Raw genomic sequence first — 40,392 nt, 5'->3', positions numbered from 1 at the left:
CCGCCGATGCGCTGGTGGCCAAGCTGACACCGCTGGTGGAAAAACTGCGGGTGGGCCCGGGGTTGGGCCAGAGCCCGGAAAACGAGATGGGGCCGCTCATCAGCAAGGAGCATCTGGCCAAGGTGCGCGGTTACGTGGATCAGGGGGTGGCCGAAGGGGCCGCGCTGCGGGTCGATGGCCGCACGCTGAACCACGAAGAGGGTTACTTTATCGGGGGCTGCCTGTTTGACGAGGTGACGCCAGAGATGCGGATCTACCGCGAGGAGATTTTCGGGCCGGTTCTCTCCATCGTCCGGGTACCGGACTACGAGACGGCGCTGCGCCTCATCAACGAGCACGAGTACGGCAACGGCACCGCCATCTTTACCTGCGATGGCGACACCGCGCGGGACTTCACGGCGCGGGTGCAGGTCGGTATGGTAGGAGTGAACGTTCCCATTCCGGTGCCGATGGCGTTTCACAGCTTTGGCGGCTGGAAGCGCTCTATCTTCGGGCCGCTCAACATGCACGGGCCGGACGGGGTTCGCTTTTATACCCGGATGAAGACGGTTACGGCGCGCTGGCCCCAGAGCCTGCGCAGTGGTGCCGAGTTCTCCATGCCGACCATGAAGTGACGCGCTGGCGCGTGCTCATGGCCTAACCTCTTGCCCTCGCCGGTCAATGATTGGCGGGGGCGAACTCTGTAAAGGAACAACAGATGCGATTGGGAATTCTCGATTGTGACCGGCTCGATCCCGATCTGGCGGATCGTTTTGGCCCCGTTTACTCCGAGATGTTTATCAGGGGCTTTGCGGCCCTGGCCCCCGAACTGGAATTTCAGGTCTGGTCGGCTCTCGATGGGGAGTTGCCGGAGGATCTGCACGAGTGTGATGCCTGGCTCATCACCGGCTCGCGCCACGATGCTTACAGCGATATCCCCTGGATTCAGGCACTGCGGGCGTGGATCCGTCAGGCGCACGATGCCGACGTCAAGCTGGCCGGTGTCTGCTTCGGTCATCAGGTGATCGCCCAGGCGCTCGGTGGGGAAGTGGTGAAGTCTACCAAGGGGTGGGGGCTGGGTGTGTCGGTGCACCCCATGTTGGCAGATGAGCCCTGGATGGCGCCGGCGCGGGATCAGATCCGCATTCTGGCGAGCCATCAGGATCAGGTGGCCCTGCTGCCACCGGGGGCTACCCGGCTGGCGGGCAATGATTTTTGCCCCAACTTCATGTTTTTGCAGGGGGATCACATCGTCGCCATTCAAGGGCATCCGGAGTTCTCGGTGGAGTACAACCGGGCGCTGATCGAGCGGCGCCGCGGCCTGTTGCCCGACGAGCGCTACCAGAGCAGCCTCTCCTCGCTGGAGGGGGAGGTGGATTCGGCGACCATGATGCAGTGGCTGCTGCAGTTTCTGGGGATCCTGCCGCTGCGGGCTGGCGCGGCCTGAGCCCGGTTTGTCAGCCACCCCTTCGGATGCTAGATTTTGTAGCAAAATGAAGGATCAAGCGCTGAGATGTCGGGATCGGATGGTACACTGGCCGCCTATGTGGCGGCCTGTTTGTCTGGCTTGATTGCCGTCCCGGCCTGAGCCAAAGCTGTCTGAGCCAAACCAGTGTGAGAGTGTGACGCCTTGAAACTACAGCAATTGAAGTATTTGATCGCGATCCGGGACCACAACCTCAATGTGTCCGTGGCTTCTGATGCGCTCTTCACCAGTCAGCCGGGGGTCAGCAAACAGATTGGCCTGCTGGAGAGCGAGCTGGGGGTGCGGATTTTCGAGCGCCGTGGCAAGCACCTGCACCGCATTACGCCGGTGGGTGAGGAGATCATCAAGTGTGCCGAGGCGATGCTCAATATCGAGAGCAAGATCAAGGCGATCTCCCGCGAGTATCTGGATCCGACCGTGGGCACCCTCAACATCCACACTACCCACACCATCGCCCGCTATCTGTTGCCCAAATCAGTTACCTACTTCACCAAGAAGTACCCCAAGATCTCGTTCCACCTCCATCCGGTAATGTCGGCGAGCAAGGAGCAGATCAGCAAGGGTTACTCCGATTTCTCCATCGTTGCCCACGAAATTGGCTTCGACAAGGAGCTGATCGCGCTGCCCGCCTACCTCTGGACCCTCTCGCTGGTGGTGCCGCAGGATCACCCGCTGGCCAAGGTGAAGAAGCCGACCCTGGAGCAGCTCTGTCACTACCCCATCCTCAGCTACGAGAGTGGCGCCACTGGCCGTCAGGTGCAGGACGAGGTATTCCATGCTGCCGGTCTCACCCCGAGCTACTACATGACGGTGATGGACGCCGGGGTGATCAAGCGCTACGTGGAGCTGGGCTTTGGCATCGGCATCATCTCCTCGCTGGTGGCCAACGACACCGACAGCCCCGGGCTGGTCTCCATCAATCTGGAGCACCTGTTCAAGCCCTGTCCGGCCCAAATCTGCTTCAGCAAGAGCATTTTGCTGCAGAACTACATGTATGACTTCATCAGCTCTTTCTCGCCCCACCTCACCAAGGAGGTGATCCAGAGCGTGATGCAGCAGCCGAGTCAGGCGCGCATCGACGAGCTGCTGGCCGGGGTGGAGCTGCCCATCTATTGATCCCGATCGGATTCCCGATCGCTGCCGGTTGTCTCTTCTGTCAGGCTGGGCTCTACTCGGGGTTCAGCCTGTCTCTTTTGGGCTATCTCCATCGTCCGAGGTCTCTATGTCCCGCATTCTGCTGCTTGCCAATCTCAACTGTGATCATGTGCTCTCCCTCTCCGAACCGCTGGTGGCAGGGGCCCGGCTGCACTATGTGGATCAGGGGCGCAGGTTGGGCGGTGGCGCAGCCAACACCGGCATCGGGCTGGTGTGGGCGGGTCACGAGGTGACCATCGCCTCCCGTATCGGGCTGGACGAGACCGGCGACTGGCTGCTGGAGCAGGCGGCCGGTTACGGGCTGGATTGCAGCCATGTGGAGCGCTTTGGCGGCGAGACCGGCGAGCTGTTGATCCTGGTGGACTCCACTGGCGAGCGCACCATACTGCGCCGGCCGCGGCGTCCCGATCTGCCCGGCGATCTGCCGCTGGAGGGGATCGATTGCCTCTATGTGAACTATCCCGGCACCGCCATCATCAGCTATATGCGCCAGATGCTCGGCAAGAGCTTTGTGGTGGCCCAGTACCCCAAAGGAGGGCAGGCGCGCCGTCCCTGCCATGTACTGGTGGCCTCTCGCTCCGATCTCGGCGAGGTGAGCGACCCTTGGCAACATGCCCGCCAGCTGGCGGGGGAGCATCTCGAATGGCTGGTGCTGACCGAAGGAAAGGCGGGCGCAGTGGCTATCCACGGCGATGAGCAGATCCGGGTCGCCGCCCGGCCAGTATCTGTGGTCGATACTACGGGGGCAGGAGATGCCTTCGCCGGCGGATTGATACACGGATTGGCGCGGGGCATGGCGATCAAGGATGCGTTGCAGTGTGCGGTGGACTGGGGCGCGTTTGCCGTCGCCTCCGAGAGCTCCATCCCCTCGGTTGCGCTGAAAAACTGGCTGAAACAGCCCCACTGAACCACCTCTCTACTGGCTGATTAAGGGACGGATCGCGGCCCGTGTGGCGACTTGTCGAAGGGCTTTGGTGAGGGGGACGGTTCGGGAGATTTACCCGCCATAAAGCGGCTAAACGCCGTGCTAACCCGGCAAGTTTGCGATCAATCAAAGAAAGTGTCGATTTATGTGCATCTTCATCGACACCCGGTTGTGCTGCTCTTAACCTGTCACTCCGCAACTCAGATTAAGAGACAGGCCCCCTCTGGCGAACCAATTGGCAAACAGAGGCAAACCGGTTGTCTCCTGCCTCTTAGCTCAATGTTGTCGTCCTGATTCCTGGCTTGTAGTAAGAGGCAAGTGCGACCATGCAACTGACACGATTTACCGACTACGCCCTGCGTACCCTGACCTTCCTGGCGGTTCAGCCGGGGGATCGTCTGTCGACCATTACCGAAGTGGCCGATACCTTTGGCATCTCTCGCAACCACGTGGTCAAAATTGTGCACCAGCTTGGCATCAAGGGGTACATAGAAACGGTACGCGGCAAGCATGGCGGTATCCGTCTCGGCCGTTCAGCAGTCTCTATTAACCTGCGGGATGTGGTGATGGACATGGAGCATGTGCTCTGTCCGGTCGATTGCAAGCGCGAGAACTGCCGTCTCTCCGGCGGCTGCCGCATTCAGGGCATTCTGCGCCGCGCCATGAACGCCTTCCTCGAAGTGCTGGGCGAGTACACACTGGCCGATGCGGTGCGCGATCCCAACCGTCTCTGCCACCTGCTGGGTATCGAGCAAGAGACTATTGTGACCATGGCCTGACAGGGCGCGGCATAACGAACAAGATGTGAAAGGGGCCTGATGGCCCCTTTTGCTTTTGTACGCAGGTGGTTTTTAACGACTGCCTGGCTGGCGGATCAGGGTGATGGCGCCGTGCAGGCAGGCAAGGCCACAAGCACCGCAGCCATTGCAGGCATCCATATTGACGTTGATGCCGTCGGCGGTGGCCTTGATCGCCTGTTGCGGGCAGGCATCTTCACAGAGCAGGCAGTAGAAGCCCTGCCGTGCCTGACAGCTCTCTTCAATCTGCACCCGGGTCTGCACCTGCCGGCCCAGTTGCAGGTCGAGGGCGCCGGTGGGGCAGGCTCTGGCGCAGCTGCCGCAGTAGCTGCACTGGCCGCAGGCGAGATCGAGCACCGGCGTGCCAGCGATGGGGCTCCCTTCGTACTCCTCCTGGGTGGCCGGTTTGAGCAGACCGCGTGGGCAGGCCTTGAAACACTCGCCACAGCGGGTACAGAGGGAGAGGTACTGGGACTCCTCGATGGCCCATGGCGGGCGCGCTTCATGGCAAACCACGGCTGGCTTGCGGGAAGCTTGCCAACCTTGTGTCAGCCAACGGAGGAAATAGTGAGTCATGCTCGCCCCTGATACCTATTAGGGGTTAATTTTATCGAAGTTTCGGGAAGCAGGCCAGAGAATAGCGGCCGTCAGGATCGCAAGCGCAGTTGCCCTTGTGTAAGCTAGGCGGGTCTTTTTACGTGGTTGAATGAAAACATATGTGGCTATTTCTCTGGCGTGCGTCCCTGCTCTATGTCTTTCCCCTGCTGATGTGGGCCTACTGCCGCATCAAGGATATCGAGTTCGCCGAGCTCGATACCGGCGTCAACACCCACAAGTGGGTGGTGCTGGCCGCCTACCTTATCTACGTGGTGCTCTGGATCCTAGTTAACCGCTATCTCGAACTCTTCCTGCGTCAGCGGAGCCGCAAATGATCGACCCCGGGCTCTGGGGGATCTTGCTGCCTGCCGCCGTGCTGGCCCTCGGACTGGGCTGGCTGATCGGGCGGCGGGCCGCCACGGCGCAGGCTCAGGAGCTGATGCTGGCGCAGGAGCGTTATCAGGCGCTGCAGGATCGCTTCGACGAGTTGCAGGATGAGCGGATGCAGGGCCAGCAGAAGCTGGATCAGCAGCAGACCCTGCTGATCAAGCTCACCGCCCGCCTCAAGGATGCGGAAGCGACCCTGCGCAGCGAACGGCTGGCCGCCGCCGAGAAGCTGCAACTGCAACAGGAGGCGGAGCAGCGCCTCAGCCAGCAGTTCGAGAACCTTGCCAACCGGATCTTCGAGCAAAACTCCGGCAACTTCCGCGAATTGAACCAGAACAGTCTCGATCTGTTGCTCACACCGCTCAAGGAGCAGCTCGAGGGCTTCCGCCGTCAGGTGGGGGAGACTCACGCTCAGGAGACGGCACAGCGCCACAGCCTCAAGTTCGAACTGGAGCGCCTCGCCGAGCTCAACGCCCGCATGACCGAAGAGGCGGCGGCGCTGACCCGCGCCCTCAAGGGTGACAGCAAGCAGCAGGGTAACTGGGGCGAGGTGGTGCTGGCGCGCATCCTCAGCGAATGCGGTCTGCGCGAAGGTCACGAGTACCACACCCAGGTCAATATTGAGGTGGAGAAGGGCAAGCGCTACCAGCCCGACGTGATTGTCCACCTGCCGCAGGAGAAGGACATCATCATCGACGCCAAGGTGTCGCTGACCGCCTACGATCGCTGGTACAACGCCGAGGACGAGTTGGAGAAGGCGGTGGCGCTGAAAGAGCATGTCGCCTCGGTGCGCAACCATATCCGCGAGCTGGGCCGCAAGGATTACCAGCAGTTGCCCGGGGTGCGCACCCTCGACTATGTGCTGATGTTCGTGGCGGTGGAGCCTGCCTTCCTCACCGCGATGGAGGCCGATCCCTCGCTGGTGCGTTACGGTCTCGACAACAACATCCTGCTGGTGAGCCCTACCAACCTGATGGTGGCGCTGCGCACCATCGAGAACCTGTGGCGCTACGAGCGGCAGAACCAGAATGCCCGCCAGATTGCCGAACGGGCCGGTCGCCTCTACGAAAAGCTGCGGCTGTTTGTCGAGGAGATGCAGCAGATGGGCGGCAGCCTGCACAAGGCCCAGGAGAGCTACGACAAGGCGATGGGACGGCTGGTCAACGGCCGTGGCAACCTGATTGCGCAGGTCGAGCGTTTCCGCGAGCTGGGGGTGGAGGTGACCAAGAGCCTGCCCGAGCCGCTGGTGGAACGGGCGCTGGAGCGCGACAAGGAGCGGGAGTAGTTTTCCCCTGCATCGGCATCCGCAAAAGGCCCAAACCCGGTTTGGGCCTTTTGCTATCTGCCTGCTGGCCCAGTGCTTACCCATCATCAGAAATCCGCAAAGCAAACGGCCCACCGTAGTGGGCCGTTGTTATTTGCACTGCCGGTGTTAATCAGCGGCTGGCGGCGCGGGCGCTCAGTTCGGCTTTCTCGCTATCGCTCAGGAAGGCCAGGGTCAGGCCGTTCTGCTGGGCGGTGCGGATTTCGCTGGCGGTCATGCCGGCGGCCGGAGCAGCCACTTCATATTCGTGGGGCAGGTCGATGCCTTCCACCGCCGGGTCATCGGTGTTGAGGCAGGCCAGCACACCGGCAGCCAGGAACTGGCGGATCGGGTGTTCGGTCAGGCTCGCCACCGTGGTGGTCTGGACGTTGGAGGTGAGGCAGGACTCGATGCCGATGCGGTGCTCGGCCAGATAGGCCATCAGGGCCGGATCCTGAATCGCTTTGACACCGTGGCCAATACGTTCGGCACCCAGCTCGCGAATGGCCTGCCACATGCTCTCGGGGCCGGCTGCTTCACCGGCGTGCACGGTGACGCGCATGCCTGCATCGCGCACCTTGCGGAAGTGGTCGACAAAGAGTTCTCCCGGGAAGCCCAGCTCGTCACCGGCCAGATCGATGGCGACCAGCTTGTCGCGGTGGGCCAGACAGGCGGCCAGCTCCTGATTGCACTGTTCGGTGCCGAAGGTGCGGCTCATGATTCCAATCAGGTTGGCCTTGATGCCGAAGTCACGGCTGCCCGCGGCCACGCCGTCGATGATGGCTTCCACCACGCCTTGCGGGTGCAGCTTGTGGGCCATCGCCATATAGGCCGGGCTGAAGCGCAGCTCTGCATAGTCGATACCGGCGCGCAGCAGATCTTCCACGTTTTCGTAGGCAACCCGGCGGCAGGCGTCATAGTCGGCCAGCACGGCAACACCCCAGTCCAGCTTCTTCAGGAAGGCGACCAGACTTGGCTCGTTCTCGACGATCTGTACGTGGGGGCGCAGCGCCTCCAGCTCGAAGGCGGGCAGCTGAATATTGTGTTGGCGACCCAGCTCGAGGATGGTTTGCGGGCGGATGTTGCCGTCCAGATGGCGGTGCAGGTCGGTCAGGGGGAGAGATCTGTCAATCATGATGGCGCCTTCTTCGAGTCGGGTTTGAAAGCCTGCCATTCTAGGCGGGGCTTTCAAAAAAGATACCCCGTTTGCTGGCAAACGGGGTCTTATTGGTCGGTGATTTATCAAGGCGTGATGGGAATCGTTTTTCCCCGGGACTCAGGAGAGATCGAGTTCCTTCAGCTTGCGGGTCAGGGTGTTGCGACCCCAGCCAAGCAGGCGCGCCGCCTCCTGCTTGTGGCCGTGGGTGTGCTCCAGCGCCGTCTCCAGCATGATCCGTTCGAACTGGGGCATGGCATCGGCCAGGATGTCGGTCTCTCCCAGCGCCAGCTTGCTGGCTACCCACTCCTGCAACTGTTGCTGCCAGCAACCGGGCAACGCCGGTTGACCCGGTTCGGCGTTGTGGGTGATGGGGGTGAGCAGCTCGGCAGGCAGGTCGCCGACTAGCACTTCTTGCCCCGAGGCCATCACGGTAAGCCAGCGGCAGACGTTCTCTAGTTGGCGCACGTTGCCCGGCCAGGGTAGGCGGCTGATATAGGCCTGGGTATCCGGGTGCAGGCTCTTGGCCTCCACGTTCAGCTCTTTGGCTGCGCGCAGCAGGAAGTGACGGGCCAGCTGGGGGATATCCTCACGGCGCTCCTTGAGGGCGGGGATGTGGATGCGAATGACGTTGAGGCGGTGAAACAGATCCTCGCGAAACTCGCCATCGGCCACCCGCTTTTCCAGATTCTGGTGGGTGGCGGCGATGATCCGCACATCTACCTGCACCGGCTGATGGCCGCCTACCCGGTAGAACTGGCCGTCGGCCAATACCCGCAGCAGCCGGGTTTGCACATCCAGCGGCATGTCGCCGATCTCGTCGAGAAACAGGGTACCGCCGTCGGCCTGCTCGAAGCGGCCGTGGCGGATGTTGTTGGCACCGGTGAAGGCCCCCTTCTCGTGACCGAACAGCTCCGATTCGATGAGATCTTTCGGAATGGCAGCCATGTTGAGGGCGATGAAGTTCTTGTGGGCGCGCGGGCTGTGCTTGTGCAGCGCATGGGCGACCAGCTCCTTGCCGGTACCGCTCTGGCCGTTGATCAGCACCGAGATGCTGGAGCGTGACAGGCGGCCGATGGCACGGAACACCTCCTGCATCGCTGGCGCCTCACCGATGATCTCCGGGGTGGCGGTGGCCTCTTGCTGACGAGACTTGCGCTTGGTGCGCTGCTCCTTGAGGTGATTCTCGGCGCGGCGCACCAGGGTAACCGCTTCGTCGATGTCGAACGGTTTGGGCAGGTACTCGAAGGCGCCGCGCTGGTAGGCGTTGACCGCGCTGTCGAGATCCGAGTGGGCGGTCATGATGATGATGGGCAGATCGGCCTGACGACGGTGGATCTGCTCCAGCAGGCTCAAACCATCGATGCCCGGCATCCGGATATCGGAGAGGATCACATCGGGCGAGCGCAGCTCAAGGGCGTGCAGCAGGGCTTCGCCATCGGCAAAGCTCTCGCAGTTGAAGCCTTCGCTGCCGAGAGTGCGCTCCAGCACCCAGCGGATAGAACTATCGTCATCGACGATCCACACTTTGGCGGTCATGGGGTTCCCTTACTTGCGAAGCGGTAGAAAAATGGTGAATTCGGTGTGACCCGGCCAGCTGATGCAGTCAATTCGCCCCTTGTGCTGGTCGATCAGGTTCTGGGCGATGGAGAGGCCGAGCCCTGTTCCCCCCTCCTTGCCGGTGATCATGGGATAGAACAGGGTGTCGCGAATGGCATCGGGAATGCCGGGACCGTTGTCGATGATCTTGATCTCCGCAGCCAGCCGGTAGCGCTGGCCGTGGATGGTGATCTGGAACGCGGTGCGGGTCTTGATACGGATAAGCCCGGTTTGATCGCCCAGTGCTTCGGCGGCATTGCGCACTATGTTGAGAAACGCCTGCTGCAGCTGATCCGGCTCCATCTCGAATTCGGGGATGCTGGGGTCGTAATCCCGCTCGATGCGAACAGAGGGAGGGAGTTCGAGCTCCACCAGTCGGCGTACCTGCTCCAGCACCGAATGGACATTGTGCATCTGGTGACGGCCGGGGCGCTGGGGGCCGAGCAGCCGATCGACCAGTACCCGCAGCCTGTCAGCCTGTTCGATGATGATGCCGGTATATTCGCGCAGCGCCGGATCCGGCAGCTCTTTTTGCAGCAGCTGGGCTGCGCCGCGCAGGCCGCCGAGGGGATTCTTGATTTCGTGGGCCAGCCCGCGCACCAGCTCCTTGGCCGCCAGCTGCTGGGCATGTTGCTGCTGCTCCTGGCTGATCTTCTTCTGCTGGTCGATCTTGCGCAGCTCCACCACCAGCAGACGCTGTTCGTGGTCGGCCATCGGGGTGGCGCTCAGCTCCACCAGTCGCGGTTCTCCTTCCACCACCAGAGTCACTTCGCTGTCGGTAAAGCCCTGCCCTGAAACGAGGCAATGTTTCAGTCGTTGCAGGTCGAGGGAGATATGTTCCAGCAGATGGGGCAGTTCGATGCCGATCAGCCTGCGTTCACTGAGGGAGAGCAGCTGTTCAGCCGCCGGGTTGACGAATTGGATGCAGAGCCGCTCATCCATCAGGATCACGGCGGTCAGCAAATTATCCAAGAGTGTTTTGGCGTTGTCCGAGCGGGTTGGCACAGGTTTCTCCCTAAAACGGTGCTATACACCTGTTATGCACCGATATGGTGCATAGAGTTTACCCGCATCGGTGCGCTATATCACCCCTAGTCGGCTTTGGGGGTGGGTTTGGGAGCCGGCGTCACGCTCGCTCTATGCAGGTAAAAGGTGACTGCACTGGATTTAGCAAGGATCGTACCGTCTTTGGCGAGCAGCTCGAGCTGAGCCTCGTGGGCGCCGCGATCGACGTTTTCGACGCGGACAGAGAGGCTGTTGCTGACGATGGGGGCGGCTTTGCCATCCAGGGTCAGGCGCACATCATACTGGGTCGGAGGTTTGGGGCTGATGGTGCCCTGAAAGACGATGTTGCCTGTGTTGTCGCGCAGGGTGCTGCCCTGTTCCGGGGAGAGCAGTTCGATGGTCAGCTTGGCAGCCTCTTTCTCTTTCTTGGCATCGGCGCCGGTCAGGCTGTTGAAGTTATCCACTTGCACCGATCTGGGCGCGCTGCTGCCCAGCAGCGGGGCGACCCGCAGATCGACCTCTTTGGCGTTTTTGCCGGGTGGTGGCGCATCCGAGTAGTGGGTGATGCCATTGCCATCGACCCAGGAGTAGACCTTAGCCGCGTCCGCAGCGAACGAGGTCAGCAACAGGAGGCTGAGCACCCCTATGCCATGCTTGTTGTTCATCCATCTCTCCTTGACGGTATTTTGCTTAATCCTATCAGAGAAAAAACCCGCCAGATGGCGGGTTTTGTCACGATTAAGCAAGCTGACCAGATTTAAACGGACAGTCTGCTGAGACTTAGACGGAGTAGTACAGTTCGAACTCCAGCGGGTGCGGGGTCATGCGCACACGGTCAACATCCTGCTGTTTCAGTTCCAGATAGGAGTTGATGAAGTCATCGCTGAACACGCCGCCACGGGTCAGGAACTCGCGGTCAGCATCCAGAGCAGCCAGGGCTTCGTCCAGAGAACCGGCAACGGTCGGTACTTCTGCAGCCTCTTCCGGCGGCAGGTCGTACAAGTTCTTGTCCATGGCATCGCCCGGATGGATCTTGTTGATGATACCGTCCAGACCGGCCATCAGCTGGGCAGCGAAGGCCAGGTACGGGTTGGCAGCCGGATCCGGGAAGCGCACTTCGATACGACGGGCTTTCGGGCTCGGTACCACCGGGATACGGATGGAGGCAGAGCGGTTGCGGGCAGAGTAGGCCAGCATGACCGGTGCTTCATAACCCGGAACCAGACGCTTGTAGGAGTTGGTGGTCGGGTTGGCGAAGGCGTTGATGGCCTTGGCGTGCTTGATGATACCGCCGATGTAGTGCAGAGCCATCTCGGACAGACCGCCATACAGGTCGCCAGCGAACAGGTTGACGCCGTTCTTGGCCAGGGACTGGTGGCAGTGCATGCCGGAGCCGTTGTCACCGAACATGGGTTTCGGCATGAAGGTAACGGTCTTGTTGTAGGCGTGAGCCACGTTGTGGATCACGTACTTCAGTACCTGTACTTCGTCAGCTTTCAGCGTAAGAGTGTTGAAGCGGGTAGCGATCTCGTTCTGACCGGCAGTGGCCACTTCGTGGTGGTGAGCTTCAACGACCTGGCCCATCTCTTCCAGCACCAGACACATGGCGGCGCGGATATCCTGGGAGGAGTCGACCGGTGCAACCGGGAAGTAACCGCCTTTCACGAACGGACGGTGCCCCTTGTTGCCATGCTCATAGGCAGTGCCGGAGTTCCATGCGGCTTCTTCAGATTCGATTTTCACGAAGCTGTGGCCCATGGTGTTGGAGAAGGTGATGTTGTCGAACATGAAGAATTCCGGCTCCGGCCCGAACAGCACGGTGTCAGCGATGCCGCTGGACTTCAGGAAATCTTCTGCACGTTTGGCGATGGAGCGCGGATCGCGATCGTAGCCCTGCATGGTGGCAGGCTCCAGTACGTCACAAACGATGTTCAGGGTGGTCTCTTCGGTGAACGGGTCCAGCTTGGCGGAGGCTGCGTCCGGCATCAGTACCATGTCGGATTCGTTGATGCCCTTCCAGCCGCCGATGGAGGAACCATCGAACATCTTGCCGTCTTCGAAGAAATCTTCATCAACCTGGTGAGCAGGGATGGATACATGCTGCTCTTTACCCTTGGTGTCGGTAAAGCGCAGATCAACAAACTTGACTTCGTGTTCCTGGATCAGGGCCAAAACGTTCTGGGCTGACATGCTAAGTAACCTCCGGTGTTAAAACTCTCTGGGTGAATGCGTCGTCGTATTCACATAAGCCAGTATCGTGCCAAGTTTGTGACAGCTTGATTTCAGGGCAATCTCGCTGAAGAGGCTCCCCAAAATCAGGCGATCTCGACTCGCGTTGCATCAATTTAGTGCGATGGTGGATCGTTTTGGTGCACTGTAATGGTGCGCGAAATACGGTCACCGCCCATCTAAGCAGGGTTTGTCAGAGAGGTCTATGATCCAGATCTGTTGTTATGCGCGAATGTACTGCAATTCTGCTAGGCAGATCACAAAGGCAAGAGTACAATTAGCGCCCAATTTTACCCGGTGATTGAGGCGAGAATGTTAGAGAATTTACGCAATATTGCGATTATTGCGCACGTTGACCACGGCAAAACGACTCTGGTTGATAAGCTGCTGCAGCAGTCCGGCACCCTGGACCGCTCCACGGAAGGCCAGGAACGGATCATGGACTCCAATGATCTGGAACGGGAACGTGGCATCACCATTCTCGCCAAGAACACTGCGATCCGCTGGAATGACTACCGCATCAACATCGTTGATACCCCGGGTCACGCCGACTTCGGTGGTGAAGTAGAGCGCGTACTGTCCATGGTTGACTCCGTGCTGCTGCTGGTTGACGCCGTAGACGGCCCGATGCCGCAAACCCGTTTCGTGACCCAGAAGGCGTTCGCTCAGGGTCTGAAGCCGATCGTGGTCATCAACAAGGTTGACCGTCCGGGTGCTCGTCCTGACTGGGTAATGGATCAGGTATTCGACCTGTTCGACAACCTGGGCGCGACTGACGAACAGCTGGATTTCAAAGTTGTTTACGCCTCTGCACTGAACGGTTGGGCCACCATGGATCAGGACGTCGAGTCCGAGAACATGGAGCCGCTGTTCCAGGCTATCGTTGACAACGTTGAAGCGCCGAAGGCTGATGCCGAAGGTGGTTTCCAGATGCAGATCTCCCAGCTGGACTACAACTCCTACGTGGGCGTTATCGGTATCGGCCGTATCACCCGTGGTCGCGTCAAGACCAACCAGCAAGTCACCATCGTTGGTGCTGACGGCAAGACCCGTAACGGTAAAGTCGGTCAGGTGCTGGGTTACCTGGGTCTGTCCCGTACTGAAGTTACCGACGCGCAAGCGGGTGACATCATCGCTATCACCGGTCTGGGCGAGCTGAAAATCTCCGACACAATCTGTGACAATGGTGCCGTTGAAGCCCTGCCGCCGCTCTCCGTTGACGAGCCGACCGTGAACATGACCTTCCAGGTCAACACCTCACCGTTCGCCGGTAAAGAGGGCAAGTTCGTGACCTCCCGTAATATTCTGGAGCGTCTGAACCAGGAGCTGGTCCACAACGTGGCCCTGCGCGTGGAAGAGACTGATGATCCGGACAAGTTCCGTGTATCCGGTCGTGGTGAGCTGCACCTCTCCATCCTGATCGAGAACATGCGTCGCGAAGGTTACGAACTGGCGGTGTCCCGTCCGGAAGTAATCCTGCGTACCGTTGATGGCGTTCTGCAAGAACCGTTCGAAACCGTAACTGTGGACGTTGAAGAAGCGCACCAGGGTTCAGTGATGGAGCAACTGGGTCTGCGTAAAGGCGAAATGACCAACATGACCCCGGATGGCAAGGGTCGTGTCCGTCTGGACTTCATGATCCCGAGCCGTGGTCTGATCGGTTTCCAGACCGAGTTCATGACCATGACCTCAGGTACCGGTCTGCTGTACCACACCTTCGACCACTACGGTCCGCACAAGGGTGGCAGCATCGGCGAGCGTCAGAATGGCGTGCTGATCTCCAACGCTACCGGTAAAGCACTGACTTACGCCCTGTTCGGTCTGCAAGACCGTGGTCGTCTGTTCATCGGTCACGCGACCGAAGTGTACGAAGGCCAGGTGATCGGTATCCACTCCCGTTCCAACGACCTGACTGTTAACTGCCTGAAAGGCAAACAGCTGACCAACATGCGTGCCTCCGGTACCGACGAAGCTCAAGTGCTGACTCCGCCGATCCGCATGACTCTGGAACAGGCTCTCGAGTTCATCGATAACGACGAACTGGTAGAAGTGACTCCGAAGAACATCCGTATCCGCAAGAAATTGCTGACCGAGCTGGATCGCAAGCGCTCTGGCCGTGGTTAATGCCATTTGCTGAGCCTCGACAGCCTTCGTGGCCGCTGACGGTTCACTGATAAACGGACCCAAACCTCTGGTTTGGGTCCGTTTTTTTATGCCTGTGATCCGCTCTGGCCATCCTGATGAGCTCGTTCAGGCCATCCGGTAATGGGGCTGATGAGCGTTGAGCGAAGGTCGTGGGGGTGGGTGAGATAAAAAAGCCGCAGCGGATGAACGCTGCGGCTTTTTGCCGGCTTGCAGTAAGGGGTTACTGGCGCCAGAAGGAGGGGAAGAAGAGCACGGCGACCGTCAGGATCTCCAGTCGTCCCAGCAGCATGCCGAATGACAACAGCCATTTGGCCGATTCCGGCAGGCTGGCAAAGTTGGTGCTGGGGCCGACCACCGGGCCCATGCCCGGGCCAACGTTGGCAACGGCGGTGATGGAGCTGGATATGGCTGTCAGGGGGTCAAGCCCGATGGCGCCCAGCAGTGCGGCTATCACCAGAATGATGGCGAAGTAGGCCAGTACGAAGGAGATCATCGAGCGGATGATGGCGTCATTGACCGTCCGGCCGTTGTACTTCTGGGGGAATACGGCAGAGGGGTGCATCAGCTGGCGCATCTGCTTTCTGAACAGGGCGAATGCCACCTGTACCCGGAAGATCTTGAGACCGCCCGCAGTTGAGCCGGAGCAGGCCCCAAGAGCCAGCAGCACGATGAAGACGATGCTGGCGAGCGGCCCCCAGGTGCCGAAGTCACCAAGGCCAAAGCCCGTGGTGGTGAGTACCGAGACGATGTTGAAGCAGCTGATGCGCAGGGCATCCCAGAAGCCGAACAGATCTCTCTCCCACAGATAGAAGGTCATGATGACGGTGACCCACACCACCAGCCAGAAGAAGCCGCGCACCTGGGCATCCTTAAACAGGCTGTTGTCCCTGTGGTTGAGGCTCTGCACATAGAGCAGGAAGGGCAGGCCACCGAGGAACATGAACAGGGTGCCAATCCAGTGCGCCGAGTTGGAGAAGTGGGACATAGATTGATCGGAGGTGGAGTAGCCGCCGGTACTGAGAGTGGTCATGGCGTGGTTGATCGCCTCGAACATGTTCATGCCGCTGGCCCAGTAGGCCATGAAGCAGAGCATGGAGAGCACCAGATAGACCACGACGATGTTGTTGGCGACCGTCTTGGCACGCGGGGCGCTTTTGTCTGACCAGTCCGAGCTCTCGGTCTGGAACAGCTTCATGCCTCCGACGTTGAGGTAGGGCAGCACGGCAACTGCCATCACGATAAAGCCGACCCCCCCCAGCCACTGCAGGATGGAACGCCACAACAGGATGCTGTGGGCCATGTTGTCGAGGCCGGAGAGCACGGTAGAGCCCGTGGTGGTCACCCCCGACATGGTCTCGAAGTAGGCGTCGGTGAAGTTGATGTGGGTGATGAAAACAAACGGCAGGGCGCCGAAGGCGCAGGCCACCACCCAGACCGAGGTGGTGAGCAGGAACATCTCCCGCACCCCCAGATGAAACTCCGCTTTGCGGCCGTAGTGGAGGCAGAGCAGGGCGGCGCCGTGGGTGATCAGCACGGACTTGAGAAACTCGACAAATCCCTCTGACCCGGTGAGCAGTGCCAGCAAGGTGGGCAGCCACATGAAGAGCGCCAGCTTGGAGAGCACCAGCCCGAGGGTGAAGATAATGGGACGCAGCTTGATCATGTTAGATAACCTGGTCGTTGATTAACAAAAGACCCGGACCATCCCCTTGGGGGAGCTGAGCCGGGTCTGGTTTGACAGCCTGTGCGCATGAAGACGTTACAGGAAGAAGGGGCTTGGCTGGAACAGCCGCTCCACTTCCGGGATGTACTTCTTGTCCACCAGGAACATGACCACGTGGTCATCCTGCTGGATCTTGGTGCGATCGTGGGCGATCAGCACCTCATCCCCGCGCACTACGGCACCGATAGTGGTGCCCGGCGGCAGCTTGAGCTCGCCCACTGTCTTGCCGACCACCTTGGAGGTGTTCTCGTCACCGTGGGCAATCGCCTCGATCGCCTCGGCTGCGCCGCGGCGCAGGCTGTAGACGTTGGCGATATCGGCCCGACGCACGTGTGTCAGCAGGGCCGAGATGGTGGCCTGCTGGGGCGAGATGGCGATATCGATGGAACCGCCCTGCACCAGATCGACGTAGGCGCCGCGCTGGATCAGCACCATGGTCTTCTTGGCGCCCATCTTCTTGGCGAGCAGCGCCGACATGATGTTGGCCTCATCCTCGTTGGTCACGGCGATGAAGACGTCGATTTGATCGATATGCTCCTCGGCCAGCAGCTCCTGATCCGCCGCATCGCCGCAGAAGACGATGGTGTTCTCCAGCAGTTCGGAGAGCTGCTCCGCTCGCTTCTGGTTGCGCTCGATAAGCTTGACGCTGTAGCGCTTCTCCAGCTGGCGGGCGAGACCGGCGCCGATATTGCCACCACCGACGATCATAATGCGGCGGTAGGGGCTCTCGAGGCGCTGCAGCTCCGACATCACGGCACGGATATGGCCCGCCGCCGCCACGAAGAAGACCTCGTCATCCGCTTCGATGATGGTGGTGCCTTGCGGACGGATCGGGCGGCCCTGACGGAAGATGGCCGCTACCCGAGTTTCGATGTTGGGCATGTGCTCGCGCAGGGTGGAGAGGGCGTTGCCCACCAGCGGGCCACCGTAGTAGGCCTTGACCGCCACCAGACCAACGCGGCCACCTGCAAAATCAACCACTTGCAGGGCGCCCGGGTATTCGATCAGGCGACGCACATAGTCGGTCACCAGCTGCTCCGGCGCGATCAGGTGATCCACCGGCACCGATTCGGGCAGGAACAGGCGATCCCGTTCGGTCAGATAGGCTGGCGAGCGGATCCGCGCCACCTTGTTCGGAGTGTTGAACAGGGAGTAGGCCACCTGACAGGCGATCATGTTGGTCTCGTCACTGTTGGTGACGGCGACCAGCATGTCGGCATCCTGAGCGCCCGCTTCGCGCAGCACCTTGGGGTGAGCGCCGTGACCGTTGACCACCCGCAGGTCAAACTTGTCTTGCAGTTCGCGCAGGCGCTCGCTGTCGGTATCGACGATGGTGATGTCGTTGTTCTCTCCGGCCAGGTTCTCGGCCAGAGTGCCGCCGACCTGGCCGGCTCCCAAAATGATGATCTTCATAGGGAACGTCTACTCACGTTGAGGCAGTAAAGGGGCATTTCGCCTGCATGGCGATTGCCCCGGAAGAAGCATGTCAGCGTCACAGCTTGACCAGCTTGGCGTAGTAGAAGCCATCCATCTCGGCTTCACCCGGCAGGAACTGGCGACCTGGGCAGTCCGGAATGTCCTGTTCGTGCAACGGTACCAATTTGGCATCTTTGGTCGCGGCAAGGAAGGCGCGGATCTGGTCGCGGTTCTCTTCCGGCAGGACGGAGCAGGTGGCGTAGAGCAGGGTGCCGCCGCTTTTCAGCTTGCCCCAGAGGGCATTGAGAATGCGGCGCTGCAGCTCGGCCAGCTCGCGAATGTCCTGATCACGGCGCAGCCACTTGATGTCTGGGTGGCGGCGGATGACGCCGGTGGCGGAGCAGGGGGCATCCAGCAGGATGCGGTCGAACTGGCCCTCCGGCCACCACTGTTCCGGCGCCGCCGCATCGCCATGGATCACCTGGGCGGTGAGGCCGATACGGTCCAGGTTCTCCTGCACCCGCTTGAGGCGGTTTTCGTCGGCATCGACGGCAACCACGCCAGCCAGCTTGGGCTGACGCTCCAGCAGGTGGGCAGTCTTGCCGCCGGGGGCCGCGCAGGCATCCAGCACCCACTCGCCCGGTTGCGGGTCGAGCAGTGCCGCGGCCTGTTGTGCGGCGCCATCCTGTACCGAGCAGTCACCGACCTCGAAGCCGGGCAGCTTGGTCACATCGCAGGGACGCTCCAACAGGATGCAATCCTCGCCCTCTTCACCGGCCACCGCATTGATGCCGGCTTCGGCCATGCGAGCCAGCATGGCATCGCGGCTCTGGCGCTGGCTGTTGTTGCGGATCCACATGGGGGGGCGCTGGTTGTTCGCCTCCATGATGAATTCCCACTCATCGTGATAGGCCTGACGCAGGCGCTTGGTGAGCCACTCCGGATGACCGAGGCGAATGCTGGGAACGCGGTCGATGCGCAGCAGAATGACTTCGGCGCTGCGCTGGAAGTTGCGCAGCACGCCGTTGATGAGGCCACGCAGGGAGGTGCCCTTGAGCAGTTTGACGGCGTTGACGGTCTCGGCCACCGCGGCGTGAGCCGGAATGCGGGTGTAGATGAGCTGATAGAGACCGACCAGGATGAGGTAGTGGAAAATGCGGCTCTTGTTTTTGAGCGGCTTGTCCATCATCTCGTTGACTGCCGCATCGAGGCGGGGCAGCCAGCGCAGGGTGCCGTAGCAGAGTTCTTGCAGGAGAGCGCGATCGCGGGGCGCGACCTTCTCCTGGGCAGCAGGCAGAACAGCGGAGAGGGATTGACCCTGATCCAGCACCTGTTGAATAACGAGAGCGGCCTGTGCACGTGTTTTCATAGAGTTACCTTAGATGCGCAAGTCGGGGCCTGGGCCCCGCTTGTGTCAATTCAATCCAGTTCAATTCAATTGCGTGCCGGGTTCAAACCAGTCGCGGCGAGAGTTGAGCAGATCCGAAACGGACATCGCCTTCTTGCCGGGCGGTTGCAGGGTCAGCAGGCGCAGTACCCCTTTGCCGGTCGCGATATCGATCCCCTGCTTGTCGGCCTTGAGCAGGGTGCCGGCGGGTTGGTCGTGGTCGCTGTCAATGACGGCGGCTTGCCATACCTTGACGGTCTGGTCAGCCACTTCAAACCAGCTGATGGGCCAGGGGTTGAATGAGCGGATGCAGCGTTCGATGGCAACAGCCTCCATCGACCAGTCGATGCGGGCCTCTTCCTTGGAGAGCTTCTCGGCGTAGTTGGCCAGCGCATCATCTTGTGCCTCGGCAGCGGTTTCACCGGCGGCCATGGCATTGATGGTGTCGACCAGTGCCTGCGGGCCCAGCTCGGCCAGTTTGTCATAGAGGCTGGCGGAGGTCTCGTCGGCGGCGATGGGGCAGCTTACCTTGCGGATCATGGCGCCGGTATCCAGTCCCACATCCATCTGCATGATGGTGACGCCAGTTTCGGCATCGCCCGCCCAGATGGAGCGCTGGATCGGTGCGGCACCGCGCCAGCGGGGCAGCAAGGAGCCATGGACGTTGATGCAGCCCAGCCGCGGGGTATCGAGTACCACCTTGGGCAGGATCAGACCATAAGCCACCACCACCATCAGGTCGGCGCCCAGTGCAGCAAGCTCGGCTTGCGCCTCTTCCTTGCGCAGAGAGGCTGGTTGGTAAACCGGCAGGTTGTGGGCCAGTGCCAGCTCTTTGACCGGGCTGGCGGTGAGCTTCTGGCCACGGCCAGCGGGCTTGTCAGGCTGGGTATAAACGGCAACGACCTCGTGGTCGGAAGACAACAACGCCGCCAGGTGACGGGCGGCGAAGTCGGGAGTACCGGCAAAAATCAGTTTCAGCTTATTCAATGGGGCAGATCCTCAGAGGACTTTGCGATCTTCACGGGCCATCTTTTCCAGCTTCTGGCGAATGCGCTGGCGCTTGAGCGGGGACAAGTAATCCACAAACAGCTTGCCGACCAGATGATCCATCTCATGCTGGATGCAGATGGCGAGCAGATCGTCGGCTTCCAGCTCGAACGGCTTGCCGTTGCGATCCAGGGCGCGGATTTTGATCTGTTCGGCGCGAGGCACCAGAGCACGGCTGCCGGGCACGGAAAGGCAACCCTCTTCAATGCCGGTGCTGCCGCACTGCTCGATGACCTCCGGATTGATCAATACCAGAGGATCTTCACGGTTTTCAGAGACATCGATCACTATGATGCGCTGGTGAATGTCGACCTGAGTCGCGGCCAGGCCAATGCCTTCCTCCGCGTACATGGTTTCGAACATATCATCTACAATCTGTTGTAACTCGGGTGTAAAGGTCTCGACAGGGGCTGCAACGGTGCGCAGGCGCTCATCGGGAAAACGCAATACATCTAGAATGGCCATAGTTTTTTCTTTAGTTTCGTATAAATGCAGTCAATATTGGCGTAATTCTAGTCATTTACGCCGACAAAAAACAGCAACACTTTGCGTACAGAAGTAACAGGGAGTGTTATGTATCTGAAGCAAACCATCCTCGCCTGCCTGCTGGTGACCGTGAGTCAGGCAGCACTGGCCGATCAGCTGAGGCTGAAAGCGGGTTACCCCGAAAGCTATGTAGTGCAAAAAGGCGACACCCTGTGGGATATCTCCGGCAAGTATCTTTCCGAACCCTGGCTCTGGCCCCGTCTCTGGAATATCAATCCACAGATTGCCAATCCTCACTGGATCTACCCCGGTGATGTACTGCATCTGAGCTGGGTCAATGGTGAACCCCGGCTCGGCAAGGCGATGCAGGGTGGCAAGCAAGTCATCCGTCTCGGCCCGAAAACCCGTTACGAGAATAAGGCCAACCCCATTCCGACACTGCCTATCAGTGAGATCGGCCCCTTCCTGCAAACCGACCATATTCTGGCTGACAGCCAGCAGCAGAAAACCTTGCCCTATCTGCTGGGGTCGGATCAGAAACATATCGGCATGCTGGAGGGGGACACCCTCTATGTGCAGGGCTCCCTGACGCCGGGGCAGGTTTATGGCATTTATCACCCCGGAGTGGTCTACAAGGATCGCGAAACCGGTGAACTGCTGGGCCAGGAGGCGATCTTTGCCGGTGTGGTGCGGGCCGTGGCGCGTCTTGATGGCGATCGGACTGAAGTTACCCTCACTCATAACCAGCGCGAAGTGCTGCAGGGCGACAAGGTGATGCCGCTGCCGGCTCAGGAGAACATGCCCGCCGTCTTCACACCGAAAGCGGCACCTGCCATCACGCCGGGCTATATCATCGATTTGCCGAACAAGACCCGGGGCGGTGGCAAGTTTGATGTGGTGCTGATCAATCGGGGTGGCCGTGATCAACTGGTCGCCGGGGATGTGTTGGATGTCAGACGGCCCGGTGCTGCTCTGGTCACCAAGAATGGCGATGTACAGTACAAGGAGCTCTCGTCGGTTTTTAACCGGGTGTTTTACAGCAGCAACAAGAAGGCACCACTGCCCTCTGAAGCGATTGCCCGTGTCATGTTGTTCAAGGTGTATGACAAGCTGAGTTACGGTCTCATCATGCAGAGTAACGACATGGTGAGTGCGGGTTATCAGGTCACTCACTTCTGACGTGAATTACCCCGACGCGCGTCTGGCGCTCTGGCTAACTCTCTATGCGGTCACCGGTATTGGTCCGGTGACCGCTGCACGTCTGTTGGAACGGGCCGGGGGAAGTATTGAGACCCTGTTCCAGAGCGATGAAGCGCAACTGCATGGTATGGGGTTATCGTCAGAGCAGATCAAACAACTGCGCTGGCCCTCGCCAGTGGTTGAGCAGAGCCTGGCTTGGACCGCTTTGCCTGACAATCTCCTTATTCCACAAGATCACCCGATTTATCCACCCTTGTTGCGGGAAATTCCCGCGGCCCCCCTGCTGCTCTACTGTCGTGGCGATCTTGCTGCGCTGTCGCTACCCCAGTTGGCAATGGTGGGGACACGCCATCCTACCTATGCAGGCAAAGATAATGCGTCCCGCCTCTGTAATGAGCTGGTTGGATGCGGGTTAGCCATCACCTCGGGCCTTGCGCTCGGTATCGATGGTGTCTGCCATCAGCAGGCGCTGGCTTGTGGCGGTATCACCCTTGCCGTGTTGGGTTCCGGGCTGGATTGCCTCTACCCCAAACGCCATCAGGGGCTGGCAGGACAGATTCTGGAGAGTGGTGGTTTGCTTATCTCCGAGCTGGCGCCGGATAAAGGGCCGCTGGCTGAACATTTTCCTCGTCGCAACCGTATTATCAGTGGTCTGTCGCTGGGAACTCTGGTGGTGGAGGCGACCGAGCAGAGCGGTTCGCTGATCACCGCTCGCTATGCGCTTGAACAGGGGCGCGAAGTGTTTGCGGTACCCGGCGCCCTGCAAAATGCCCAGGCGATAGGGTGCAACAGATTAATTCAGCAGGGGGCCAAACTTGTGCTGAGTGCTGCCGATATAGTGGAAGAGCTGCCAGAGTGGGTCGCACGGCCACATTCGTCGGTCATACCATCTGAGCAACCGAATAATAGCGAATTGCCTTATGCCGATTTGTTGGATAACGTAGATTATGAGACCACGAGCGTGGATACCGTTGCCGAGCGGGCCCAGCTTCCTGTCGAAGTGGTATTGGGCAGGTTGGTAGAGCTGGAGCTGGCCGGTGCAGTGATGGCGGTAGCCGGTGGATACGTCAGAGCGAGGAGGGCGAATCATGTTTGATGTATTGATGTACCTTTTCGAGACCTACATCCACAGCGATGCAGATGTGATGGTCGAGCAGGATGAGCTCACCGACGAGTTGAGCCGGGCCGGTTTCGATAAAGAAGAGATCGACAAGGCGCTCGACTGGCTGGAGCGACTGGCCAATCTGCACGATAGCGAGCGGGAGGTCTATGTCACCGCCAGTGCGCAAGGCTCGATGCGTATCTATGCTCCGCAAGAGCTGGCACGCCTCAGCACCGAGTGCCGCGGCTTCCTGCTCTTTCTGGAACAGGCCCAGGTGCTGAATGCCGAAACCCGCGAGATCTGTATCGAGCGTCTGCTCGAACTGGACAAGCCGGATATCGAGCTGGATGACCTCAAGTGGGTCGTCATGATGGTGCTGTTCAACGTGCCGGGCAGTGAAAATGCCTACCAGCAGATGGAAGAGCTGGTGTTTGATGAGTCAGACGGCGTCATTCACTGACAGTCCGGTGCCGCGCTGGTAGAATTCAGGCCATCTGGTTTTCAAGGCGCGGCCCATGTCAAAAATCGATCATCACCTCTTTTCAGCCCACGAACATGCCTTCGAGCGCGAGCCGTGCCCGCAGTGCGGGGCCGAGCTGGTGATCCGCCAGGGCAAACATGGCCCCTTTCTCGGCTGTTCTGCCTATCCTGCCTGTGATTACATCCGCTCCCTGACGCCATCCGGCCGCGACATCGAAAAGGTGCTCGAAGGCTCTGCCTGTCCCGATTGCGGAGAGCCGCTGGCGATCAAGAAGGGGCGTTATGGTCTGTTTGTCGGCTGCACCCAGTATCCGGCCTGCCAGCACATCGAATCCCTGCAGGAGAGCGACGATACCCAGATACTCTGCCCCGAGTGCGGCAAGGGTCATCTGGTGAGCCGCACCTCCCGCTACGGCAAGCAGTTTTACTCCTGTGATGGCTATCCCCATTGCAAATATGTGGTGAACGACAAGCCGATCCCCATGCCTTGTCCCGCGTGTGGCTGGGGCATCATGGTAGAGAAAAAAGTGAGGGGAACTCTGCGTTGGGTCTGTCCGCAAAAGAAATGCGGCCACCAAAGTGAGCAGGTATAATCCCGCCGCCGCAACCGGATTGAAACGTTTTCGGCGAACTTCAACCCCCCACTTGGAGTAAGGAAATTCCCACCATGAATAAACCCTTTGTTGCCGTATTGATGGGCTCTGATTCTGATTTCCCCGTGATGCAGACCACCCTTGAGGTGCTCAAGTCATTTGATATCGCAGTGGAAGTCAAAGTCACCTCCGCGCACCGCACGCCGGCTGCGACCCATCAGTATGTGACCGATGCCGAGGCCCGTGGCTGCAAGGTCTTTATCTGTGCTGCCGGTCTGGCGGCGCATCTGGCGGGTGCCGTAGCTGGCATCACGACTCGTCCTGTGATCGGGGTGCCCATTGATGGCGGCCCGCTCAAGGGGCTGGATGCACTGCTCTCCACCGTGCAGATGCCGGGTGGTGTACCGGTGGCGACCGTGGCGATCGGCAAGGCCGGTGCCAAGAACGCGGGTTATCTGGCAGCCCAGATGCTGGCAGTAGCCGATGATGAACTGGCGGCCAAGGTTCGGGCCGAACGCCAGAAGAATGCCGAAGAGGTGATGGCCAAGGATGCCGCCCTGCAGGCTCAACTCAAGTAAGTGAACGGGTGGCGATCCGGAAGTGTCGTATTTTCTGTCTACAGCAACACGTCACGTTGCCATGGTCGCCGCCATATGGATTCAACTTGCTACCAAGTGACGAGGCGGCAGCCAGGCTGCCGCATTTTTCCTATGCCAAATGAATTTGAACAGGCGGTTGCAGCCCTCCAACAGGAAGGGGTGATTGCTTATGCGACCGAGGCCGTGTTTGGTCTGGGTTGTGATCCCGACTCCGAAGTTGCGGTGCAGCGACTGCTGGCCATCAAACAGCGTCCGGTAGAGAAGGGGCTGATCCTGATTGCCGCCGACGTGGCGCAATTGCAGGATTACATCGATCTGAGTCAGCTTAGCGATGAGCAGTTGGCTCGGGTTGAAGCCAGCTGGCCCGGCCCCTTTACCTGGATCATGCCTGCCCGAGCGACGACGCCGGCCTGGCTGACCGGGCAGTTCGATACCCTGGCGGTGCGCGTGACGGCCCATCCTCAGGTGCAGGCCTTGTGCCGTGCCTTTGGCAAGCCGCTGGTCTCTACCAGCGCCAACCTGACCGGTGAGGAGCCTGCCCGTCGGGTGGCCGATATCGGTGAGCGGCTGGCAAGCAAGTTGGCCTATATCCTGCCCGGTGAGGTGGGGGGGCAAGCCAACCCATCCGAGATTAAGGACGCCCGTACCGGCGCAATTATTCGCCCCTCCTGAGTGGGCGGATGCATCATGATTTGCCATCAATCCGCTGAGTGGTGAGCTCACCGGATTGATTCAACTATAAAAATGGACAGGGCGTTCACGATCCTGCCTGACTGGAGACAAGATGAGCAAACCGGATGTGGCCCAGGTCAAGGCCTTCCTGTTGCAGTTGCAGGACGAGATCTGCCGTGGTCTGGAGCAGGCCGATGGCAGTGGACACTTTGTGGAAGATGCCTGGAGCCGTGAAGGCGGTGGCGGCGGTCGTACCCGCGTGCTGCGCCATGGCGCGGTGATTGAGCAGGGCGGGGTCAACTTCTCCCATGTCTATGGCGATGCCATGCCTGCCTCTGCGACGGCCCATCGGCCCGAGTTGGCCGGTCGCAAGTTCGAGGCGATGGGTGTGTCGCTGGTGATCCATCCGCACAACCCCTATGTGCCGACCAGCCACGCCAACGTCCGTTTCTTCATCGCCGAGAAGGAAGGCGAAGAGCCGATCTGGTGGTTTGGCGGTGGCTTCGATTTGACGCCATTCTATCCATTCGCCGAGGATGTCCAGCACTGGCATCAGGTCTCCCGTGATCTCTGCCTGCCCTTTGGTGATGAGATTTACCCCGAGTTCAAATCCTGGTGCGATCGCTACTTCTTCCTCAAGCATCGCAATGAGACACGGGGGGTCGGCGGCCTCTTCTTCGACGATCTGAATCGCTGGCCGTTTGCCGACTGCTTCGCCTTTATGCAGGCGGTCGGTCGGGGTTATCTCGATGCCTACCTGCCGATCATCGAACGACGCAAGGCACTGCCCTATGGAGAGCGGGAGCGGGAGTTCCAGCTCTATCGTCGCGGTCGTTATGTGGAGTTCAATCTGGTGTATGACCGGGGCACCCTGTTCGGGTTGCAGACAGGCGGACGTACCGAGTCGATCCTGATGTCGATGCCACCGCTGGCACGTTGGGAGTATGACTGGCAGCCACAGGTGGGCACTCCTGAAGCCTTGCTCTACACCGATTACCTCACGCCGCGAGAGTGGCTGTGACTCGAGGGGCCATGATGGCCCCTTTTTACTGGCCGATATTCGGCTTGTTCCCGAGTGCGAAAACCCGTTAAATCGGAATATTGCCCTCTGATGGAACTCTTTGATGGATCGTTATCTGGTTTTTGGCCACCCGGTGCGCCACAGCAAGTCCCCCTTCATTCATACCCTGTTTGCCAGACAGACCCAGCAAGAGCTGGAGTATGGGCTGGCTGAACCCGCCGTCGACGAGTTTGCCCAAACCCTGCGGGACTTCTTTGCCCAAGGGGGCAAGGGGTGCAATGTCACAGTTCCCTTCAAGGAGCAGGCATTCACTCTGGTCGATCGGTTGAGCCCAAGGGCCAAGCGGGCGGGCGCGGTCAATACCATCAAGCTGACCGATGATGGCGTGCTGCTGGGGGATAACACCGATGGCGCCGGATTGGTTGCCGATCTCAAGTCTCATGGTGTGACGCTGGCGGATAGCCGGATCCTGCTGCTGGGTGCCGGCGGAGCGGCTCGCGGTGCACTGGCACCGCTGCTGGCTGAGTTGCCGAGCGAGCTGGTGATCGCCAACCGCACGCACGCAAAAGCGCAGCAGCTGGCTGCTGAATTCCACGATCTGGGGCCCGTGACCGCCCAGACCTATGAGCAGCTGGCAGGGCCGTTCGATCTCGTCATCAACTCTACCTCCGCCAGCCTGCAAGGGGAGCTGCCGCCGTTGGCTCCCGCCCTGATCCACACCGATATTGCCATCTACGACATGATGTATGGCTCATCGGATACGGCGTTTATTAGTTGGGCCAAACAGCAGGGAGCCCGCCAAACCATGGATGGACTCGGCATGCTGGTGGAACAGGCCGCCGAAGCGTTTACCGTGTGGCGCGGAATTCGTCCCGGGACTAAACAGGTATTGAGAGAATTGAAGCGTAACTTGGGGGTGATATGAACCAGGGTATTCTGTTTCCCGATCTGATGGAGTGGCAGGCTGGCGAACAGCGGGTGCGTTTTCCCGCCCTGCAGATGGGGGCACTGATAGATTGTTACATCAGCCAGCGGCGACTGGAGAAAATGACCGGTCTGGTGCTGACGAGGGAGGATGACATCGTCAGAGCCTTCGAAAGCGTGCGTTTTGATATTGAAGATCTGGCTGAAAAACTCATTGAAGAACAAGAGTTTGCTGAGGATGGCGCTATCTATCTCTGATTTTTCAAAGTTTTTTTGTTTTGTAGCGGAACTACTTGGAAATAGCGCTGACTAACTAGATAGTTGAGGAAGTGCTAGCTAGTCACCTTTATAACTCCCCGGTATTCGTACTGGGGATTTTTTTATCTGCATGAAAGTAAAAGGTTTTTTCTTAATCCGCAAGTTGTGAAACTAAATTACATAAATTACTTTCACTTTCTGCTGCTTTGCTGTACAGTTGTCTGCGTAGGGTACAGAGGTAAGATGTTCTATCTTTCAGACCTTTTATTTCACGTAATTGAATGTGGCTGAATAGCTGCCCCGATGAGGTTCTCGTCGGGGTGTTTTTTTATGCGCGGTATTTAGAGTAAATGCTTTAAATTGGCGATGCATTTGATAGAATGAGGCTGCTTCTTGAGGAATACCTGTCGTCTGGTACTCAAGATTCAGCTTCTTCCCAATTTTTTGAACTTATTATTTCAGGCTGGATGGCATCACTGTCGTCCGGCCTCATTTTTATCCCTTCCGGTCAGGTTCTGTAATTAAATTTCATTTTTGTCTCTTTTTGTGATTCTTGTTCGTTTTGAAAGAACGAATTTGAAAACGCTATCAACGCCTACTTAAGTTAATTATTTGTGTGAATTAACTGCCTATCTATATGAACTTTAAGCAGTATTGGATATAGCAGGGGGAGGCGAATGCGGGGTATTTGTCATGAGGCAGGTGAAAGCAGTAATCTGAAACCCTTTCAATCAGCGGAGGAGTGCTCCGCCAATTGCAAGGAGAGCGAGGAGTAGATTACTCCTCGGCAGGTTGCTGTTCATCAGCGTCCAGCAGGTCGGTATCGTCACCACTGATGTACCATTCGGTCAGGGTTTGCGCCAGCTTCTCCACACCGATATTGGTGAGGGAGGAGAACGCTTCGACCTGGATCTGGGAACCGAGGTTGGCAACGGCCTGGCGCACCTTGATCACCTGGTTGTTGCGCGGGCCGGGGCTCAATTTGTCAGCCTTGGTCAGCAGCAGCATGACGGGCAACTGACGGTGCGAGCTCCACTCCAGCATGTTCATGTCGGTATCTTTGAGCGGGTGGCGGATGTCCATCAGGATCACCAGACCTTTCAATGACTCACGGCGCTGCAGATACTCTGCCAGTGACTTTTGCCACTTGAGCTTCATTTCCAGCGGAACTTGCGCATAACCATAACCCGGCAAGTCGACCAGACGCTTGCCCGGTTCCAGCTCAAACAGGTTGATCAGCTGGGTACGACCGGGTGTCTTACTGGTACGCGCCAGGTTCTTGTGTTTGGTTAAGGTGTTCAATGCAGATGACTTACCGGCGTTGGAACGGCCGGCAAACGCGATCTCGACACCCCCATCATTTGGCAGGTGACGGATGTCGGGTGCGCTGGTCACAAAATGCACCTTATTGAAATTCAGAGTTTGTGTATCCAACGTAAATTCCCCATGGAGATAGAGGGTTATAGAGTTACTTTTTTGTAAAATGGTGTAAAATAGCGTCGCTTAAACGCGTTTATTTTAACATGCCTTCAGCGGCATGGGATCTGGAAGCCTAATAACGAAAAGTTGGAACGCCATGAAGAACCTAGTCATTACTCTTGCTCTGATGGTTGGCGTAACGGGGATGGCACAAGCCAAGGGCGATGCCGCTGCGGGACAGGCCAAGGCTGCCGTTTGTGCGGCTTGTCATGGACCGGACGGAAACAGCCTGGTTGATATGTACCCCAAAATTGCTGGTCAGCATGCATCATATATCAAAAAGCAGTTAGTTGAACTGAAGGCTGCCGCTTCTGGCCAAATTGGCCGGGTTGCGCCAGTGATGGGGCCGATGGCGTTACCTTTGTCGGAACAGGACATGGATGACCTGGCGGCTTACTTCTCCGGCCTGAAGGTTACCCCGATCGCGGTCCCTGACGACGTGGTCGAAGCGGGCAAGGCACTCTATATGGGTGGTGACATGAGTCGCGGTCTGGCAGCCTGTACGGCTTGCCATGGCCCCCGTGGCTCGGGTGTCGAACAGGCGAAGTATCCAAGCCTGTCCGGCCAGCATCCTGCCTATATCAAGGCTCAGCTCACCGCATTCCGTGCCGGGACACGTGACAACGATCCGAATGGCATGATGCGGGACGTTGCCAAGAAACTGACTGATCAGGATATCGAAGCCCTCTCCAAATATGTGGCGGGTCTGCACTGATATAGTCGATACGGTCTATTCGAGTTGAAACGGGGAGCCTTGGCTCCCCGTTGTTTTTATGGTTTTCAGATAATTCTCGGTTTAATCCCCCCGTTCTGTAAGAGATCTCCCATTCTCAAGGCAGGCCAAGGCTCATAAAATTGCATAAAATATTAAATATTCATTACTTATCAATTGATTATGTGAAGATTGATATTTTTCGAGATGTTGAGAATCTTTTGGGTGGATTGAGCCGTTTTATAGAGTTGATACAGTAGGCTCAATGGATTCACCCACGGATTGGGTGGCGGTTTCACAACAGGATGTTGTGAGCAGAGGATGGCTGGCGTGGCGGGATGCCATGGGCTCGCATGAGCCGGCAAAGGATTGAAGGATCAGGATGGTGACCATCTCCGGAGCGGGATGGGGTTGCGGGATGCAGACTCCCCGGCACGATGGCAGGATGCGGTCGCGACGGGTCAAACAGGCACACGCACATTCAGGAACGACCAATACAAGGTCAGGATGACCACACAACGATATGCTGCGGCGACAAGTTGTCACGGAGAGGACGAAACAGATTGTTTTGCCATTCAGGATGGCGCCCGCATGAACATATCAAGGCAGCTTCGGCTGCCTTTTTTCTTTTGGGTCATTAACCCGATTAGCCATTCTGTGTCAAAATACCAGCAACATGCCCAGAGGATACCGATCCTGCGGTGTTCAGTGGCCTGATTAGGCCGGATTGGTGCCGGATCCTGCTCTTGTTCCAGCCTTACTGTTCCTCGCATCGTATCCCACCGGGTGAGATCATCCCGGGTACGGGTCAATCCAGTTATTTTTCGGAGTTAGCCATTCATGTCTGCCAAACAACCCACTCGCAAGCCTACTGGCAAGCGCAAAGAATCTGATGTCAGTGCTCAGGAAGGTCGTGAGCGTAAACGGGCTGCCAAGCGCAAGGGCCTGAAGGCTGGTTCTCGTCAGCAAGTTGAACAATCGAACAACAAGTCTGGCAACAGCCAGTCCAAAGATCCGCGTATCGGTTCTCGCAAGCCGGTGGTACTGGTGGTGGATGACAAACAGAAAAAGCCGGCAGCACCCAAGGCAGTGAAAGAGAAGAAGCTGGTGATGACCCCCGAGCAGGAGCTGGCTTCCATCGAAAATGATGACCGCTTGAATGATCTGCTGGATCGTCTTGATGCCGGTGAAACCCTGGAAGCGGCCGAGCAGGCCTGGGTTGATCAGCGTGTCGACCGTTATCAGGAGCTGATGGATGAGCTGGGCATCATCGACAACGACGATGATGAAGATGATGATCTGCCGTTTGATGATGGCGATGACGCCGAGTTCGACGAGCAGAAACCGGCCTCCGAAGAGGAGTTGTGGGACCGTTTCAACCAGGTCGATTTCAAGCCGGAACCCAAGCCTGAGCCGAAGAAAAAGTGATGAGTGGATGGATGCTGGCCGCCCTGTTGGGCGGCCTGATTTTGTCAGGATTGGCCATCTATGCAGGCATGCTGCTGGCCAGGCTGAGACGACAGCAAGCGATGCAGTGGCAGGCGATTACCGCTCGCAATGAACGAATTCTGGAGAGCGTGCGGGTCATTGCTCATGCGGTGCAGGAGGGGCAGTGCGATTACTCCGAAGGCGCCATTCGGCTGACCAATCTGCTGGATGCGTTGCAGATCAAGGGGGGGCGGGCGTTTGTTGCCGAGTTCCCGGGTCTGTACGGGCTGTATGAGAAGGTGAAAGATATGCCGACTCATGAGGCCAGACGCGCCCTCAAGCGCAATGAAGTGATGAAGATGGATCTCGAACGCAGCGGCTACGAGGCCGAGCTGGAGGCTCAGATCCTCAAGGATGTGGCCCAGCTGAAGGATTTTCAGTTAGGTCGGTGAGCCAACAATAACAACAAGAGAGGAAGCGAGCGTGCAAGCAGAACAGATTGTGTGGGATCAGGCCTTGATCGAAAAATATAACTACAGTGGCCCGCGTTACACCTCTTATCCCACTGCGCTGGAGTTCAACGAGAGCTTCGGCTATCCGGATTTTGTCCGCGCAGCCGGCCAGTATCCCGAGCGCAATCTGTCGCTCTACGTGCATATCCCTTTCTGTCACAAGCTCTGCTACTACTGCGGCTGCAACAAGGTCATTACCCGTCATCAGCACAAGGCTGACGAGTATCTCGACTACCTGGAGCAGGAGATCAAGGCGCAAGCCCCGCTCTTCAAGCATCGTCTGGTTACCCAACTGCACTGGGGGGGCGGTACACCCACCTATCTGGATGAAGCGCAAACGCGCCGTCTGATGGCCATGCTGCGTGAGCACTTCCATTTCGCCGAAGAGGGGGAGTTCAGCATCGAGGTTGATCCCCGCGAGATTGCCATTACCATGCTGGATGTGCTGCGAGACGTCGGCTTCAATCGCATCAGCCTTGGGGTGCAGGACTTCAACAAGGATGTGCAGGTTGCGGTCAACCGCGAGCAGGACAACGACTTTATTAAAGCCATGTTGGAGCGGGCCCGTGAACTTGGCTTCCGCTCGACCAACCTCGACCTTATCTATGGCCTGCCGCATCAGGATCGTGCCAGCTTCCACCATACGCTGGAAGAGGTGCTCAAGACGGATCCGGCGCGCCTCTCCATCTTCAACTATGCCCATCTGCCGAGCCGCTTTGCCGCCCAGCGCAAGTTGAAAGAGGTGGATATGCCTGCGCCGCAGGAGAAACTGGCCATGCTGCAGGACACCATTGCCTTCCTCACCGGTCAGGGTTACCAGTTCATCGGTATGGACCATTTTGCCAAACCCGATGACGAGCTGGCAGTGGCGCAGCGCGAGGGCAAGCTGCACCGCAACTTCCAGGGCTATACCACTCAAGGAGATTGTGATCTGCTGGGGCTGGGGGTTTCCTCCATCAGCATGATCGGTGATGCCTACTCCCAGAACCAGAAAGAGCTCAAGACCTATTACGCACAGGTTGCAGAGCTGGGTCATGCCCAGTGGAAAGGCTGCTCGCTCAATCAGGATGACCTGATCCGCCGTGAGGTGATCAAGCGGCTTATCTGTGATTTCCGTCTGAACTTTGCCGCTGTCGAGCAGGCGCACGGGCTCAATTTCAGAGAGTATTTTGCCGACGATCTCAAGCTGCTGCAGACCTTCATCAACGATGGATTGGTGCGTATGACGGAGGATGGTCTGGAGGTCTCCTCCACGGGGCAGCTGCTGATCCGCAATATCTGCATGTGTTTCGACGTGTACTTGCGCAACAAGGCGCGTCAGCAGCAGTTCTCTCGCGTGATATAAGCTTGTTTGCCGATTAGAAAACAGAGAAGGGCGCCATCGTGGCGCCCCTTTCATATGTATTTTTGCTTAAGCAGCGGGTCGGGAAGGTTCTGGTAAGAAGTCTCTGCGCTGAGGCAAGTAATTGAGAGCCAAGCAAGGGGACGGTGAAATGCAGATAAAAAGATGGGGGCGACTTGCGTCGCCCCCGGTAGTCGTATCGCTCAGATCCTTGAACGAAGTTGCTCCCTGCAATCCCTGACTGTTTACCTCTTCCTTTAGGTTTCCCCTTCCCAATCCTTTGGGGTGTCCTTTAGCCATCTTGGCCTGACGAGTCATCCTGTCCCGTCGCACTTTCTCCGTCCTGGGAGGTGTCCTTTACCACATCCTGTGGTGAGTCCATTTGCCCAACCCTGGCAGCCAGTCTTCCTGACCGACTTCATTGCGTCCGTGCATGAGTAACTATAAGGATTTTCTAACCGGCTACAACGCCAGATTGGAAAACGTTTTTGTTATTAGCTATTTCGAAAGTGGTGAGTTTCGATTTATTCATTTATAAACAGCTAGTTAAGTTACTCATACTCATGTTTTAAGATCTTATCTTCCGATTATCTCGGGGATCTTTTCGGCTGTTAGCTTACATATGGAATGGCAGATCTCTTACAGCGCGTTTTGGTTGCTTCAGAAACAGATGTTGCAGTCTGATGATGGTCATTCGGGGTGAGTTGGTGAGGCACACAAAGATCGGTTGAATGGAGAAATTATGAGCGCTGGTTGAGCCGCTCATAGATGGTCTGGCGCTCTTCCGGGGTGAGCGAAGAGAAGTAGTGGGTAAAAAGGCGCAGCAACAGGGACTTGTTCATGCCGTCTTGCTGGGTCAGGTTACCCAGCTCGTCGATGGCCACCGTGCTCATGGAGAAGGTGGCTTTTTTGTAGCTGGGCTTCAGGTGCTCACCACTCTCGATAAAGGCCAGCGCCGACAAGGCTTCATCACGATGCAGGCCCAGTTCAAGGCTGACCACCTTGGGTTTGCCCTTGGCGTAGAACTCCGCATCTTCGATAAATTCGTCGACGGTGAACTTCTTCTGGTGATGCAGCTGGTGCTTTTTCTTCAGATCGGCCAGACCCATCTCATACCCCCACTTGCAGGAACTCTTTGGCGATGGCCCGGATCTCTTCGGCGGATTTGCCATCCGGCTCGATCTCCATCACCGACAGTCCCTTCTCTTCGCTGTCGTCATAGACGTTGCGGCCATAGGTGATGGCGTTCAGGACGTCGACACCGAACGAGGAGCAAACCTCTTTCGCTTCCAGAATGCGTTTTACCTGATTGGGCAGGGCGGGGCACTGGGTCAGCACTACGGCTGCATTGAGGGTCGGGTTGACCATCTTGCAGGTGGTGATGAGATCTTCCATGTGGGGCAGGGTCTTGAGGTCGCGACGTTTCGGGCGCAAGGGGATCAGGGCGTGGGTGGCGACAGCCATGGTAGAGCGCAGCGCCCGGTTGTCTTGCCCGCCGCAATCGACGATGACGTAGTCGTAGCGGTTTTTCAGGCTGAGCAGGTCGTTGCGAATATTGCCATAGAGCTGTACGCAGTTGATTTGTGGCAGCTCCGGGTTGTCATTGCGCTCCTGAATCCAGTCAGAGGTGGTACGCTGCGGGTCGCAGTCGACCAGTAATACCTCCCCCTGAAATTGGGATCTGAGGTAGACAGCCAGATTTTGTGCCAGGCAGCTCTTGCCACTTCCCCCCTTCTCTCCACCGACCAACAAGATCATGACGTTCCCCTATCCATGAGAAAACCGCTGATTTCAGTATAGGAGGGGCCTGTCTCATCACAAGGCGAGAGGAGTGATGCTCCTCTCGTTGTTTCGACTAGTAATGAACGCTGCCTCCCTGCCAGCGGCAGACATAGTCAGGCACCAGCATTTGAGGGGCCTTGTCGACATGGCATACCACCATGGGCATGGCAGGGGCTCCTTCAGCCTGGCTGAGGGTGGGGAGCGCAGAGAGCAGCAAAGTCGCGAGCAACAGCATGGGTTTCATCTTCATAACAACTCCTTGGTAGTGCCATTCCTGTGTGATCTGGATCACTTTCTGAGTTAAGTCGAGGTTGGCGCCAGTGCAAGGTGAGACGAATAAATTCAATTAATGAAAAAAGTATCAAAAGGCGTCGTGGTGACCGACGAGGATGGTTGCCCACCTTGATGCGGACTTTGTGCATATTAAGTTGAACCGCACAAAGAGGTGGTGACTGATGAGGCCTGGCCTGATGGGGTTGGCATCAATGCCATGATCTGGAACAAGAAAAGATTTATGCAGTGAATGTGGTTGATGTGAGTATTTATTTCTACCGCGCTCCCCTCGTCACGGCGATGTATTCAATACCTAGGGAGTAATATTCAAATTTTATTTGTAAAGTTATTTATGGTAATGATTTTTAACGGTTTTTGTTATTTTCATTTAATCACTCCAGTGAACTGGCATGAATAAAAAATGAATCAATCTGAAATATAGCAGGGTGGTTTTGCATGGCTATTCGGTGCGCTTTGTGTGGAAAATGCGCAATTTGCTACCGGGCTCATAGATTGGATGGTGAATATATTCAGTTCTGAGTGAATGTGATCAATGTCTAAGTTTGTCGTGATTCGCAGGGCTAACCTCGGTCTCGAAAGGCAAGGGCAGGATAGAACATAAGCCGATTACCCTACATAAAGAATATCCCGCCTTAGCCACGAGCATGAATAGAAGGAATCTATTCAATCACTCGCAGGGACCACTGCTAGACGGAATATAATCATGAGCAAATTTTATGTAGGTTCTGAAGTTGGCCAATTGCGCCGTGTCATGTTGCACCGCCCCAACCTCAGTCTGAAGCGTCTGACTCCTTCCAACTGCCAGGATCTGCTGTTCGATGACGTCCTGTCTGTTGAACGTGCCGGTCAGGAGCACGACAAATTCGCTCAGGTACTGCGCGATCAGAATGTCGAAGTTTTCCTGCTGACCAATCTGCTGGCGGAAACACTTGATGTGCCGGAAGCCAAAACCTGGCTGCTGCAACATCAGGTCTCCGACTACCGCCTCGGCTCTTCTTTTGCCAACGACGTGCGCTGCTTCCTGGCTGACATGCCGCACCGCGAACTAGCCCGCATTCTCTCCGGCGGCCTGACTTACTCCGAGATGCCCTACAGCGGTGTCAACATGGTAGTGGGCATGCACGCTCCGACCGATTTCATCATCGAGCCGCTGCCCAACCACCTCTTCACTCGTGACACCTCCTGCTGGGTTTACGGTGGCGTTTCCATCAACCCGATGGCCAAGCCGGCCCGTCGTCGCGAGACCAACCATGTGAAGGCCATCTACCGCTGGCACCCGATGTTTGCCGGTCAGGACTTCATCAAGTACTTCGGTGACGAGGAGCGTGACTACGACAACTCCACCATCGAGGGTGGCGACGTACTGGTTATCGGCCGCGGCGCCGTGCTGATCGGCATGTCCGAGCGCACCACCCCGCAAGGTGTCGAGCACCTGGCTCGCAGCCTGTTCAAACATGGTCAGGCCAAGCAGGTCATTGCCATGGAGCTGCCGAAACACCGCAGCTGCATGCACCTGGATACCGTCATGACCCACATGGATATCGACACCTTCTCCGTCTATCCGGAAGTGATCCGCAAGGATGTGCAGTGCTGGAGCCTGACTCCGGGCGGCGCCACTGGCATGAACATCAAGGAAGAGGGTTACTTCGTCACCGCTATCGAGAAAGCACTGGGCGTCGATCAGCTGAAGATCATCACCACTGGCGGTGACAGCTTCGAAGCCGAACGCGAGCAGTGGAACGACGCCAACAACGTGCTGACCGTACGTCCCGGCGTGGTGGTGGGTTACGAGCGCAATACCTACACCAACGAGAAATATGACAAGGCTGGTATCACTGTTCTCTCCATCCCGGGTGATGAACTGGGCCGTGGCCGCGGCGGCGCCCGCTGCATGAGCTGCCCGATGGAACGCGACAGCATCTGATGAGACGGCGTGGCGCCGGCAGAAGCTGGCGCCACACAGAACCAAACTCGAGATTAACCACTATGAAAAAACCAACTGTCGTCGTCGCTCTGGGTGGCAATGCACTGCTCCGTCGTGGTGAGCCACTGGAAGCGGATATCCAGCGCAAGAACATTGCAACTGCCGCCAAGACCATCGCCCTGATCGCTCAGGAGTACAACGTGGTGCTGGTGCATGGCAACGGCCCGCAAGTCGGCCTGCTGGCCCTGCAGAACAGCGCCTACACCAAGGTATCCCCCTATCCGCTGGATGTGCTGGGTGCCGAGTCCCAGGGCATGATCGGCTACATGCTGATCCAGGAGCTGAAAAACCTGATGCCGAGCCGCAACGTCACCGCGCTGCTGACTCAGGTGCAGGTTGATCCCAAGGATCCGGCATTTGCCAACCCGACCAAATTTATCGGCCCCGTCTACGAAGAGGCTGAAGCCCGCAACCTGGCAGAAGAGAAGCACTGGGTGGTCAAGGCTGACGGCAAGTTCTTCCGTCGTGTAGTGCCGTCCCCGCTGCCCCAGCGCATCGTCGAAGGCGACGCCATCGAAACCCTGATTGCCCAGGGCCACCTCATCATCTGTACCGGTGGTGGTGGCATCCCTGTGACTTGGGATGGCCAGAGCCTGACCGGTATCGAAGCCGTCATCGACAAGGACATGTCTGCCGCCTATTTGGCCAAGCAGATCAAGGCCGACGCCCTGCTGATCCTGACCGATGCCGATGCCGTCTATCTAGATTGGGGCAAACCGACCCAGCACCCGCTGCGGGTCACCAGCCCGGACGAGCTGGCCGGGGTCAAGTTCGATGCAGGTTCCATGGGGCCGAAAGTCGAAGCCTCTTGTGAATTTGTCAAAGCGACCGGCGGCATGGTTGGCATCGGTTCGCTGGAAGATGGCTTGGCCATCCTCAAGGGCGAAGCCGGTACCAATATCGTCGCCACCCGTACCGTGAATGCGTAATTGAAACTCGGCCCTCTGGGGTCTGCACAAATCTGTACTGAAGAATGCGTAGTCAACACTACTGCCTAAATTGGTCTGAACAAATATAGAGAGAACTCATCATGGCTTTTAATCTGCGTAACCGTAACTTCCTGAAACTGCTGGACTTCACCCCGCGCGAAATCCAATACATGATTGACTTGGCCATCGACCTGAAAAAAGCCAAATACGGTGGCTATGAGCGCAAACACCTGACCGGCAAAAACATTGCCCTGATTTTCGAGAAGACCTCCACCCGTACCCGTTGTGCGTTTGAAGTGGCGGCCTTTGACCAGGGCGCGCAAGTCTCCTACCTCGGCCCAAGCGGTTCCCAGATCGGTCACAAGGAGTCCATGAAGGACACCGCCCGGGTACTGGGTCGCATGTATGACGGCATCGAATACCGTGGCTACGGTCAGGAGATCGTCGAAGAGCTGGGCGCCTACGCCGGAGTCCCGGTCTGGAACGGCCTGACCAACGAATTCCACCCGACCCAGATCCTGGCCGACTTCATGACCATGCTGGAGCACGGCAAGGGCAAGCGTCTGGATCAAATCAAGTTCGCCTACCTGGGTGATGCCCGCAACAACATGGGTAACTCCCTGATGGTCGGCGCCGCCAAAATGGGCATGGACATCCGTCTGGTCGCGCCGAAAGCCTTCTGGCCGGAAGAGGAGCTGGTTGCCAAGTGCAGCCTGATCGCCGAAGAGACCGGCGCACGCATCACCCTGACCGAAGATGTGAAAGAGGGTGTGCTGGGTGCTGACTTCCTCTACACCGACGTCTGGGTATCCATGGGTGAAGCGAAAGAAGCCTGGGATCAGCGCGTCAAACTGATGACTCCGTATCAGGTCAACATGGATGTCATCAATGCCACCAAGAACCCGGATGTGAAGTTCATGCACTGCCTGCCGGCGTTCCACAACGACGAGACCACCATGGGCAAGGAAGTGGCTGACAAATATGGCATGAAAGGCCTGGAAGTGACCGAGGACGTGTTCGAATCCGAGCACAGCATCGTGTTCGACGAGGCCGAAAACCGGATGCACACCATCAAGGCAGTGATGGTTGCTACGCTGGGCGACTAAGGTCGCAGTAGTGGTGCCGGGGGGCGACCCCCGGCTTTTCTACCATGTGACAGCGGCATAATACCTCTAACCCTACAACCCGCAGCCTGCATGGATACCACACCCACAGAAGGAAGCTGGACCATGACCAAATTCAAGTTCCCGTCAGCCTACACGATACTGTTTGTGCTGATCGCCCTGGTGGCCGCCCTGAGCTGGATAGTGCCGGCCGGCAAATACGAGATGACCATGAACGAAGCCCTCGGCAAAGAAGTGCCGGTGGCGGGTACCTACAAACTGGTGGAGGGGAATCCCCAGGGGATCGTCGACGTGCTGCTGGCACCTATCGATGGCCTCTACAACCACGACACCTATGAGGCAGGCGCCATCGACGTCTCCCTCTTTATCCTGATCATCGGTGGTTTTCTTGGCATTGTGACCAAGACAGGTGCCATCGATGCCGGTATCGAACGTGTGACCGACCGTCTGCGTGGCCGTGAAGAGTGGATGATCCCGATCCTGATGGCGCTGTTCGCCGCAGGCGGCACCATCTACGGCATGGCCGAAGAGTCGCTGCCTTTCTACACCCTGCTGGTGCCGGTGATGATGGCCGCCCGCTTCGACCCAGTGGTGGCAGCGGCAACCGTATTGCTGGGCGCCGGTATCGGTACTCTGGGTTCCACCATCAACCCGTTTGCGACTGTTATTGCCGCCAACGCCGCCGGTATCTCCTTCACCGACGGTATCTGGCTGCGCGTTGCCATGCTGGTCGCCGGTTGGCTGCTCTGTGTTGCCTACGTCATGCGTTACGCCAAGATGGTGCGCAGCGATCCGAGCAAATCTCTGGTGGCTGACAAGTGGGAAGAGAACCGTGCCCACTTCCTCGGCAACAAGAGCGACCAGATGCTGGAGTTCACCCTGACCCGTAAAATCGTGCTGGGTATCTTCGTCGCCGCCTTTGCCGTGATGATCTACGGTGTGGCCGTGCTGGGCTGGTGGATGGCGCAGATCTCCGGCGTGTTCCTGGCTGCCGCCATCATCGTTGGTCTTATCTCCCGCATGAGCGAGGAGGAGCTGACCTCCAACTTTATCGATGGTGCGCGTGACCTGCTGGGGGTGGCGCTGATCATCGGTATCGCCCGCGGTATCGTGGTGGTGATGGATAACGGCATGA

General features: G+C 58.2%; 40 protein-coding genes. 25 read left to right on the top strand and 15 right to left on the bottom strand.

The genetic code is table 11. The features are described 5' to 3' along the window. The 5 genes from DBR30_RS21750 to DBR30_RS06750 form a co-directional block, all read left to right on the top strand. A partial coding sequence (locus DBR30_RS21750) for an aldehyde dehydrogenase family protein (RefSeq protein ID WP_258224311.1) occupies window positions 1–614 on the top strand: 614 nt, incomplete at its 5' end. 83 nt (window positions 615–697) lie between these two features. Further along, window positions 698–1,426 carry a glutamine amidotransferase-related protein gene (locus DBR30_RS06765; protein WP_064337566.1) on the top strand — a complete coding sequence of 243 codons (729 nt, stop codon included), beginning with the start codon at window positions 698–700 and terminating at the stop codon, window positions 1,424–1,426. 183 nt (window positions 1,427–1,609) lie between these two features. After that, a complete protein-coding gene (locus tag DBR30_RS06760; protein WP_005356189.1) occupies window positions 1,610–2,581 on the top strand; it encodes a LysR substrate-binding domain-containing protein in 972 nt (323 codons plus the stop codon). Window positions 2,582–2,687: 106 nt separating this feature from the next. Further along, window positions 2,688–3,527, top strand: a complete 840-nt coding sequence (locus tag DBR30_RS06755; protein ID WP_108541352.1) for a PfkB family carbohydrate kinase — start codon at window positions 2,688–2,690, stop codon at window positions 3,525–3,527. Between the two features lie 344 nt (window positions 3,528–3,871). Continuing rightward, window positions 3,872–4,324, top strand: a complete 453-nt coding sequence (locus DBR30_RS06750; RefSeq protein ID WP_005339654.1) for an Rrf2 family transcriptional regulator — start codon at window positions 3,872–3,874, stop codon at window positions 4,322–4,324. A 72-nt stretch (window positions 4,325–4,396) separates the two neighbouring features. Here the strand turns inward: DBR30_RS06750 and DBR30_RS06745 are convergent, their stop codons facing one another. Next, the gene (locus DBR30_RS06745) at window positions 4,397–4,918 is read right to left on the bottom strand and encodes a ferredoxin-type protein NapF (RefSeq protein ID WP_005339657.1); all 522 of its coding nucleotides are present in this window, start codon (window positions 4,916–4,918) and stop codon (window positions 4,397–4,399) included. Between the two features lie 140 nt (window positions 4,919–5,058). Here DBR30_RS06745 and DBR30_RS06740 point away from each other — a divergent pair, with 140 nt between their 5' ends. Beyond that, the gene (locus tag DBR30_RS06740) at window positions 5,059–5,274 is read left to right on the top strand and encodes a hypothetical protein (RefSeq protein WP_005339659.1); all 216 of its coding nucleotides are present in this window, start codon (window positions 5,059–5,061) and stop codon (window positions 5,272–5,274) included. Beyond that, window positions 5,271–6,611: a DNA recombination protein RmuC gene (gene rmuC / locus DBR30_RS06735; protein WP_108541353.1), complete on the top strand. Its 1,341-nt coding sequence runs from the start codon at window positions 5,271–5,273 to the stop codon at window positions 6,609–6,611. The genes DBR30_RS06740 and rmuC overlap by 4 nt, the downstream gene beginning before the upstream one ends. 151 nt (window positions 6,612–6,762) lie before the next feature. Here rmuC and add read toward each other — a convergent pair whose 3' ends face one another. From add to glnA, 5 genes are all read right to left on the bottom strand, one after another. Beyond that, a complete protein-coding gene (gene add / locus DBR30_RS06730) occupies window positions 6,763–7,764 on the bottom strand; it encodes an adenosine deaminase (RefSeq protein WP_042031978.1) in 1,002 nt (333 codons plus the stop codon). 141 nt (window positions 7,765–7,905) lie between these two features. Continuing rightward, complete coding sequence (glnG, locus tag DBR30_RS06725) at window positions 7,906–9,324, bottom strand: nitrogen regulation protein NR(I) (protein ID WP_005339666.1); 1,419 nt, start codon at window positions 9,322–9,324, stop codon at window positions 7,906–7,908. A 9-nt stretch (window positions 9,325–9,333) separates the two neighbouring features. Then, window positions 9,334–10,389, bottom strand: coding sequence for a nitrogen regulation protein NR(II) (glnL, locus tag DBR30_RS06720; protein ID WP_040070099.1), 1,056 nt, complete (start codon window positions 10,387–10,389; stop codon window positions 9,334–9,336). Window positions 10,390–10,475: 86 nt separating this feature from the next. Continuing rightward, on the bottom strand, window positions 10,476–11,054 hold the full coding sequence (locus DBR30_RS06715) for a DUF4124 domain-containing protein (protein WP_021231489.1): 579 nt from the start codon (window positions 11,052–11,054) through the stop codon (window positions 10,476–10,478). Window positions 11,055–11,169: 115 nt separating this feature from the next. Beyond that, window positions 11,170–12,579 carry a glutamate--ammonia ligase gene (gene glnA / locus DBR30_RS06710; protein WP_005339672.1) on the bottom strand — a complete coding sequence of 470 codons (1,410 nt, stop codon included), beginning with the start codon at window positions 12,577–12,579 and terminating at the stop codon, window positions 11,170–11,172. Window positions 12,580–12,930: 351 nt separating this feature from the next. Between glnA and typA the strand changes: the two genes are divergently transcribed. Continuing rightward, on the top strand, window positions 12,931–14,742 hold the full coding sequence (gene typA / locus DBR30_RS06705) for a translational GTPase TypA (protein ID WP_005339679.1): 1,812 nt from the start codon (window positions 12,931–12,933) through the stop codon (window positions 14,740–14,742). A gap of 241 nt (window positions 14,743–14,983) precedes the next feature. On the opposite strand, the gene DBR30_RS06700 is transcribed toward typA, so the two are convergent. The 5 genes from DBR30_RS06700 to def all read right to left on the bottom strand — a co-directional run bounded on the left by DBR30_RS06700 (window position 14,984) and on the right by def (window position 20,801). Beyond that, window positions 14,984–16,426, bottom strand: coding sequence for a TrkH family potassium uptake protein (locus tag DBR30_RS06700; RefSeq protein ID WP_108541354.1), 1,443 nt, complete (start codon window positions 16,424–16,426; stop codon window positions 14,984–14,986). 96 nt (window positions 16,427–16,522) lie between these two features. Next, entirely contained in the window at window positions 16,523–17,899 is a 1,377-nt protein-coding gene (gene trkA / locus DBR30_RS06695) for a Trk system potassium transporter TrkA (protein ID WP_005339689.1), read from the bottom strand. 79 nt (window positions 17,900–17,978) lie between these two features. Then, entirely contained in the window at window positions 17,979–19,271 is a 1,293-nt protein-coding gene (rsmB, locus tag DBR30_RS06690) for a 16S rRNA (cytosine(967)-C(5))-methyltransferase RsmB (RefSeq protein ID WP_108541355.1), read from the bottom strand. A gap of 60 nt (window positions 19,272–19,331) precedes the next feature. After that, window positions 19,332–20,276: a methionyl-tRNA formyltransferase gene (gene fmt / locus DBR30_RS06685; RefSeq protein ID WP_108588251.1), complete on the bottom strand. Its 945-nt coding sequence runs from the start codon at window positions 20,274–20,276 to the stop codon at window positions 19,332–19,334. A gap of 12 nt (window positions 20,277–20,288) precedes the next feature. Beyond that, window positions 20,289–20,801 carry a peptide deformylase gene (gene def / locus DBR30_RS06680; protein ID WP_005357510.1) on the bottom strand — a complete coding sequence of 171 codons (513 nt, stop codon included), beginning with the start codon at window positions 20,799–20,801 and terminating at the stop codon, window positions 20,289–20,291. Between the two features lie 108 nt (window positions 20,802–20,909). Between def and DBR30_RS06675 the strand changes: the two genes are divergently transcribed. The 9 genes from DBR30_RS06675 to DBR30_RS06635 all read left to right on the top strand — a co-directional run bounded on the left by DBR30_RS06675 (window position 20,910) and on the right by DBR30_RS06635 (window position 27,671). After that, complete coding sequence (locus DBR30_RS06675; protein ID WP_005339696.1) at window positions 20,910–22,001, top strand: LysM peptidoglycan-binding domain-containing protein; 1,092 nt, start codon at window positions 20,910–20,912, stop codon at window positions 21,999–22,001. 1 nt (window position 22,002) lies between these two features. Further along, window positions 22,003–23,118 carry a DNA-processing protein DprA gene (gene dprA, locus DBR30_RS06670; protein WP_108540386.1) on the top strand — a complete coding sequence of 372 codons (1,116 nt, stop codon included), beginning with the start codon at window positions 22,003–22,005 and terminating at the stop codon, window positions 23,116–23,118. Then, the gene (locus DBR30_RS06665; protein WP_005339699.1) at window positions 23,111–23,584 is read left to right on the top strand and encodes a DUF494 family protein; all 474 of its coding nucleotides are present in this window, start codon (window positions 23,111–23,113) and stop codon (window positions 23,582–23,584) included. The genes dprA and DBR30_RS06665 overlap by 8 nt, the downstream gene beginning before the upstream one ends. Window positions 23,585–23,639: 55 nt before the next feature. Next, on the top strand, window positions 23,640–24,197 hold the full coding sequence (locus DBR30_RS06660; protein ID WP_005339702.1) for a DNA topoisomerase family protein: 558 nt from the start codon (window positions 23,640–23,642) through the stop codon (window positions 24,195–24,197). A 74-nt stretch (window positions 24,198–24,271) separates the two neighbouring features. Further along, window positions 24,272–24,775 carry a 5-(carboxyamino)imidazole ribonucleotide mutase gene (gene purE / locus DBR30_RS06655; RefSeq protein WP_005339704.1) on the top strand — a complete coding sequence of 168 codons (504 nt, stop codon included), beginning with the start codon at window positions 24,272–24,274 and terminating at the stop codon, window positions 24,773–24,775. A gap of 132 nt (window positions 24,776–24,907) precedes the next feature. Beyond that, window positions 24,908–25,468 carry an L-threonylcarbamoyladenylate synthase gene (locus tag DBR30_RS06650; RefSeq protein ID WP_108540388.1) on the top strand — a complete coding sequence of 187 codons (561 nt, stop codon included), beginning with the start codon at window positions 24,908–24,910 and terminating at the stop codon, window positions 25,466–25,468. Window positions 25,469–25,580: 112 nt separating this feature from the next. Further along, entirely contained in the window at window positions 25,581–26,489 is a 909-nt protein-coding gene (hemF, locus tag DBR30_RS06645; protein ID WP_108540391.1) for an oxygen-dependent coproporphyrinogen oxidase, read from the top strand. 103 nt (window positions 26,490–26,592) lie between these two features. After that, complete coding sequence (gene aroE / locus DBR30_RS06640) at window positions 26,593–27,414, top strand: shikimate dehydrogenase (protein WP_108540394.1); 822 nt, start codon at window positions 26,593–26,595, stop codon at window positions 27,412–27,414. Further along, complete coding sequence (locus DBR30_RS06635) at window positions 27,411–27,671, top strand: DUF1488 domain-containing protein (protein WP_108540397.1); 261 nt, start codon at window positions 27,411–27,413, stop codon at window positions 27,669–27,671. Before aroE ends, DBR30_RS06635 begins: the two co-directional genes overlap by 4 nt. Before the next feature lie 777 nt (window positions 27,672–28,448). On the opposite strand, the gene yihA is transcribed toward DBR30_RS06635, so the two are convergent. Beyond that, window positions 28,449–29,105 (bottom strand): ribosome biogenesis GTP-binding protein YihA/YsxC, encoded by a 657-nt coding sequence (gene yihA / locus DBR30_RS06630; protein WP_108540400.1) that lies wholly within the window; start codon window positions 29,103–29,105, stop codon window positions 28,449–28,451. 142 nt (window positions 29,106–29,247) lie between these two features. On the opposite strand from yihA, the gene DBR30_RS06625 reads away from it, so the two are divergent. The 4 genes from DBR30_RS06625 to hemN all read left to right on the top strand — a co-directional run bounded on the left by DBR30_RS06625 (window position 29,248) and on the right by hemN (window position 33,147). After that, a complete protein-coding gene (locus tag DBR30_RS06625; protein WP_181363509.1) occupies window positions 29,248–29,865 on the top strand; it encodes a c-type cytochrome in 618 nt (205 codons plus the stop codon). An 837-nt stretch (window positions 29,866–30,702) separates the two neighbouring features. Beyond that, entirely contained in the window at window positions 30,703–31,290 is a 588-nt protein-coding gene (yihI, locus tag DBR30_RS06615; RefSeq protein ID WP_108542285.1) for a Der GTPase-activating protein YihI, read from the top strand. Between the two features lie 11 nt (window positions 31,291–31,301). After that, the gene (locus DBR30_RS06610) at window positions 31,302–31,742 is read left to right on the top strand and encodes a DUF2489 domain-containing protein (RefSeq protein ID WP_005339712.1); all 441 of its coding nucleotides are present in this window, start codon (window positions 31,302–31,304) and stop codon (window positions 31,740–31,742) included. Window positions 31,743–31,773: 31 nt separating this feature from the next. Then, on the top strand, window positions 31,774–33,147 hold the full coding sequence (hemN, locus tag DBR30_RS06605; protein ID WP_064338956.1) for an oxygen-independent coproporphyrinogen III oxidase: 1,374 nt from the start codon (window positions 31,774–31,776) through the stop codon (window positions 33,145–33,147). 737 nt (window positions 33,148–33,884) lie between these two features. On the opposite strand, the gene DBR30_RS06600 is transcribed toward hemN, so the two are convergent. The 3 genes from DBR30_RS06600 to DBR30_RS21190 form a co-directional block, all read right to left on the bottom strand. After that, a complete protein-coding gene (locus DBR30_RS06600) occupies window positions 33,885–34,253 on the bottom strand; it encodes a hypothetical protein (RefSeq protein WP_005339715.1) in 369 nt (122 codons plus the stop codon). Window position 34,254: 1 nt separating this feature from the next. Continuing rightward, complete coding sequence (locus tag DBR30_RS06595; protein ID WP_005339716.1) at window positions 34,255–34,902, bottom strand: AAA family ATPase; 648 nt, start codon at window positions 34,900–34,902, stop codon at window positions 34,255–34,257. Window positions 34,903–34,999: 97 nt separating this feature from the next. After that, a complete protein-coding gene (locus DBR30_RS21190; protein ID WP_005339717.1) occupies window positions 35,000–35,176 on the bottom strand; it encodes a hypothetical protein in 177 nt (58 codons plus the stop codon). A gap of 747 nt (window positions 35,177–35,923) precedes the next feature. On the opposite strand from DBR30_RS21190, the gene arcA reads away from it, so the two are divergent. From arcA to DBR30_RS06575, 4 genes are all read left to right on the top strand, one after another. Continuing rightward, window positions 35,924–37,144: an arginine deiminase gene (gene arcA, locus DBR30_RS06590; RefSeq protein WP_005339718.1), complete on the top strand. Its 1,221-nt coding sequence runs from the start codon at window positions 35,924–35,926 to the stop codon at window positions 37,142–37,144. 62 nt (window positions 37,145–37,206) lie between these two features. After that, on the top strand, window positions 37,207–38,133 hold the full coding sequence (gene arcC, locus DBR30_RS06585; protein WP_108542286.1) for a carbamate kinase: 927 nt from the start codon (window positions 37,207–37,209) through the stop codon (window positions 38,131–38,133). Between the two features lie 101 nt (window positions 38,134–38,234). After that, entirely contained in the window at window positions 38,235–39,239 is a 1,005-nt protein-coding gene (gene argF / locus DBR30_RS06580) for an ornithine carbamoyltransferase (protein WP_108542287.1), read from the top strand. Between the two features lie 123 nt (window positions 39,240–39,362). Beyond that, on the top strand, window positions 39,363–40,392 hold a 1,030-nt coding region (locus DBR30_RS06575), incomplete at its 3' end, for a YfcC family protein (RefSeq protein ID WP_108588253.1).

Source organism: Aeromonas sp. HMWF017 (genome assembly GCF_003061465.1).
Lineage (GTDB): Bacteria > Pseudomonadota > Gammaproteobacteria > Enterobacterales > Aeromonadaceae > Aeromonas > Aeromonas veronii.
This window is presented reverse-complemented; position numbering and strand designations above follow the sequence as displayed.

What these genes read in the sequence shown, in the direction of transcription:
- DBR30_RS06765 (WP_064337566.1), top strand. Translation starts at nt 698, where the DNA reads ATGCGATTGGGAATTCTCGATTGTGACCGGCTCGATCCCGATCTGGCG.
- DBR30_RS06755 (WP_108541352.1), top strand. Translation starts at nt 2,688, where the DNA reads ATGTCCCGCATTCTGCTGCTTGCCAATCTCAACTGTGATCATGTGCTC.
- DBR30_RS06750 (WP_005339654.1), top strand. Translation starts at nt 3,872, where the DNA reads ATGCAACTGACACGATTTACCGACTACGCCCTGCGTACCCTGACCTTC.
- DBR30_RS06745 (WP_005339657.1), bottom strand. Translation starts at nt 4,918, where the DNA reads ATGACTCACTATTTCCTCCGTTGGCTGACACAAGGTTGGCAAGCTTCC.
- DBR30_RS06740 (WP_005339659.1), top strand. Translation starts at nt 5,059, where the DNA reads ATGTGGCTATTTCTCTGGCGTGCGTCCCTGCTCTATGTCTTTCCCCTG.
- rmuC (WP_108541353.1), top strand. Translation starts at nt 5,271, where the DNA reads ATGATCGACCCCGGGCTCTGGGGGATCTTGCTGCCTGCCGCCGTGCTG.
- add (WP_042031978.1), bottom strand. Translation starts at nt 7,764, where the DNA reads ATGATTGACAGATCTCTCCCCCTGACCGACCTGCACCGCCATCTGGAC.
- glnG (WP_005339666.1), bottom strand. Translation starts at nt 9,324, where the DNA reads ATGACCGCCAAAGTGTGGATCGTCGATGACGATAGTTCTATCCGCTGG.
- DBR30_RS06715 (WP_021231489.1), bottom strand. Translation starts at nt 11,054, where the DNA reads ATGAACAACAAGCATGGCATAGGGGTGCTCAGCCTCCTGTTGCTGACC.
- glnA (WP_005339672.1), bottom strand. Translation starts at nt 12,579, where the DNA reads ATGTCAGCCCAGAACGTTTTGGCCCTGATCCAGGAACACGAAGTCAAG.
- typA (WP_005339679.1), top strand. Translation starts at nt 12,931, where the DNA reads ATGTTAGAGAATTTACGCAATATTGCGATTATTGCGCACGTTGACCAC.
- DBR30_RS06700 (WP_108541354.1), bottom strand. Translation starts at nt 16,426, where the DNA reads ATGATCAAGCTGCGTCCCATTATCTTCACCCTCGGGCTGGTGCTCTCC.
- trkA (WP_005339689.1), bottom strand. Translation starts at nt 17,899, where the DNA reads ATGAAGATCATCATTTTGGGAGCCGGCCAGGTCGGCGGCACTCTGGCC.
- rsmB (WP_108541355.1), bottom strand. Translation starts at nt 19,271, where the DNA reads ATGAAAACACGTGCACAGGCCGCTCTCGTTATTCAACAGGTGCTGGAT.
- def (WP_005357510.1), bottom strand. Translation starts at nt 20,801, where the DNA reads ATGGCCATTCTAGATGTATTGCGTTTTCCCGATGAGCGCCTGCGCACC.
- DBR30_RS06675 (WP_005339696.1), top strand. Translation starts at nt 20,910, where the DNA reads ATGTATCTGAAGCAAACCATCCTCGCCTGCCTGCTGGTGACCGTGAGT.
- DBR30_RS06665 (WP_005339699.1), top strand. Translation starts at nt 23,111, where the DNA reads ATGTTTGATGTATTGATGTACCTTTTCGAGACCTACATCCACAGCGAT.
- DBR30_RS06660 (WP_005339702.1), top strand. Translation starts at nt 23,640, where the DNA reads ATGTCAAAAATCGATCATCACCTCTTTTCAGCCCACGAACATGCCTTC.
- purE (WP_005339704.1), top strand. Translation starts at nt 24,272, where the DNA reads ATGAATAAACCCTTTGTTGCCGTATTGATGGGCTCTGATTCTGATTTC.
- DBR30_RS06650 (WP_108540388.1), top strand. Translation starts at nt 24,908, where the DNA reads ATGCCAAATGAATTTGAACAGGCGGTTGCAGCCCTCCAACAGGAAGGG.
- hemF (WP_108540391.1), top strand. Translation starts at nt 25,581, where the DNA reads ATGAGCAAACCGGATGTGGCCCAGGTCAAGGCCTTCCTGTTGCAGTTG.
- aroE (WP_108540394.1), top strand. Translation starts at nt 26,593, where the DNA reads ATGGATCGTTATCTGGTTTTTGGCCACCCGGTGCGCCACAGCAAGTCC.
- DBR30_RS06635 (WP_108540397.1), top strand. Translation starts at nt 27,411, where the DNA reads ATGAACCAGGGTATTCTGTTTCCCGATCTGATGGAGTGGCAGGCTGGC.
- DBR30_RS06625 (WP_181363509.1), top strand. Translation starts at nt 29,248, where the DNA reads ATGAAGAACCTAGTCATTACTCTTGCTCTGATGGTTGGCGTAACGGGG.
- yihI (WP_108542285.1), top strand. Translation starts at nt 30,703, where the DNA reads ATGTCTGCCAAACAACCCACTCGCAAGCCTACTGGCAAGCGCAAAGAA.
- DBR30_RS06610 (WP_005339712.1), top strand. Translation starts at nt 31,302, where the DNA reads ATGCTGGCCGCCCTGTTGGGCGGCCTGATTTTGTCAGGATTGGCCATC.
- DBR30_RS06600 (WP_005339715.1), bottom strand. Translation starts at nt 34,253, where the DNA reads ATGGGTCTGGCCGATCTGAAGAAAAAGCACCAGCTGCATCACCAGAAG.
- DBR30_RS06595 (WP_005339716.1), bottom strand. Translation starts at nt 34,902, where the DNA reads ATGATCTTGTTGGTCGGTGGAGAGAAGGGGGGAAGTGGCAAGAGCTGC.
- DBR30_RS21190 (WP_005339717.1), bottom strand. Translation starts at nt 35,176, where the DNA reads ATGAAGATGAAACCCATGCTGTTGCTCGCGACTTTGCTGCTCTCTGCG.
- arcA (WP_005339718.1), top strand. Translation starts at nt 35,924, where the DNA reads ATGAGCAAATTTTATGTAGGTTCTGAAGTTGGCCAATTGCGCCGTGTC.
- arcC (WP_108542286.1), top strand. Translation starts at nt 37,207, where the DNA reads ATGAAAAAACCAACTGTCGTCGTCGCTCTGGGTGGCAATGCACTGCTC.
- argF (WP_108542287.1), top strand. Translation starts at nt 38,235, where the DNA reads ATGGCTTTTAATCTGCGTAACCGTAACTTCCTGAAACTGCTGGACTTC.